This is a genomic window from Yersinia sp. SCPM-O-B-9106 (C-191), assembly GCF_026183365.1.
Taxonomy (GTDB): Bacteria; Pseudomonadota; Gammaproteobacteria; order Enterobacterales; family Enterobacteriaceae; genus Yersinia; species Yersinia rochesterensis.
In genome coordinates this window covers 3,860,123-3,917,793 of record NZ_CP110791.1, presented here as the reverse complement: position 1 = coordinate 3,917,793, position 57,671 = coordinate 3,860,123, and the positions used below count along the sequence as shown (strand labels likewise).

Here is a 57,671-nt window from a genome sequence, read left to right as displayed (position 1 = left end):
GAAAGTGGCGAATTTTTCTGCACATAGGTTATAAAAAAATATTTTTTAATAACCGAGCTTTTTAAATAAATGTAATAATTCATTTCTAAATCTACATCTTTGTTATAACTGATATTTAATTCTTTATAAGCATCTTTTTCTGAACTAAAACTTTCTGCTGTTAATGATATTCCTGCGCCTTTTTCAATGAGGTTATAACGAACGCGTTGATTATCTACATGTAATATTTCCCCTCTAAATCCTTGCTGTTTCATGTGTTCAAAAAAATCTTTAAATGCGCATGAAGAAGAGAAAAGGTTGCTTTGTAAAAACGGGAGTTTTTTAAGATGCTCTATTTTATTGGGTAAATCATTTAAATGTGATGCATATAGCAAAATTGCTTTGCAAGTGGCCACTAATTTAACGTCAAAGTCACATTTTTTTATCTCCTTGGCGCTTATAACAATATCTAATTGATTTATATCAGTTATATTTTCTTGTAATTCAATGTTACAATGACCTGAGGATAAGAAGTAATCGCATATAAAACCTGCATATGTTGATTTTAACTGATGAGTTCCTATATTAATGGTTCCGCTTTTACTTCTTTTGTATATTTTACTCATCTCCACTAATCGTGTGTAGGTGGGGAAGATATCCTTATAAAATTTACTGCCTTTATCTGTTAGTTTTAGCCCTGAAGTCGCGCGGGTAAATAACTTAAAACCCAATTCTTCTTCGAGTATTTTTATACTCCGGCTCATCGGCGGTGGTGTTGAAAATAGCTTTATTGCTGCGTTTGTTAAGGATCCTTCTTGAACTGTAGTAATAAATACCAGTAAGTTTTTTGATATAAACATATGCACCACTTTGTTTTTAAATGCGCCATATGTACAACTCAATATATAGTGATATAGAGTTTTTAGTCTATTCCAGATATTGGAAGTGCTTGGGCGAATTTAGTCAATTTGAATTGATGAGATTATTCTTAATTAAATTGAAGAAATTTCCTATGAAATAACGCTTTTTATTTATACAAATTGATCAAATATTTAGCGATAACTGTGATATATCTCAGCGACACGCTTAAAATACTCGGTTAAATAATCAATGCAGACTTGAACTTTGAGGGGCATTTTATCTTTCTCGGTATATAACGCATATACCGGCCGGGGATCTGAATGGTATTTTTTAAACAGAACTTCAACTTCACCACGCTTGATTTCTTCTATTACCCACATGAGGGGTGCATAGGCGATTCCGGCACCCGCCTTTAACCAGCGGATCATGGTCTGTGAGTCATTGGTGACAAAGCGCCCCTGTGGCGATATTTGCGTGGTAATACCTTCTGGTGCAATCAATTCAAAATTACTGTCTGGCCGCACACTGTATTCCAGCCAAGAGAAGTTGGTCATGTCACTGGGTTTTTCAGGGGTGCCATGCTGCAACAAATAGCTTTTGGCGGCACATACGACCATCGGCATCGAACCGAGGCGGCGGGAAAATAGCCCAGAATCCTGTAAGGCACCCACGCGGATCACTACATCCAAACCATCGGCAATCAAGTCCGGAGCCGGAATACCGGTGACCAGATTAACTGACAGGCCGGGGTACTCTTTCAGCATCTCAGCTGTCATGGTTGCCAGCACATTTTGTGCCATAGTTGATGAACAACCGATGCGCAGTGTGCCGGTCGGCGTGTTGTTAAAAGCATACAGTTGCTCATGAACTTCTTGTACTTCCTGCAACATGCGTCGGCAGCCCTGATAATAAATCCGCCCTGCTTCTGTCAGGCCAATACGACGGGTGCTGCGGTTAAGCAGCTTAACATTTAGCTCTGTTTCCAGTTTTGATACGGTCTGGCTGATTGAAGAAACACTCATTTCCAACTGCCGTGCAGCACCGGTAAAAGATCCGCATTCAACCACTTTGGCAAATACTGACATCCGTTTTAATCTTTCCATAGTCCCTCCAGATAGATTTTTTCACAGTGATTGTTAACTCTGGCTTAAAAGTGATTTAGATCACACATTGTAGATAAGCTGATAATAAGCAGGCTAATATACTGCTGTCGGGAGAACCGTCTCAAGGTTGAAAACCACGTAGCCCGAGTCTTATTCAAACAACAGTTATACTCGTTATTTAAGTTTAATTCATAGAGTGGGCTTATGGCTCTTGCTTTTAGCTGTGGTTGTAATGATTGGATGAGTTTCGTTACCGGCCTGATTATTCACTCAGGTGGAGGCACCGGTACCCAATAACAAAAAGGATTTAAAGAATGAGTTTGCTTCCGGTGATGGTGATTTTCGGTCTGTCTTTCCCGCCGATATTTCTTGAACTGCTTCTTTCCCTGGCACTTTTTTTTGTGGTGCGCAGATTACTACAACCCACTGGTATTTATGAGTTTGTCTGGCATCCGGCACTGTTTAATACCGCGTTGTATTGCTGCCTTTTTTACTTAATTTCTCGTCTTTCTTCCTGAGGTCGCCGTGAGTACTTTTGCATTAAAAATAATCCGCATCGGCATCACCTTATTGGTGGTTTTACTGGCTGTTATCGCTGTTTTTAAGGTATGGGCTTTTTATACCGAATCGCCGTGGACTCGTGATGCAAAATTTACCGCAGATGTGGTCGCGATTGCGCCAGATGTCAGTGGCTTAATTACTGATGTGCCGGTAAAAGACAACCAATTGGTGCAGAAAGGCCAAATCCTGTTTGTCATTGATCAGCCGCGCTATCAGCAAGCGCTGGCTGAAGCCGAGGCCGATGTTGCTTATTACCAAACACTGGCTGCTGAGAAACAACGGGAATCCGGCAGACGCCAACGTTTAGGGGTTCAGGCGCTGTCACAAGAAGAAATTGATCAATCCAGCAATGTGCTACAAACCGTCCGTCATCAATTGGCGAAAGCTATTGCGGTGCGTGATTTAGCGCAGCTTGATCTGGAGCGAACTACAGTGCGTGCGCCCGCTGAAGGCTGGGTAACCAACCTAAATGTCCATGCCGGAGAATTTATTAATCGCGGAGCCACCGCCGTTGCATTAGTGAAGAAAGACACTTTCTATATCTTGGCTTATTTGGAAGAGACCAAATTGGAAGGGGTTAAACCGGGGTATCGGGCAGAAATCACGCCGCTCGGCAGCAACCGCATTCTGCACGGCACCGTCGACAGTATCTCTGCGGGGGTGACCAACAGTAGCAGCAGTGCGGATAGCAAAGGGCTGGCGACCATTGATAATAATCTCGAATGGGTACGGCTGGCGCAGCGCGTGCCAGTGAAGATCCGCCTGGATAGTGAGGTTCAGCAGCATCCTTACCCGGCGGGGACCACCGCGACTGTGGTCATCACGGGAACGAATGATCGCGACCCTAATCAATCATCGCCGATAGTGAAATTGATGCATCGCCTGCGCGAGTTTGGCTAAGATGAGCAGCCCGGCTTTTATCCGCCTGCGCTTTGCTTTCAAGCTCAGTTTTGCCATTTTGGCGGCGCTGTTCCTCGGTTTTCATCTGCAATTGGAAACACCGCGCTGGTCAGTATTGACTGCGGCGATTGTCGCCGCTGGCCCAGCTTTTGCGGCCGGTGGTGAACCTTTTTCCGGTGCAATTCGCCATCGTGGCTGGCTGCGTATTATCGGGACATTCATTGGCTGCATTGGTGGCTTGATTATTATTGTTCTGACCATCAGAGCGCCAGTATTGACTTTAATGCTTTGCTGTCTGTGGGCTGGGGTATGCACCTGGATTTCATCATTGGTTCGCGTCGAAAACTCCTATGCCTTTGGTTTAGCAGGTTATACTGCGCTTATCATCATTGTGACGACCGGCGAGAGTCCTTTATTAACACCGCAATTTGCGGTTGAACGCTGTAGCGAGATTGTGTTGGGGATCGTCTGCGCCGTGATGGCGGATCTACTGTTTTCCCCGCGATCAATTAAGCAAGATATTGATCGGCTGGTCGATAAAGTTTTAGTCGATCAATATCGGCTGTTGCAACTGTGTATTCGCCCGGCAGAAAAAACGGATATCGACCGCGCCTGGAGTGATTTAGTCAAAAATACTACGGCACTCAATGGGATGCGCAGCTATCTGATGATGGAATCTTCCCGTTGGCAGCGCTGTGATCGCCGTTTACAGGTATTGCATACTGAATCATTAACGTTAATCACTCAGGCGTGTGAAACCTATCTAGTGCTCGCCAATCACCCCGATATCTTGACCGCTGAACTGAAAACTATGTTGAGCGAACCGGCGCAAACGTCGGCTGAAATTCATCAAAAAATGAAAAAACTGCGCCAATTTATGGGTGCCAGCCACAGTGACGCAATCCCACATACCATTAGTAGTTGGGTCGGTGCGGCAACCCGCTATTTATTATTGTCAAAAGGGATTCATACCAACAGCAGCATTAGCCGGGTAGAGGAGGATATTTTGGCCGGTGTTGTGCCGGTGAAACATGTCTCCGCCGAGGGGCACCATGCAATGATTAACGGTTTGCGTACCGGTGTCGCGACGGCGATTGGTGGGTTATTCTGGCTATGGACGGGCTGGACATCGGGGGCGGGCTGTATGGTGATGATTGCAGTGGTCACTTCGCTGGCGATGCGAACGCCTAATCCGCGCATGGTGGCGCTCGATTTTCTGCTGGGGGTGATTATGGCGCTGCCCATCGGGGCGCTTTACTTTATGTTTATCATTCCCGCGACTCAGCAAAGTATGTTGCTGTTATGCATCAGCCTAGGGTTGCTGGCATTTATTATTGGGATCGAAGTGCAAAAGCGGCGCTTGGGTTCATTGGGGACGCTAGCCAGCACCATCAACATTATCGTGCTGAGTAATCCGATGCAATTTAATGTCAGTTTGTTTCTCGACAGCGCATTAGGCCAAATTGTCGGCTGTTTCGTTTCTCTGATTGTGTTGTTGCTGATCCGCGATAATGCCAAAGACAGAACCGGCAGAACCTTATTAAACCGCTTTGTTTACAGCGCAGTATCTGCCCTGACCACCAATAAAGCGCGCCGCAATGAAAACCATTTACCGGCGCTGTATCAGCAATTGAATCAGCTTTTGATGATGTTCCCCGGTGATCTCGACAAATATCGGCTGGCTTTGACCCTGATAATTGCTCATCAGCGGCTCAATAAAACGGAAGTCCCGGTTAATGCCGAATTGAGTGCTTTTCATAAGCAAATCCGCTATACCGCGGATCGCGTTATTAATGCCAAAAATTCGCAAAAACGGCGCTATTATTTTGCTCGGCTATTACAAGAATTAGACCAATATCAGCAGAAATTAGTGGATTATCAATCGCCTGATTCTGTTACCCGCCCAGTAAAACGGCTGGCTGATATGCTGCACAAGTATCAGAGTGCACTTATCTAACCATACCCTTCGTCCTTGAAACCTCCGGGTTGTTAGCGGCGTTCACTTACCCGAATCACTGACATGGGTCAGCTCATCGGGGTGCGCTCGCTGGCTGCCTACCGGTAATTCCAATGACTTTGGGTATATACTTAATGGAACCATCCTTCCTCGCCCTCCACTGATGGAGGGCATTATTTCCCTCAGGAGGTCGACAAGATGTCAGCACAAAATCCATCGAGCAACTCATTAAGCAATCCATTACAAGCGCAACGACATAGCGACGGTGTTTATCATATTGGCTATTTTGTCGGCGGTTCTTGGCATCAGGCGCAGGATACTTTTGCGGTTCATAATCCTGCGACCGGCGAGCTGGTCGCAAAAGTCGCTAAATCCGGTAAACAGGAAACGGAAGCTGCCATTAAAGCCGCTAGCGAAGCTTTCCCTGCCTGGCGCAAAACTCCCGCAAAACAGCGCGCAGAAATTTTACAGCGTTGGTATCTTCTGATTATGGAACACCAGCAATCATTGGCTGAAATAATGGTTTCTGAGCAAGGTAAACCATTGAAAGAAGCACTGGGCGAGGTTGCTTATGCCGCCAGCTTTATTCAATGGTTTAGTGAGCAGGCTAAACGTGCCAATGGCGAAATCATCCCGCCCGCTAAAGAAGGTGCCCGCATACTGGCGACCCGCGAACCGGTCGGTGTGGTGGCGGCTATCACGCCGTGGAATTTCCCATTGGCGATGCTCACCCGCAAACTGGGGCCTGCACTGGCAGCCGGTTGTACCGGGCTGATTAAACCGGCTAACAATACGCCGCTTTCCGCCTTTGCTTTGCTGGCATTGGCCGAGCAGGCGGGGGTGCCCGCCGGGGTGCTTAATGGTGTTGCCGGTGATACCCATGCTATCAGTGATGCCATCATGGCCAGCCCTGAAGTGCGCAAAATCTCCTTTACCGGCTCGACTGAAGTCGGCAAAACCTTGATGCGCAATGCCGCCGCCACCATGAAGAAAATCTCCATGGAACTGGGGGGGAATGCGCCGTATATCGTGTTTGATGATGCCGATTTGGATGCTGCCATCGCGGGCGCTATGGCCTGTAAATTCCGCAATGCCGGGCAAGTCTGTGTTTGTGTCAACCGCTTCTATATTCAGGATGGCGTCTATGACGAGTTTGTTAATCGGCTGGCCGCTGAAGTCAAGAAACTGAAAGTGGGCAACGGCATGGATAAAGACGTCAATATGGGGCCGCTGATTAACCTCGCAGGGTTGGAAAAAGTGGAAGATCACGTCAAAGATGCGCTAGAGAAAGGCGGGCGATTATTGGCCGGTGGTAGCCGCCATAAACTGGGCGGTAATTTCTTCCAGCCGACGGTGATTGCAGATGCTACCGAGCAGATGAAAGTGGCCTCTGAAGAGACCTTTGGCCCACTGGCGGCGTGTTTCCGTTTTAAAACGGAAGAGGAAGTCATTCAGCGGGCGAATAACACGCCATTCGGGTTAGCGGCTTATTTTTATACTCAGAACTTACAGCGAGTATTCCGGGTTTCAGATGCGCTGGAAAGCGGTATGATTGGTGTGAACGAAAGCTCGGTTTCAACCGAGTTAGCGCCTTTCGGTGGCGTTAAAGAATCTGGTCTGGGTCGTGAAGGTTCGGTGCTGGGGCTGGATGAGTTTATGGAAGTCAAAACCCTTCATCTGGGCAATCTATGATGCAGATTCATATCGTATTTTGATTAATAGAGTGGGGCATGGGCAATCACCATGAGCAGCACAACGAGAGGAACACAAAAGGTTAAGGAGAACCATGAATAAACGACTTATAGCTATTCTGGCGGCGTTATTGGTGTTGGCCGTGGCAGCATGGCAGAGTATCGACGGTGTCACTGTGCGCGCTATCGGCCAAGCGCCGGACTTAGAGCGGCCACAGTTATCGGCCCCAGCACCTATCGAGCAATTAACTCAGCACCAGCAGGTGGTCAAATACTTGCAAGCCCATCACCGCCTGCCGGATTTTTATATTACTAAGCAACAGGCGCGCGAAAAGGGCTGGAATCCCAAAGACGGCAATTTGTGTAAGGTATTGCCGGGTAAGGCCATTGGTGGCGATCGTTTTTCTAACCGTGAACGCCAACTGCCCGATGCCAAAGGCCGCAACTGGCGTGAGGCCGATGTGAATTATCGTTGCGGGCATCGTGGTACTGATCGGTTGCTTTACTCCAATGACGGCCTGATTTATCTGACTCAGGATCACTACAAGCATTTCATTCGGATGGAGTAAAAAGATGGTAAAAGTGGTATTCGATTTTGACCATATACCGGATCTTCCCGCTTTTTACGACGCATTCTCCCAAAAGTTTGCGCTGGGCGAAGGTTTTGGTGCCAATCTGGATGCGCTGTGGGATGTGGTAACGGGCGAGATAGCTTTACCGGTAGAGATTGAATTTATTCATTTCAATCACCGCCGGAAACGCCGTTTTGGGGCAATAGTTTTATTGTTCGAAGAGGCGGAAGAGGAGCTGGCCGGGAGCCTGCGTTTCAATATAACTTGAACTGGCCCCTTTGACCCGGCCCCGCCCGATGATTACTTTTTCTCAGCCAATTCACGCAGATACTGGAAAATCTGGCGGAATGATTTCGGCGGTTTGTTGGCAGCTTTCTCTTTCTGGGCATTACGCACCAAGCTACGCAGCTGTTGGCGGTCAGCCTCTGGATACAATTCCAACACGGTCGGGATGGCATCATCGCCTTCTTCAACCAAACGGTCGCGCAGTAATTCCAGTTTGTGGAACAGCGAGACTTGCTGATTATGGCGGTTTTTCAGTTTATCCAATGCAGTTTGAATCGGCTCTACATCACGGGCGCGCAGCATTTTACCAATTAACTGGATCTGGCGGCGGCGGCCTTCTTTCTTGATTTTCTGTGCTAATTCAACGGCTGCCAGCAGATCTTCATCCAATGGGATCTTCTCTAGCGCATTTTTACCCAGCTCAACCAGTTCAGTACCGAGGTCTTTCAGCGCTTCAGCATCACGTTTAATTTCACTTTTACTGACCCAGATAATTTCTTCATCATCGTCATTTTTATCTTCTGGGACTTCATCTAGCCAGTCTTCGGGCTGCTTGTTCATGGTCAAATTCCTTAAAAAGAGGCTAATTGTAGCAGGCTGTTGGCTTTCTGCGAAATTGTACGGAGATCTCTGATAAACTCAGAATCAGGACATTCTCTATTTTATCCGTGTAAGTCGTCGTATTACGACACTTTCCTGAACGATTATCTCATTAATTATGGCAGACTGATGAAAGTAGTCACTCAAGTTGCAGAACAGCGTAAAACGCTGGAACAAGCAGTTGCACAGGCTTTAGAGTTAGCCCGTGCGGGTTCTGATGCGGCCGAAGTTGCCGTAAGCAAAACCACCGGAATCAGTGTCAGCACCCGCTTTGGTGAAGTGGAAAACGTGGAATTCAACAGCGATGGTGCGCTGGGAATCACTGTTTATCATCAACAGCGTAAGGGTAGCGCCTCCACCACTGACTTAAATCCGGATGCGGTCGCCCGTACAGTGCAGGCTGCACTGGATATCGCCCGCTATACCTCACCGGATCCTTATGCTGGCCCGGCGGAAAAATCGCTGCTGGCCTTTGAAGCGCCAGATCTGGATTTGTTCCATCCGAGCGATTTAGATGCTGAGCAAGGTATCTTACTGGCCGCCCGCGCAGAACAAGCGGCATTGCAGGCTGACAAGCGGATTACCAATACCGAAGGTGGTAGTTTTAATAGCCATTATGGCATCAGGGTGTTCGGTAATAGCCACGGGATGTTGCAGAGTTACTGCTCAAGCCGCCATTCACTCTCCAGCAGTGTGATTGCAGAGCACAATGGTGATATGGAGCGGGATTACGCCTATACCATTGGCCGTCGAATGGAAGATTTAGCCAACCCGGAATGGGTCGGTGAAGAGTGCGCCCGCCGTACTTTATCCCGCTTATCACCCCGCAAACTGCCGACTATGCAGTCGCCGGTGCTGTTTGCCGCAGAAGTCGCTACCGGCCTGTTTGGTCACTTGGTTTCGGCCATTAGCGGCGGCAATATTTATCGTAAATCCACTTTCTTACTCGACCACCTTGGCAAGCAGATTTTGCCGGAGTGGCTAACTATTGAAGAACATCCACATTTACTGCGTGGCTTGGCTTCGACCCCCTTTGACAGTGAGGGCGTGCGCACGCTGCAACGCGAAATCGTCAAGGACGGGGTGCTGCAAACCTATCTGTTGACCAGCTATTCGGCCCGTAAGTTGGGGCTGCAAAGTACCGGCCATGCGGGTGGTATCCATAACTGGCGCATTGCCGGTCAGGGGCAGGACTTCGCCGGGATGCTCAAACAACTGGACAAAGGGTTGGTGGTGACTGAGTTAATGGGGCAGGGGGTTAGCACCGTGACCGGTGATTATTCCCGTGGCGCGGCCGGTTTTTGGGTTGAAAACGGTGAGATTCAGTATCCGGTCAGCGAGATAACCATCGCCGGTAATCTGAAAGATATGTTGCGTAATATCGTGAGTGTGGGCAGCGACATCGAAACCCGCAGTAACATTCAGTGCGGCTCTATTTTATTACCTGCGATGAAGATTGCGGGCGAATAATATATTGTTGCTGTGAATCTAAAGCTGGCATCTGTTGCCAGTTTTTTTTTGCTCTTTTTCGAGCTTTCCTTATTTGATTACAAAAAGTCATTGTCAGATTGTCCTTGCATTGCCTATGTTATGTATGAGCAATGTAATAATGATGTGTCGTGATTTAACAATAATTATAAGGAATGTGAGCATGAGCAAGAAAATAATGGCCTTGATGGCCGCGGCATTGCTGTGTGCCAGCAGCTTGGCGATGGCTGCCAGTGTGGCAGATAACATGGATACGATTGCCGAGAATTACGGCAAAGTGCTGAAAGCCGACTCTACCGATGCGATTAATCAAGGTTTACAGGCAATGCGGGTGGCAGCACTTGATGCACAGAAAGGGATTCCGACTAAGTTAAAAGACAAAGCTGAAGATAGTCCTGAAGTGAAAGATTTCCGCCACGGTTTAGACTTATTGATCGGGCAGATTGATGGTGCTCTGGCATTAGCTGGTCAAGGCAAGTTAGATGAAGCTAAAAAAGCGGCACAAGACTTTAAACCGACGCGCGATACTTACCACAAAAAGTACCGCTGATCAGGGAAAGAGGGTAATGGCCTTAGGTCGTTACCCCATTACATAAATTAGCGGTGATATTCACCGGCAGCTTCCGGCTGATAAAGCAATTCCAGCACGATAATGCGGGCTTCATCCCCACCCGGCAATTTCCAACTAATTTCGTTATTCACATGCAACCCCAGCAATGCCGCACCTAATGGTGCCATGACAGAGAGCTGCTCGTTGCTGTCTTTCAGCGACGCCGGATAAACCAATGTGCGGATATGTTCTTCCTGGCTGTTCAGATCGCGAAAACGCACGCGACTGTTCATGGTCACGACATCTGCCGGGATAGCATTCGGGGGCAGGATTTCTGCCCGATCCAGTTCTTCATTGAGCGCTGTTGCGACCACTGAACCGGCAAAGGCCGGTTGCGCCAGTAACGCATCCAAACGTTCAGCATCCAGCTCGTTAATCGTGATGGTTGGCTTGGTCATACCACTCTCCAATTCAATTTCAACAAAACATAAAAACAACACCCCCACGCCATAGGAGAGGGGGTGTTCGAAAATAGCTTAATATTACTCTGATATTAGGCGCTTCCGGCGAGAAAAGAAAGAGATCCGGATCACGAACTTTTTTCCAGTATCTGCTTCCACCCTCTATTTATATAGCAAGTTATTTTGTTGTTAATGATTAAGTTAGGGATGTGACGGCGTATTTTGCGAAAGTGATCCCTTCAGTCCATTACATTTCCACTTTGAACTGGAAAAAATGCCGCTACACACCCATTCCGCTTGCAGGTAGGGTGATGTTATAGCGCAGAGGCAAGGGATGACGAATAAATAACTGAACTTATCTTTGCAGTCAGAAAGTTGTAGCCGTAAGGAATAGAGGATTGCCAGCGTGAATGATGTAGCCGCATTGAATGCAGCCGAAGACCCTGGAATGAAAGAGGCCATTACCATCACTGAGCGGATATTAGGTGAAATTACCGCGATGTTAAATGCCGAAAATATTTTTACCAATGCTGTTCAGCAGCAAATGTTGACATCACATATTCGGGCTATGGTCTTGCGCTCAATAACGGGCGAGCCACTACCTGAAGTGGATAAATCATTATTTGATGAGATTTCAGCACATTCGATGCAAATGGCTCAGCAGGTGGTCGATAAATTTCCTAATTTACCCATTGAAGAAGCTTATTTGTTGTCGGTGCATTTTGAAGTAGCGAAAGATAATAACCCATAAAAACCTGTTCTGGAGAAAATACTATGAGTCAAATTACTGTTGTGATTGGCGACCGTTTAGGAAAAGGCCAGAAAGTTGGGCAAGGTGTTGAGTTAGCTGGTGGCCGTGTGGTGGTTATTCCCGGAGTGGCCGCAGATATGAAATTGGGCGATGTGATGAATAGCGAACAAGCAGATTTCGGTATTTCATTCTGTGGTAGTGGCGGTGCAGGCGCTATTACTGCACAAAATAAATATGGCTACAAAGCTAAATACGGCATGCGTTCAGTGGAAGAAGGCGTGACGGCAATAAACGAAGGCTGCAAGGTTTTAGGCTTCGGATTTATGGATAAAGAAGAATTAGGGCAAAAGCTAGTGGAAGCCTATATCAAGAAATATGGTCAGCCGTAATGAAAGAGCAATATACCACTCAGGTGCAAGTCAAAGGTAAAGGCGATACTAAAGGTAAAGCTTTCGCTAATGCACTCGGTAATGTCCAGAATACGGTATTGAAGTCGACACAAAATATTTTGCTGCGAATTGAGCCACAAGACGTAAAAGTATTAAAAGCAGAATTATCAGTAAAAAATGAAAAGTTTTTATTCTTTTTCCTGTCGCGGGAAAGAAAAACCTACAGTGTCGAATTAGATATTACCGTGAGTGTGACAATCATTAATACAGATAAGGTTATCTTCGTTTCTAAATAAGATGAAAAGGATAAACTGATGTTTCTAATCATTCTTTTTAAGTCGATTATTATCGGCGGATTGGTCGGTGTGGGGGTTGGTGTGGGGGCCGCCCGCATGTTCCATGCACCGACCATACAGGGAATGGGGGCGTTTCGTACCTTGGGCGAGTTGAACTCGTGTGAGGGTGATCCGGCTTCGCATTTCTCCTTTGGGTTAGGGTTCTTCTTCAACGCCTGGGCTTCTTCAGTGGCAGCAGGGGCTTTTACTCAAGACGTCGACCACCGCATTATTCCTAACTGGGGTGCCGCAGCATTGATGATTAAAAATCGCAATGTGGCGGAAACCATGCATAACCCGAAAAAAATGGCGATTGCCTGCGGGATTATCGGGGTTATTGTGGTCAGCTTTTTAAATACCACGGCATCGGCAGTTCCTGCGGCATTACAGGTCACGGCAATTAAAGTGCTGGTACCTGCGGCAAATATTCTGGTTAACACCGTGATGCCAGTTATTTTCTGGTTAGCGGCAATTGATGCTGGGCGTCGCTCTGGTTTCTGGGCCACTATTTTCGGCGGTTTGGCGCAGTTAATTATGGGCAACGCAGTACCGGGCCTGGTTCTGGGTATTTTAATTGGTAAAGGTGTTGAGGAAAGCGGCTGGAATAAAGTTACCAAAATCATGATGACAGTTATTGTGCTGTTATTCGTGCTCAGTGGTTTCTTCCGCGGATTCGATCTGAAATTCCTGGAATCATTCAGTCTGAGTGCTCCAGTATGGCTCGACACTATTCATAACGCATTAAGCGGAAAATAACACAGCGAGAGGAGCTTGATGATGGATGAACAAACCAAGAATAATTTCTGGTATGCCGACTGGTCATTTCCGATCTTTGTAGGATTATTATCCTCCGGTGTATTCGCGGGTACCCATATGTATTATTTATATGGGATCGGCGCATTTAACGAAGTGGCCTTTGTTTCAATGCTACGTGCGGGCATGGACACCGGTGTTTATGGTGCGGTTGCTGCATTTGGTGCCAGTTTCTTATTCGCCCGAATTATTGAAGGTTCGCTGGTCGGTATTTTGGATATCGGTGGAGCCATTCAAACTGGCGTTGGTCTGGGCGTGCCAGCATTATTACTGGGCGCTGGATTTGTCTTCCCAGTCGCTAATTTCGCTGCTTCTTTAGTGACGGGTTTGGTTATTGGTTTAGCTATCGGCTATCTGATTATTTTGGCACGTAAATTTACCATTAACCAAAGTAATTCGACTTACGGTGCTGATGTCATGATGGGCGCAGGTAATTCATCTGGCCGTTTCTTAGGGCCATTGATTATTTTGTCCGCCATTACCGCCTCAATTCCAATTGGTATCGGTTCTTTAGGCGGCGCATTACTATTTTATCTGTGGAACAAACCTATTACCGGTGGCGCAATTTTGGGTGCCATGATTTTAGGGTCTATTTTCCCAGTCGCAATCTCTTAATCCACAGGGTAAATATTCCAATGACGGGATATTTACCCCGCCGCGACATCAAGTTAAGAAGGCTATAATGGAGAATAAAGATAATGTATGACTTTATTATCACTGGAGCAGTATTAGTTGATGGCCGTCAGGTTGATATCGCGATTAATAACGGCAAAATAATGGCCGTGGATACGGCTATTTCTGCAGTGCCAAATAATCAAACGGGGCTTTTAGCGAAACCGGCTAAAAAAGTATTGGATTTGGCCGGGAAATATTACCTCAGTGCTGGCTGGATTGATTCCCATGTCCACTGTTACCCCGCGTCACCTATTTATCATGATGAAGCCGATTTAGTCGGCGTTGCCAGTGGCGTCACCACGGTGGTGGATGCAGGCAGCACCGGCGCCAATGATATAGATGATTTTTACCGCTTAACCCGCGCGGCCAAAACCCATGTTTATGCTTTTCTGAATATTGCGAAAACCGGCATTGTCACGCAAAACGAATTAGCCGATATGGCGCAGATTGATAAGCAAAGTGTGGCTGAGGCAATTGCCCGCAATCCCGGTTTTATTATTGGCATCAAAGCGCGCATGAGTAGCAGCGTAGTCGGTAAAAATGGCATCAAACCCTTGGTGCGCGCTAAAGAAATTCAGCAAGAAAACAACCAGTTGCCGCTGATGGTGCATATTGGCAATAACCCGCCGGATCTGGATGAAATTGCCGATTTACTGACTCAGGGCGACATTATTACCCATTGCTACAATGGCAAACCGAACCGAATTTTGACCCCTGCCGGTGCCTTACGTGAATCCATCCAGCGGGCGCTGAAGCGCGGCGTATTATTAGATGTGGGCCACGGTAGCGCCAGTTTCAGTTTTGATGTGGCCGAGCTTGCCATCAAGCAAGGAATTTACCCGCACACCATCAGTTCCGACATTTATTGCCGCAACCGCCTGAGCGGGCCAGTCCATAGTCTGGCGACCGTGATGTCCAAATTTTTCACTATTGGCTTGAGCCTTGAGCAAGTGATTCGCTGTGTGACAGAAAATGCCGCACAGGCCCTGCGCCTAACCCATAAAGGGGTGCTGGATACTGGCTATGACGCTGATTTCACTATTTTTGAGCTGAAACAACAGCCTCAGGTGTTCAGTGATTCAGAGGGTAAATCGGTAACCGGTGAGAAGTATCTGGTGCCACTGGCTGCGGTCGTCGCCGGTGACTTAGTATTAACTGATGAAGGGAAGTTAAAAGATGTCTTCAGTCTATGAAAAATACCAGTTAAAGCATGTGATTAATGCTTCTGGCCGCATGACGATGCTGGGTGTCTCAACGCCACGGCAGGATGTGGTTGAGGCCGTGGAGCTGGGTCTGAATCATTACTTTGTCATGAAAGATTTGGTGAATCAGACGGGCGCTTATATTGCGAGCTTACTGAGTGTAGAAAGTGCGGTGGTGGTGTCTTGCGCTTCTGCCGGGATAGCCCAGTCGGTCGCCGCCGTGATTGTCAAAGACAATGCCAATTTACTGGTTAACTTACACGCCGCACCGCGCACTGTGCCCCATGAGATTGTTTTGCCCAAGGGCCACAATGTTAATTTTGGCGCGCCGGTTGATACCATGGTGACATTGGGCGGCGGCAAAGTGGTGGAAGCGGGTTATGCCAATGAGTGCTTGCCAGAACAACTGGAAGCGGCGATCACGCCGAATACGGCGGCGATCTTGTATATAAAATCCCATCATTGTGTGCAAAAAAGCATTTTGTCAGTTGAGCAGGCGGTGGTGATCGCGCGCAAGCATCAATTGCCATTAATTGTTGATGCCGCCGCAGAAGAAGATTTGCAGTGTTACTACCAAATGGGCGCTGATTTGGTGATTTATAGCGGTGCAAAAGCCATTGAAGGGCCGACCAGCGGCTTAGTGTTGGGCAAAAAAACCTATGTAGATTGGGTGAAATTGCAATCAAACGGCATTGGCCGGGCGATGAAAGTGGGTAAAGAGGGCATCCTTGGCTTGACCCGCGCGATTGAAAGCTACATGACGCTGGAGAAAGAAACTGGCCAGCAGATGATTGACAAAATGACGCCATTTATCAGCCAGTTAAATACTATTGATGGTGTCTCAGCCAAAGTGGTTTGGGATGCCGCGGGGCGTGATATTGCCCGCACTGAAATTAGCTTTGATGAAGCCAAAATTGGCCGTTCAACACCAGATTTGGTCGAGGCACTCAAAAATGGCGATATTGCCATTTACTTCCGCGCTTACAAAGCCAACGAAGGCAAGATTGAGGTGGATGTGCGCAGTGTGACGCCATCGCAGCTCGAGACGATTTACACCTGCATTAACCGCTTGGTTAAGGGAGCCTAACTGATGAAACTGACCCCAAACTATTACCGTGACCGCGTGTGTTTGAATGTGCTGGCCGGTTCTAAAGACAATGCGCGCGATATTTATCAGGCCGCTGAAGGCCATGTGCTGGTGGGCGTGTTATCGAAGAATTATCCGGATGTCGACAGCGCCGTCAAAGATATGCGCGAGTACGCGGCACTTATCGACAATGCGTTGTCGGTTGGGTTGGGTGCGGGTGACCCCAAACAGTCGGCGATGGTCAGCCAGATTTCACACCAAGTGCAGCCGCAGCATGTGAATCAAGTCTTTACTGGTGTCGGCCCGAGCCGCGCTTTGCTGGGCCAGCAGGATACTGTAGTTAACGGCCTGATTTCACCGACCGGCAAAGTAGGCTATGTGAAGATTTCCACCGGCCCGCTGAGTTCTCAGCAAAAGGACGCGATTGTTCCGGTCACCACCGCTATTGCCATGCTGAAAGATATGGGCGGCAGTTCGGTAAAATTCTTCCCAATGAATGGGCTGGATTCCATCGAAGAATACCGTTTTGTTGCCGAGGCTTGTGCAGCAACTGGGTTCTGGCTGGAGCCAACCGGTGGTATTGACCTGGAGAATTTCGAACAAATTCTGCAAATCGCACTGGATGCTGGCGTAACAAAAGTCATTCCGCATATCTATAGCTCGATTATCGACAGCAAAACCGGCAATACCCGCCCGGAAGATGTGAAAACCTTATTAGATATCGTCAAAAAAATCGTGCAGTAACCTTCTGATTTATTGGCATCAAGTTTGATAGAACATCAGTATCTACGGGGCAGCCAGCCGGGTGCCCTGACTGTGAAGTTGAATAGCTCCATACCATTCGATAGCCATTCCCTATGAGTAAGGACCCATATGCATAACAGCTCAACAGATTCTGGTTTAACTGGCCTGACGGGGTTAAAAAGCCTGTCGGCGGGCATTGCTTTGGCGACGGTCGCGCTGTTTAATCCTCTGGCCAACGCCGAACAAAATTCCAATAAATCATTTGCTTACGTCGGAACCTATAACCCTAATGGGGAAGGGGTTTACCGGCTACAAGTTAATCCTAAAACCGGTGAATTGACGGAGAAAACGCTGGTCAGTTCACTGGCTAATCCGGCACAACTGGTGGTGGATGCACAGGGAAAAACCTTATATGTCGCCAGTGAAGTGGCGGATTTCAATGGGGGTAAGCACGGCGCGATTGCGGCATACAGTATCAACCCGGTTGATGGCAGTTTGACATTGATTAATCAGGTTGATTCTCAGGGCGCGGGGCCGGTGTATCTCTCATTAACCCCATCGGGCAGCCATTTATTGGTTGCCAACTATATCAGCGGCTCGGTGGCGGTTTTCCCGGTGCAAAGTGGCGGTAAACTCGCGGAGGCCAGCTCAGTAGAGCAAGATGAAGGCCCGGCGGGCGCGGCGAAACCGGCGGCGGCGGTAGAAGGCAGCTTCGCCATCAGTGACCACAATGGCCCACATGCGCACATGATTGCCAGCTCGCCGAGTGGCAAATTTGTATTCTCGACTGATCTGGGGCTGGACAGGATTTATCAATACCAATTTGATGCGGATAATGGCAAGTTGATACCGAACTCTCCGCCGTTTATCAGCGCTTCATCCGCCGGTGCCGGCCCACGTCATTTTGTGTTCCATCCTAACGGGACGACGCTATTCTTAATTAATGAAGAAGCTTCGACCCTGACCAGCTATCAGTTGGATGCAAAAAAAGGTACTTTGAAACAATTACATACGCATTCATCGTTACCAGCAGATTACCGTGGCACCAGTTTTGCGGCCGGTCTGACACTCTCGAAAGACGGTAAATTCCTGTATGTCGCCAACCGGCTGCATAACAGTATCGGCCAGTTTGCTGTGACGGCGGCCGGTGAATTTAAGCCGGTGGAAGAGGTTTGGACGCGAGGTGATTATCCGCGCACGCTGGTGCTCGACTCCACCGGCCACTACCTGTACGCCATGAATCAACGCAGCGATAACATAACCCGCTTTAAAGTTGACCCACAAAGTGGCAAATTGACCTTTGTACCTGGCTATACCGCCGTCGGCAGCCCATCGCAAATGGTGTTTGTGCCGGCCGCACAGAAAAAATGATATGAGGTATGCGCCCCCTGCGGCCATGCTGTCAGGGGGACAGCTAATATTCTGAATAACGGAGTGGAGCAGTGAGATTTCCCTATCAACGTCTGGCCTATATGTTCGATGCATTGCAATCGGAAACGCTGCCTCAAGAGGAGTTGGCGAAACGCTTTGCGGTCTCGACACGCACTGTGCGGGCGGATATTACGGCGTTGAATGAGGTTCTTGAGCATTATGGTGCGCACTTTATTCATAACCGTGGCTTTGGTTATCGGCTGATGATTGATGATGCTGAGCGCTTCCGTGCTTTACAGCAGCAAAATCGTAAGATGCATTTGACGCCGCGCACTGCCAGTGAGCGAGTGCATTATCTGTTAATCCGTTTTTTGACCTCTGCTTTTTCATTGAAGCTAGAGGATTTAGCCGATGAATGGTTTGTCAGCCGTGGCACCTTGCAAAATGATATGGCTGAGGTGAGAGAAAGGCTAAACCGCTACCACCTGACGATTGAAACTAAACCTCGCTATGGCATGAAACTGTTCGGAACGGAGCTGGCTATTCGCACCTGTTTGACAGATTTATTGTTTCAGTTACAACTGCAAGATGCTGATAACCCATTATTAAATACTGATTATCTCAGTATCCAAACGCTGCCTGAGCTGACGGGGTTGCTGCATGAGTTACTGGCACAATACGCGGTGCGGTTAACGGATGAGGGCGAGCAATACCTAATTTTCTACTGTGCGGTGGCGATAAAACGCATCACCGACGGCTACCCATTATCTGATTTTGATGCTGAAGATGTGGATGAGGCGGTCAAATTGGCTTCTGGCCGTTTGGCAAATCAGCTCAAGCTCTTATCCGGTAAAGATATTTCAGCGGCGGAAGAAGCTTATTTGCGGGTGAACATTGCCGCCCGCCGGGTACAGACCAGCCAGCCCAGCACTAGCCGCCCCAGTGAAATCAATGCCGATGACGAAGAAACGCTGGTGGATTATATCCTCTCGTATATTAATGCTCACTATAACTACAATTTGCAGGGCGATAAGCAGCTGCGCAGTGACCTGCTTACCCATATCAAAACTATGATTACGCGGGTGAAATATCAGATTACTATTCCTAACCCACTGTTATCCAATATTAAACAGCATTATCCCATGGCCTATGATGTCACTCTGGCGGCCGTTTCCAGTTGGGGGAAATATACGCCTTACAGCTTAAGTGAGAATGAAATCGGCTATTTGGTCTTGCACATCGGGGTGGGGCTGGAGCGCCATTACAACATTGGTTATCAGCGCCATCCGCAGGTCATGTTGGTGTGTGACACTGGGAATTCCACCACTCGGATGATTCAGGCGCAAATTTCCCGTAAGTACCCGCAGATTGTGATGACTCAGACTATTTCCCTGCGTGATTACGACAATCTCGACCATATCGACGAAGATTTTATTATTTCCAATTCGCGATTAGCAGAGAAAAACAAGCCGGTGGTGGTGATGTCGCCGTTCCCAACAGAATATCAATTAGAGCAACTCGGTAAACTGGTCTTAGTCGACCGCACCCGGCCTTATATGCTGGAAAAATTCTTTGATAACAATCACTTTATGATTATTGACCAACCGATGACCCAGGAGCAGTTGTTCAAAAAAGTCTGTGGTCAGTTGGAAGAAGAAGGATTTGTTGATGCGGATTTTTACCCCTCAGTAGTCGAGCGGGAGGCGATAGTCTCCACTATGCTGGGCGAGGGGATTGCACTGCCACATTCACTGGGCTTATTAGCCAAGAAAACCGTGGTGGTCACTTTGTTGGCCCCTGAGGGGATTGCTTGGGGGGATGGCGAAGTTGCTCATGTGATTTTCTTGCTGGCTATCAGTAAAACTGATTATGAAGAAGCGATGGCCATTTATGACCTGTTTGTCACTTTTGTGCGCGAGCGCTCCATGAGCCGTTTATTGAGTAGCCAGCATTTTGATAGTTTTAAGGCCATCGCGATTGATTGTTTGAGTCGAATTTAGGTTTATAATTGTTCAGTGATCTGATTCGGTTGACATAAGATTGGCGGCGGCTTCACCTCAGCTACCTCAACCGCCAAAGGGGTCACAAGCGCGTGACCCCTTATGGAATCCCCGCGCTTGCGCACGTATCGCTAGCCCACTTTGTGGGTGGCCCTCGACTCATCGTTTCGCTGACGGACCGGGCCGATTCACTCCTGTTCAAGCGGCCCTCGCTCGGCGTCCATGCCTCGCGTCCTACCTCCACTTTTCACTCGGCTGCTCAAATGTGCTTTTAACATCAAAACCTAAAAACAGGGTTTTGAATTGGTTTTTGATGTTAAGCGCAATCAGAGATATTGCCGACAAGGATGGAGGGTAGAGTGAGCGGGCATGGATGCCCGCGAAAAGCGCGCTTGAGCATGGATGCGAATCGCGCTGGCTCGTTAGCCCGGAAGACGCTGGAGGTTTACCCGCAGGGCAATATTTCGCGCAAGCCGCAGGTGAAGGAGGGGCGGCCTGCCCTCCTTCTCGGTTGAGGCGGCGAAGATAAGTAGATCACTAAACCATTATCAACCGAAACAATGCTCCGATACCTAACAGCCGAATCGGATCTTCCTCCAAATTTGAAATAAAAATCAAATCACTGCCAGCCATATCTCCGCACAAACCAGCCTTTCACTAGCTGTGTCGTCACCATATAACCGGTCAAAATCAAAATTAGCCATGGGAAGTATGACAGTGGCAGCGCCTGTAATTGCAGGAATCCGGCCAGTGGTGAGAAAGTCAGTCCGATACCGACCACCACCACTGCCAATGTCATCAAACACAGTGGCCATGAGGCGCGGCTCTGAATAAACGGGATTTTACGGGTGCGAATCATATGCACAATTAAGGTCTGGGACAGCAGCCCCTCGACGAACCAGCCGGACTGGAACAATGTCTGCATTTCAGGGGTATTTGCTTTAAATACCCACCACATCAGGCTGAAGGTCAAAACGTCAAAGATTGAACTTATCGGCCCAAAGAACACCATAAATCGCCCTAAATCGCCGGCGTTCCAGCGCTGCGGTTTGGTCAGTTGCTCTTCGTCGACATTATCGAATGGAATGGCAATCTGGGAAATATCATACATCAAGTTTTGGATCAGCAAATGCAGCGGCAACATCGGCAAGAAAGGTAAGAATGCACTGGCAATCAGTACGCTGAAAACATTACCGAAGTTGGAACTGGCCGTCATTTTGATGTATTTCAGCATGTTGGCAAAAGTACGGCGGCCCTCGATCACCCCCTGTTCCAGCACCATCAAGCTCTTTTCCAGCAAAATAATATCAGCCGCTTCTTTGGCAATATCCACCGCAGAATCTACTGAAATCCCGATATCTGCTGCCCGCAGTGCCGGGGCATCATTGATACCATCCCCCATAAACCCCACCACATGGCCCGCATTTCGTAGGTTTTGCACGATGCGCTCTTTATGCATTGGTGTCAGTTTGGCGAACAGGGCGGTGGTGCGGGTGGCTTCGGTCAGCTCTGCTTCGCTCATCTGCTCGATATCACTGCCGCGCAAGACTTGATCGACAGACAGCCCGACGTCTTTACACACTTTACGCGCCACTAACTCGTTGTCGCCAGTCAGAATTTTGACGTTGACGCCGCTGTTTTTCAACGCCAGTAAAGCGGGCGCAGTGCTCTCTTTGGGCGGATCGAGGAAGGCGATATATCCTTCAAGAATCAGGTCATATTCGTCGATAACTGCATAATCTCGTTGATATGCTGGTAAAATCCGTGTCGCGACGGCCACCACTCGCAGCCCTTGCTGGTTCTGTTCATCAGTGATGCGGCGAATGCGCGCCAGCAGTGCGTCAGTCAATGGGATAACGTCATCCCCTTGGCGGACATGGCGGCAAATAGACAGCATTTCTTCCAATGCGCCTTTGCAGATTAGCTCGTGATAATCCGATTTGTCCTTGACCACCACGGACATGCGGCGGCGCTCAAAATCAAATGGAATTTCATCGATTTTGCGGTAACCCGCCAGTGTGTCGGCAGATTGAGACTCTGCGGTGGCGGAATCCCTCATGGATGAAAGTACCGCTACATCCAGTAGGTTTTTTAGCCCGGTTTGATAGTAACTATTGAGCCAGGCATAGCGCAGTACCCGCTCACAATTGGCGCCAAACACGTCGGTGTGGCTCTCCAGCACAATCTTATCTTGGGTCAAAGTACCGGTCTTATCAGTGCACAAAACATCCATTGCACCAAAGTTTTGGATAGCATCCAGCCGTTTGACGATAACTTTCTGTTTTGACAGCTTCACCGCCCCTTTTGCCAATGTCGATGTGACGATCATTGGCAGCATTTCTGGGGTCAAACCCACGGCGACCGAGAGGGCAAACAGCGCGGCCTCCCACCAGTCACCTTTAGTAAACCCATTGATCAGCAACACAATTGGCGTCATAACCAACATAAAGCGGATCAACAACCAACTGACTTTACTGATGCCGCTTTGGAAAGCATTGGGTTGCTCATCCTGATGAGTTACGCGCTCAGCCAGTAAGCCAAAATAAGTTTGGTTACCGGTGCCGATGACGATGGCGAGCGCAGAGCCACTCACCACATTGGTGCCCATAAAGCACAGGGTATCCCGCTCCAATGGGTTCTGCTCATCACATTCACGGCATTGCGCGACTTTCTCAACCGGTAGGGATTCTCCCGTCAGGGCGGCCTGGCTGATAAACAGGTCTTTTGCCACCAGAATCCGGAGATCCGCCGGGATCATGTCGCCGGCAGACAGTTTGATAATATCGCCCGGCACTAACTGAGAAATAGGTAGCTCGCGATGTTCACTTTTTCCAGTATGAGCATCACTGCGTAGCACCGTGGCGGTATTGCTGACCATGGCTTTCAGAGTATCTGCTGCGCGGTTAGAGCGGGCTTCCTGAATAAAATGCATCAGGGTAGAAATCAATACCATGGCACCAATCACCAGTGCGGCGGTGAGATCTTCCGTGGCGTAAGAAATCAGAGCCAGAATGGTCAATAGTAAGTTAAAAGGATTGCGATAACAGTGCCATAGATGAACCCACCAAGGGGTAGCTTGCTGATTTTCAATCAGATTACTGCCACTGTTTAGGCGAATGGCCTCGGCTTCCTGCTCAGTCAACCCCTCGGGGTGACTCTGAAAACGTTGATAAAGTTGCTGGGGCGTTTCATTGGCACACTGCAAACGCTGTAGAGTCAGGTCTGCCGGAATATGGGCCGCACTTCCCGCAGAAAGCCCGTCGAGCATGGTTTCCCGGCGGATCAGGCGGCGGGGCAGGTTACGGCTCAATATATTGAGCAATTGCCGAGTGAAATTTTTAACTTGCATGGTTCAAACCTTACTGTCACGCCCTGAAGTTTTTATTGAATGAACTTCAGGCTGTACCCACGGCAAATCTGCCGTAGAAAGGGCAAAATATCATCAGCAGAAACCAACGCAGGGGGGAGATGCGCAGTGACTGCCTATCGGATTGTTATTATCCAATAAGGCAACCACGTCAGACGGAGGATGACCTTATCGGTACACCCAAAGGGTGCAGATCGAGGGAGCAGGGTCCACTGGGTAATTAACCTCCGGTGAGTGAAGAATCGTTTTGCTTAAGTTTTAGCACTCAAGCAGCTATACAAGCAGTAAACAGAATGACTCTTGTTGGTATGGAAAAATGTTGGTATGGCAAAATGTTGCCACGACAAAAATTACCCTGACGGAAATTTGATCCGTTAAGGTAATAATATGTTGCCAGTCATGGAGATATCATGCGCTGAGTCTGATTCTGTGCATGGTATGCTTCCCACTGTTCTGCTAAATATAAATAATACGGCAGCTATCAGTAATAAGTTTATTATATGTATTCAAACCTAAACATTAGGTAAACCATGCAAAACCGTTTGACCATTAAGGACATTGCCCGCATGAGTGGAGTTGGAAAATCCACGGTTTCGCGGGTCTTGAATAATGAAAGCAGTGTCAGCCCACAGACTCGCGAGCGGGTCGAGGCGGTTATTCGTCAGCAGGGATTTACCCCATCGAAATCGGCCCGCGCGATGCGGGGTCAGAGTGATAAAGTGGTGGGGATTATTGTCTCGCGTCTGGATTCCCCGTCTGAGAATCAGGCGGTGCGCACCATGCTGCCGCTGTTCTACCAGCAAGGTTACGACCCTATCTTGATGGAAAGCCAGTTTGACCCCAAGTTGGTCAGCGAGCATTTGCATGTTTTACAACAGCGCTATGTCGATGGTGTCATTCTTTTTGGTTTCACCGGCTTAACCGCAGAAATGCTCGCGCCATGGCAGGAAAAAATGGTGGTATTGGCGCGAGAATATGCCGGTTTTTCTTCGGTTTGTTATGACGACGAAGGTGCGGTGCGTCTCTTGATGGATAAACTACGTCAGGCCGGACATCGCCATATCAGTTATATCGGGGTGCAGCCCTCGGATGCCACTACCGGTATGCGCCGTCACCAATCCTATCTCGATTACTGCCAGCAATATGGCCTGACCCCGATTGTCGCGTTGGGTGAATTGAGCTATCAGAGTGGTTTTCTTCTCGCGCCTCAAGTCATAAAACCGGATACCTCCGCGCTAGTTTGTGCCTCTGATACCATAGCCATGGGGGTTAGTAAGTATTTGCAGCAGCAAGGGCAGCAAAATATCCAGGTTTGTGGCATCGGGAATACCCCGCTGTTGAGCTTTTTGTTTCCTAATAGCCTGTCAGTTGAGCTGGGTTACGGTAGCGCCGGTGTGAAAGCGGCATCGCAACTGCTTGATCAACTTAATAATAATCAACCCATTCAACAAATTATCATTCCCGGTCAATTAGCTTGATACTTCTTTTCCCATCGTGATGCTCTCTGCCATTTAATCTTGAGGGGCATTTCTGGCGCGGGTAGATTCTTGACGAAAAATCACACAAAAAATTATCAAATTGTGATCTTGAACCCAAGTTGGGAACGTTCCCATTTCATAAAAATAAATACCTAGCTAATCTTTAATTAGCTGAATATATAATCAGCCTATTATTTTTGTGACCGACGTTTATTTTTAATTTGTTTTTTTGTTCAAGACAGAATGGACAGATTTTTTTAAAAAAAACTTACAATTCAATACGCTATCTCACCTTTACGAAAGGTATGTTGAAATGAGCAAAGTAAAACAACAAGACATCGATCAATTGATCGTACTGGTGGGAGGCAGAGAAAATATTGCCACCGTCAGCCATTGCATTACCCGGTTACGTTTTGTGCTAAATGATCCTGCGAAAGCCTTTCCGAAAGAAATAGAAAAACTGTCTATGGTCAAAGGCTGCTTTACCAATGCCGGGCAATTTCAAGTGGTTATCGGGCCGGAAGTCGATGATTACTACCAAGCGCTGATTGCTAAAATTGGCCAGAATGAAGTAGATAAAGAACAAACCAAGCTGGCTGCGCGGCAGAATATGACCTGGTTTGAGCGCGGTATTTCTCACTTTGCCGAGATTTTCTTCCCCCTGTTACCGGCATTGATCAGCGGCGGCTTGATCCTCGGTTTCCGTAATGTGATCGGCGACATCCCGATGTCCGAGGGCAAAACGCTGGCGCAGATGTACCCAGCGTGGCAAACCATTTACGACTTCCTTTGGTTGCTGGGCGAAGCCATCTTCTTCTATCTGCCAGTGGCTATTTGTTGGTCAACGGTGAAGAAAATGGGCGGTACACCAGTCTTGGGGATTGTACTGGGGATTACGTTGGTTTCTCCGCAGTTAATGAATTCCTATCAACTAGGGCAACAAATTCCTGAAGTTTGGAATTTCGGCTGGTTCACTATCCAAAAAGTGGGCTATCAAGCGCAGGTTATCCCCTCTATTCTGGCTGGTTTAGCTCTGGGCTGGATTGAAACCAATCTGAAAAAAATTATTCCCGCTTATCTCTACTTAGTTATCGTGCCGGTAGTGTCCTTGTTGCTGGCCGTGTTCCTTGCTCATACTTTGATTGGGCCATTTGGCCGCATGATTGGTGATGGTGTGGCATGGATTGTGAAAATGGTGATGACCGGCAGTTTTGCTCCTATTGGTGCCGCACTGTTTGGTTTCCTGTATGCGCCACTGGTGATTACCGGTATACATCAGACCACGTTAGCCATTGATATGCAGATGATTCAGAGCATGGGTGGCACACCCGTTTGGCCATTGATTGCCTTGTCTAATATTGCGCAGGCTTCTGCGGTATTGGGCATTATCATCATCAGCCGTAAGATCAATGAGCGCGAAATTTCTGTCCCAGCGGCGATTTCCGCCTATCTCGGTGTGACTGAACCCGCCATGTACGGTATTAATTTGAAATACCGTTTCCCGATGCTGTGCGCCATGATTGGTTCTGGACTGGCGGGCCTGATTTGTGGGCTAACCGGGGTGACGGCCAATGGTATTGGTGTCGGTGGGTTGCCGGGTATTTTGTCCATCAAACCACAGTTCTGGGCGATTTATAGTTTGGCAATGTTGGTGGCGGTTGTGGTGCCGTTGATTTTGACCATTTTGGTTTATAAACGCAAAGACAGTCGCGGCGAATTGCCGGTCTGAATCCTGAACCTCCGCCAGGGATTATTCTCTGGCGGAATTATATTCAGGTGAAGCTATTTTCTAGTGAACTTAATTTCTCAATTTTTTCGGTTTTTTCTACAAATAAGAGTCTGTTATGAATAATCCTATCCCTTGGTGGCAAAACGGCGTCATTTATCAGATTTACCCGAAGAGTTTTCAGGACAGTACCGGTAATGGCTACGGCGACTTGGCAGGGGTGACGCAACGGCTGGATTATCTGCAAAAGCTGGGGATTGATGCCATCTGGCTGACGCCAGTTTATGTCTCGCCACAAGTGGATAATGGCTATGACGTTGCGGATTATTGCGCCATTGATCCGGCTTACGGCACCTTGGATGACTTCAAAACGCTGGTGGAACAAGCCCATCAACGGGGCATTCGTATCGTGATGGATATGGTATTCAACCATACGTCCACTGAACATGCTTGGTTTAAAGCATCGCAAGACCGCAACAGCCCTTACCGCCAGTTTTATATTTGGCGCGATGGAGAGGGCGACAATTTGCCCAATAACTGGCGCTCTAAATTTGGCGGTAATGCCTGGCAATGGCACGCGGCCAGTGGTCAGTATTATCTGCATTTATTTGCCACCGAACAGGCTGATCTCAACTGGGAACACCAACCAGTCCGCGACGAACTGAAAAAAGTGTGTGAGTTTTGGGCTGATATTGGCGTAGATGGTTTGCGTCTGGATGTGATTAATTTGGTATCCAAACAGCAAGACTTCCCGAATGATTTCGATGGAGATGGCCGCCGTTTCTATACTGATGGCCCGCGTATCCACGAATTTTTACAAGAAATGAGCCGCGATGTGTTTCAGCCACGTGGCCTGATGACAGTAGGGGAGATGTCTTCCACCCGCCTTGAGCATTGCCAGCGCTATGCCGCATTGGGCGGTGACGAATTGTCGATGACCTTTAATTTCCATCATTTGAAAGTGGATTATCTCAAGGGTGAGAAATGGTCGCTGATGTCGCCGGATCGTGTCGAACTTAAACAGATTTTTAACCAGTGGCAGCAAGGGATGCATAACCGCGCGTGGAATGCGCTGTTCTGGTGTAATCACGACCAGCCGCGCATTGTGTCGCGTTTTGGTGATGAGGGTGCGCTGCGTTTGCCTGCCGCCAAGATGCTGGCGATGGTGCTGCACGGTATGCAGGGCACGCCCTATATTTATCAAGGCGAAGAGATTGGGATGACCAATCCAAACTTCAGCTCGATTGATCAATATCGTGATGTTGAAAGCCTGAATATGTTTGCTGAATTAAGTGCCAAAGGCCGTGAGCCTGACGAATTATTGGCAATCTTGGCGACCAAATCCCGCGATAATGGCCGCACTCCCATGCAATGGGATAGTCGCCCTAATGCCGGATTCAGCCAAGGGACGCCGTGGATCGAGCCTTGCAGTAATTACACCAATATTAACGTCGAAACTGCGTTGGCAGATGCCGATTCGGTATTTTATGCCTATCAATATCTAATAGCTCTGCGCAAGCAGCACGATGTGTTCACTTTTGGTGATTATCAGGATCTTTCCCCACAACACCCTGATTTATGGTGTTATTTACGGAATTGGCGAGGTAAGAAATTGCTGGTGGTCGCGAATCTGAGTAGTGAATCACGGCAATGGCAGCCGGAGGGCATCGAGCTGGATGGTAACTGGCAATTGTTGATGAGCAGCTATGGCGAAAGCGCTTTTCAGCCGCAGGAGATGGAATTGCGGGCCTATGAAGGGATTTATTGGGTTAGAGAAGATTGATGGCTTACGGCTGGTATTCACCAGCCGTGACGCAATGACATCAGAATTAACGACGTACCGCGATAGCTTCGATTTCGATTTTCACATCTTTCGGCAGGCGGGCCACTTCGACACATGAGCGCGCAGGGAATGGCGCATTGTGCTCGGCGAAGAAAGCTTCGTAAGTGGCGTTAACTGTGCTGAAATCATTCAAATCTTTAACGAATACCGTGGTTTTCACGATATCGGCGACTTTTAGACCAGCAGCTTCAACAATGGCTTTCACATTTTCCAGTGATTGACGCGCTTGAGCTGAAACGTCATCGGCTACCAGACCGGTTTTCGGATCAACTGGGATCTGGCCGGAAGTGATGATCATGCTGCCCAGATCGACACCTTGAACATAAGGGCCAATGGCGGCAGGGGCGAGTTCAGTGCTGATAATGCGTGACATGGTGACTCCTGGTTATCAAATATCATAATTAATTATCCCCATCATTATAAAGATGGGGCGAATTACAGCAACCCGCTTGCGGCTAATCTGCTTGTAATACCACTTGGTGATCAAACTCTTTCTCGCAATATTTGCATTTAAGGTGAATTTCACCCTGCTTGGCTTTCACTTTAAAGCTGGAGTCGACTGGCTCATTGTGGCTGATACAGTTGCTATTAGGGCAGGTGAGTACGCCGTCGATATGCTCCGGTAGACTGAGCGTCAGCTTTTTGACCACTTCATAATTATCAATGCGGTTGACGGTAGCATCCGGCGCATACATCGCTAATTGGTTGGCTTGTTGCTCTGTCAGGAAGGTATTTTCTATTTTAATCAGATCCTTACGACCTGAACGCTTAGAGGGTAAGTTCAACCCGATGGTAATGCGCTGGTCAGTCGCAGTCAGTTTGAACAGCGACAGCAATTTAAACCCGATTTGCGCCGGAATATGGTCAATCACGGTGCCGCATTTAATTGCCTCAACCTGTAGTTTGTAATCCTGAGTCATGTTCAATCCCCCTTAAAGAGCCAAATCTGCGTTGAGTACCAGCGCCAACAGCGCCTGACGTGCAAAAATCCCGTTACCTGCTTGTTGGAAATAGTAGGCGTAAGGGGTTTTATCAACATCGGTGGTAATTTCATCAATACGTGGCAGCGGGTGTAGCACTTTGAGATTATCTCGCGCACCATTCAAATCAGCCGCACGTAGGACAAACTGTGCTTTGACGTTGGCGTATTCTGACGGGTCAAGGCGCTCTTTTTGTACGCGGGTCATATAGAGAATATCCAGCTCAGGCACCACTTCTTCAATACTTTCGTGCAGGCTATATTCAATACCTTTTTCTTCCAACATTTCAAGAAGATAAGCTGGCATTGCCAGTGCGTCCGGGGCGATAAAGAAGAAGCGATTGCCATCGAATTTAGCCAGCGCTTGCGTCAGCGAGTGCACGGTACGGCCATATTTTAGGTCGCCGACCATGGCAATATTGATGTTATCCAGCCGACCTTGGGTTTCCTGAATTGTGAATAAATCGAGCAGTGTTTGGGTTGGGTGCTGGTTGGCTCCATCACCGGCATTGACCACCGGCACATGGCCGGAGAATTGGGCGGCAAGGCGCGCAGCCCCTTCTTGCGGATGGCGCATGACAATGGCATCGACATAGGTGCTGATGACTGACATGGTGTCAGCCAGCGTCTCGCCTTTCTTACCCAGCGAAGTGTTGCTGCTATCCGAAAAACCGACGACGGATGCGCCAAGACGGTGAATAGAGGTTTCAAATGACAAACGGGTGCGGGTTGAGGCTTCGAAAAAGCAACTGGCGATCACTTTGTGTTTTAACAACTCAGGTTGCGGATGGCTTTTTAGACTGGCGGCAGTGCGTAATACCAGTTCCAGCTCCTCGCGACATAAGTCGTTAATTGAGATTATATGCTTGTGATACAATGGGTTGACCATTTCGCTCTCCTCTGTGACCCGTCATGCTTCAAGCTGCATGTGCGTTGGCTGCTTTCGCTCATCCCAGTTACTTACTGGTCGTTGACCTTAAAGTCAGTAGACTCTTGGGGATTTGCTCAGTTGCCGCCTTCCTGCAACTCGAATTATTTAGGGTATATATTTTAATTGGTGATAATGCTTAATTTGGTGCCGATCGGCAGACAAAAAAAAGCCCCTCAATGAGGGGCCTTTCAGGATCGGTTTAGCAACGGGAGAAAGAACGGCAGTTGGCTGCCTGCTGGCAGTCTATTTTGTCGGCCATCAATAGGGCCATTTTCAACAAAACGACGATGTTTAGCAAAATCCAAGCAGCTTTTCATCATATCTCCCGGCAAATTGTGGCGAATTATACTCGCGTGGGATTTCTCTGCAAGGGGGAAAAGCCGCATTTTTTATGATTAGCAAACGATTACTTATTGGGAGCGAGTGTGGATCGTCTCATCCAATATCAACCGAGTCACAAAAATTAAAACTTAATCTTCATCAAATCCAGAATTAAATAACTCAATCACTGCCGCCAAAGCCTGTATCTCATCAGGCCCGGTCGCCTCAACCTCAATTTGGCGGCCTTTGGCGGAATCGAGCATCAGCAGTGCAATAACACTGCTGGCTTCGGCTTCGGTCCCACTGTCATTGCGTAACATCACTTCTGCATCAAAACTTTGGACCAGTTCGAACAATTTCATTGCGGGTCTGGCATGCATCCCCAACTTGTTTTTGATCTCAACTGTCTGTTTGACGGTCATTATTTACGCTTTTCCAGAGTACGATGACGTGATTGGACATTCTTCCCGCGAGCGCGGAAGTAATCGGCCAGTTGTTCCGCAACGTAGACTGAACGGTGCTTACCGCCAGTACACCCAATGGCAACCGTCAGATAACTGCGGTTATTGGTTTCCAGCATCGGCAACCACAGTTCCAGATAGCTGCGGGTCTGATAAATAAAGTTGTGCACTTCTGTATGGCGATCGAGGAAAGAAGCTACCGGCTTATCCAAACCTGTCATGGGGCGTAATTTCGGGTCCCAGTGCGGGTTTGGCAGGAAGCGTACGTCGAAGACATAATCTGCATCAATGGGAAGGCCGTGTTTAAAGCCGAAAGACTCAAACACCATGGTCAGCTCACGCTCACGTTTACCCAGTAGACGGGTGCGCAGCATCTCAGCCAACTCATGCACTGACATTTCAGAAGTATCAATAATCAAGTCGGCCCGTGAGCGCAAAGGCTCTAACAGGTCGCTTTCTTCATCAATAGCACTTTCTAATGACAGATTTTTGGTCGACAGCGGATGTAGCCGACGGGTGTCACTATAGCGACGAATCAAGGTATTGCGATCAGCATCCAAAAACAGCAACTGCGGTGAAAAGCTGTCCGGCAGTTGGGTCATGGCATGTTCAAATACCTCAGGAGATTCAGGCATATTGCGCACGTCTATGCTCACTGCGGCAGAGATGTTCCTATCGGCGAGTGTACTCGCCAATTGCGGCAGCAGAACCACAGGCAAGTTATCGACGCAGTAGAAACCCATATCTTCCAATGCGCGCAAAGCAACAGACTTCCCTGAACCGGAACGGCCGCTGACAATCATCAGCACCATGTGAGTGACTCCCTCTATAGAACCCTATATTCCCGGCCACACAAGCCGGGCATAGCGAATAAAACGGATGTTTCCCAGTGAATTACGCTGTTTCTGGCGGTAATTCAGTCATGATTTGATAAAGCTCATCATCACTTTGCGCCGCCCGTAAACGACGACACACTGTTTTATCAGCTAATCGTTTGGCTACTAAAGACAAAGTGTGTAAGTGAGTTTTACATTGATCTGCTGGAACCAACAAGGCAAATAATAGATCAACCGGTTGATTATCAATAGCATCGAAAGCAATAGGTTGGTCCAAGCGGATAAATACACCTACAGCGCGCAGTGTATCTTCCTCCAGCTTGCCATGAGGTATCGCGATGCCACTACCAATGCCTGTACTGCCCATGCGTTCGCGGGTTAACACAGCATCGAAAACGATCTGTGACGGCAGGTTCAGCTGTTTGGCAGCTAACTCGCTGATAATTTCCAAAGCCCGTTTTTTACTTGAGCAATGTACGGAGCTTTTGGTGCACTCGATATTTAATACCGAGCTTAATTGCAATGCTGGATCGTTGATCATCTCATCTTTCACTTAAGCGCTGTTTTACGCCTGATGCCAGCGGAATATTCTTCTCTGCTGGCATCAGGTTGTGTAGCGAGTGTAGAACCTTTGCTGTGTACCGTCATACTTCAAGCTGCATGTGCTTTCCTGCAATTCGAATTATTTAAGGTAGATAACAGCAACAAGGGCCCCTAATGTTGTTTTAGCTTATCTTTATGTTTGTTCAACTGGCGAGCCAGTTTATCAACCAAAATATCAATTGCGGCGTACATATCCTCCTGCTCTGAGCTTGCGTGCAACTCACCCCCATTCACATGCACCGTTGCTTCTGCAATTTGTTTTACTTTTTCGACACTTAAAACCACATACACTTGGTTAATGCGATCAAAATATTGCTCTAGTTTGGCAAATTTAGTGGTAACAAACTCGCGTAATGCTTCGGTTATTTCGACATGATGTCCGGTAATATTGAGTTGCATAGTGTCTTCCTTCTCAGTTCAGGTCAAACCAACTGTTTACGCTGGTTTGACGGCGGGATGGATAACGACTCTCGGTACTTCGCGACAGTACGCCGCGCCACCATAATGCCTTGTTCGCATAATAGCGTGGTCAGCTTACTGTCACTCAGTGGTTTGGCAGGATTTTCTGCCGCAACCAATTTTTTCACCAGTGCACGGATTGCAGTGGAAGAAGCTTCCCCCCCGCTTTCGGTATTGACGTGACTGGAGAAGAAATACTTCAGCTCGAAAATACCCCGAGGACTGTGCAGGAATTTCTGCGTGGTCACACGGGAAATTGTCGACTCATGCATATCCACGGCTTGGGCAATGTCTGCCAGTACCATGGGTTTCATAAATTCAGGCCCATTCTCAAAAAAGGCCACTTGCTGCTCTACGATGCAGCGCGCCACTTTTAACAGCGTCTCATTGCGGCTTTCAAGGCTTTTTATCAACCATTTTGCTTCTTGCAGATTGCTACGGATAAACTGCCCATCACTGTCATTACGGGTGCTGCTGCCCATTGCCGCATACTGTTGGTTGATTTTCAGGCGTGGAATGCTATCGGCATTCAGCTCTACCGTCCAGTGTCCTTTGTCTTTACGCACCAGAACGTCCGGTATGACATACTCAGATTCCCCGGTATTGATGGACTGGCCAGGGCGCGGGTCCAGTGATTGAATCAGAGCAATGGCTTCTTTTAGTGTATCTTCTTTTAGCCGACTTAAACGGATCATCGTGCGGAAATCATGGTTGCCTAGCAAATCCAGATAATCACTAATAACCAAGCGCGCTTCGGCCAGATAAGGCGTGTCTTTAGCATATTGCGACAACTGCACCAATAGGCATTCCCGCAAGTTTCGCGCCGCGACACCAATGGGATCAAAGTGTTGTATCCGCTTAAGCACCGCCTCAACTTCATCCAACCCGACGTTTTCATCTCCCATACTTTCCAGAATGTCTTCCAGTGGCACAGTAAGATAACCGGTTTCATCAACCGCATCGACGATAGAAGTCGCAATCGCAGCATCAGTTTCAGAAAAGGGGGTCAAGTCCACTTGCCACATTAAATAGTCTTGTAGCGTTTGGGTGGTTTCCCCTTGATAGACCGGTAGCTCGTCGTCACTGTAATCATTACCCATACCGGATGGTGTGCCTGCGGTGTAAATTTCATCCCAGGTCGCATCCAGTGGTAACTCTTCCGGCATATCTTTTTGTTCCAGCGCTTCGCGGGTATCAAGCGCTTCACTGTCTACCGTTTCTTTTGCATCTATCTCTTCGTGAAGATCGGTTTGCTCAAGCAGGGGGTTACTCTCCAGCGCTAACTGAATCTCCTGCTGGAGCTCTAGCGTAGAAAGCTGCAACAGGCGAATAGCCTGCTGTAGCTGCGGAGTCATTGCCAGTTGTTGGCTGAACTTGAGTTGCAAACCTTGCTTCATAATGCAGTATCAATTTTCCTGGTGGCTAACAAAATCATCAACAGCGTTTCAGAATGAGAAAATTAAAGACGGAACTCTTCACCCAAATAAACACGTTTAACTTGTTCGTCAGCCAAAATTTCCTGTGGTGTTCCGTGAGCGATTAAACGCCCTTGGCTTACAATATAAGCCCGCTCACAAACGTCGAGTGTCTCGCGCACGTTATGGTCGGTAATCAGGACACCGAGGCCACTGTCGCGCAGGTGCTCAATTATTTTTTTGATATCAATAACAGAAATCGGGTCAACCCCAGCAAACGGCTCATCCAGCAGAATAAATTTAGGATTAGCTGCCAGCGCACGGGCGATTTCAACCCGGCGACGTTCACCGCCAGAAAGTGATTGGCCCAGACTGTCACGTAAATGAGTAATATGGAACTCTTCCATTAACTCATCAGCCCGCTCCTGGCGTTGTTCAGAGGAGAGGTCTTTACGGATTTCCAGCACCGCCATTAGATTATTAAAGACACTCAGGCGGCGGAAGATTGAAGCTTCTTGCGGTAAGTAGCCAATTCCGCGCAGGGCGCGTTCATGCAAAGGCAAAAGGCTGATATCTTCGTCATCAATCACAATACGCCCGGCGTCACGCTGAACAATGCCGACGACCATATAAAAAGTGGTGGTTTTACCGGCACCGTTCGGCCCAAGTAAACCGACAATCTCACCGGACTTTACTTTCAAGCTGACGTCTTCGACCACTTTACGGCCTTTGTATGCCTTAGCCAGTTTTTCTGCGATTAATGTTGCCATAAATGATTAGTTACTCTTCTTTTGGCCTGAAGCTGCTGGCCCTTTATCTTGTAATTGGGACGGTAATAGCACGGTGGTGACGCGCTTGCCTTTATCACTGAAGGCTTCCATCTGCTGTTTTTTCACCAAATAAGTGATGCGATCACCTTTGATATTGCTATCAAGCTGCTCCAGATAGGCATCACCGGTCAACACGACAAAATCGTTAGCGACTTCGTAACGCAGTTTCTGTCCATGGCCTTTCACGGGCTTACCACTGTCTTGCATCTGATAGAAAGTGACCGGATTACCAAAACCTTCAATGACCATTTTGCTCTGATCACCACCCGGGCGGGTAACCACCACTTTATCAGCCTTAATCTCAATGGTGCCTTGCTTGATAATCACATTATCAGTAAATGTGATGGTATTCGCCGCCATATCTAGTGCTTGTTTAGCTGAGTCAACCTTGACGGGCTGGTCAGTATCACCCGTTAAAGCCAATGCTGGCAGGCTGGCGGCCAAAAGTGAGCTGGCAAGCAAAAAATGACGAATTTTATTTTTGGATTTCATAAGAGGTTTTAACCTTTTCAATCAGCTCGGCGGTTTTATCCCGCAAGTTGCCACGCATTTTCATGCCGTTAGAGGTAAATCCAACACCAAAGAGGGTCACTTCATCATCAGAGGAGACATCCTGAGTGATCAAATTAACTTGGGCGTTATCAGTTTTAATTTTTTGTAACTGTGCGTCTGGGGTTAGGCTATCAACCTCAACATGACCATACAAATAAAGCATCTTATCATTGGTCAGCTTGGCACGGTCCGCACGTACTGACCACGTGGCGACGGCATTCTCATCAAACATTGTCATCACTGGCCGGGTAAACCAGGTCAGCTCTTGTTCGCTGAAATTCTGGACTTCTTCCGCCACCAGTTTATAACTCAACTGCCCAACTGGATTAAAAACCACGGTAACAGTATGTTGGCTTTGCGATGAGGGTTCCTGATCATTCGCCACATTTTGTCTACCTTGTTGATTAAAACCGGAGAAATTCCAGCCAATCAAAGCTAAGGCAATCAGTGCTAAGGATATTGTTATCCATAGTCTTGTTTTACTCATATCGACAATCCTTTAGCACCTTCGAGTTTACCTTGGGCTAATAATATCAAATCACATAACTCGCGTACTGCACCGCGCCCGCCCTTGATTTGCGTGACATAATCCGCTTTGGGAATGAGTAATGGATGGGCATCCGCCACGGCGACAGATAAGCCCACTTGCGCCATTACGGGCCAATCAATCAAATCATCACCAATATAAGCAACGTGCTCAGGCAGACATTTTAATGCGGCCAATAACTCATTATAGGCAACCAGCTTATCAGATTGCCCTTGATAAAGGTGGGTAATGCCTAAGGTGTTGGCACGGTCTTCCAGTAATTTAGCATTGCGGCCAGTGATAATTGCCACCTCAATACCCGAGGTTATCAGGCAGCGGATACCATAGCCATCCCGCACATTGAAAGCTTTCAGCTCTTCGCCCTGATTACCCATGTAAATCAGGCCATCGGACATGACACCATCAACATCACAGATCAATAAGCGAATGTTGGCTGCACGTTCCATAACGTTGCTAGCGACTGGGCCATAGCATGTGTCCAGATATACTGTGCTATCCATAATTTACCTTTTATTAAACAACACCGGCTCTCAGCATGTCATGCATATGCACCACACCCAGTAATTGGTCACCATCGGCCACTAATACCGCAGTAATATGACGTGATTCCATCAGGTTGAGCACATCTACTGCCAACAGGTTTGGACGCACCCGAATACCGCCTTTGGTCATCACATCCGCGATTTTCGCGTTATTTAAGTCAATGCCCATATCGAATACCCGGCGCAAATCCCCATCGGTAAAGATACCTTTAATCATCATCAAATCGTCACAGATTACGGTTAAACCCAGATTTTTCCGAGTAATCTCCAGTAATGCATCGCGTAATGAAGCATCAGGGCTGACGTGAGGAATCTCCGCACCGGTGTGCATAATATCGCTGATCCGCAATAATAATTTGCGCCCTAGTGCGCCGCCCGGATGGGAGAGAGCAAAATCTTCCTGAGTGAAGCCCCGCGCCTGCAGCAAAGCCACCGCGAGGGCATCACCCATCACTAATGTGGCGGTGGTGCTGGTGGTCGGAGCCAGCCCCAGTGGGCAAGCTTCTTGCGGCACCTTGATACACAAGTGAATGTCAGCCGCTTTGCCCATGGTGCTTTCTGGGTTGCTGCTCATGCAAATAAGCTGGATTTTCTGGCGTTTGAGGACGGGGATCAACGCCAGAATTTCGTTGGACTCCCCTGAGTTGGAGATGGCGAGCACGATATCTTGCGGCGTGATCATCCCCAAATCGCCATGACTGGCCTCGCCGGGATGGACAAAAAATGATGGGGTGCCGGTGCTGGCGAAAGTCGCAGCAATTTTGCACCCAATATGGCCAGATTTACCCATCCCCATAACGACCACTTTACCGTGGCAGTTAAATATGGCCTCGCAAGCTCGGGAAAAATCGTCATTAATGTATTGATCGAGTTGCGCCAATCCTTCGCGCTCAATCTGTAATACTTGTTTACCCGCCTGTTGAAAATCAACTTTTGGCTGCAAATCAGAAAAAGACATTCTTGGTTCCCGCTCAATGTTGGTAGGCAATATGGGTTAGGCCGCAGTCAAGGGCAGCCAAAATAGCACCGCCAGGTACGCGATAAACCCGCATAATAACAGAGCGCCCGCCATATGGCCGATTCGATGTTTACGCCCCAGACAAAGCACAGTAAATATCACACTAACAGCGAGCATGACCCAATAATCTCGCTGAAAAGCCTCGGGGTTGATATCACCCGGAGACAGCAATGCGGGAACGCCTAACACAATGACAATATTAAAGATATTTGAACCGATGATGTTGCCAACCGCCATATCATTTTCACCTTTTAACGCGCCGGCGATAAAGGTGGCCAGTTCAGGTAAGCTGGTGCCAATGGCAATGACGGTTAGCCCGATAACTAACTCACTAACACCGGCGACTCTGGCGATGACCGTGGCATTGTCGATAATCATTTTGGCTGACAGTGGCAAAATAATGAATGCCAGCACCAGCCATAATAATGCGACAGTATTACTGCTGTCTTGTGGTAGCTCAGCCAATTGCTCGCGGGTGAGAATATCATTTCCTTGCGAATGGGCCAGGCGTGCGATTTTTAGTATCAGAATAATAAAAGCCACGGCTGCCAATAGCAAAATAACACCATCTCCCCGGCTAAGGTGATTATCAGCCAGTAGGAAACCACATAATACCGTTACGACTAACATCAAGGGCAATTCGCGGCGTACAATCTCTGAGCGCACGGTCAGCGGGCGTATTAGGGCGGCACCGCCCACTATCAGCAATAAATTGGTAATATTGGAGCCCAATACGTTCCCGACGGCCATATCTGTTTGGTTATTTAGAGCCGCGGTTACTGATACAATCAGTTCCGGCAGCGAAGTGCCAATGCCGACAATGGTCATCCCAATAATGAGTGGCGGGATACCGAAAGAGCGGGATAACACGGCAGCGCCATAAACTAATCTATCGGCACCGTACACCAATAGAACCAAGCCAATGATTAATAGTGTTATCGCAAGAAACATGCAGAGTCCTTTTTTCGATATAATCCTGAACCATTGGCAGAAGTTGGCTGTCGGTAAATGTGAGTCGATAGGCAACAATGACTAAAAATACATTTTTTACGTTTTTTTTACTTACCCCCTAATTTTGACTGTGAGTGCCAGAAAAGTAAAACGTATGGCAACTTTGGCTACGAAAAAACGTCAATAAGTTGCCAGAATACTTCTCAATTGCGCTCGCTAGCGCCATTTGCTGTAACATTGGCGGTATACTCGTCAGACTTCAAGCTGCGTGTGCGTTGGCTGCTTTCGTTCACCCCAGTCACTTACTTGTGTAAGCTCCTGGGGATTTACTCAGGTTGCCGCCTGCCTGCAACTCGAATTATTTAGAGTATAAATGAGTCATAAAAGGCCTAAGGGACGAATGATAATGAACCAATTGGCGTCGAATTTGATAGAGATCCGTGGGATGAGTTTTACCCGTGGTGAGCGCCCGATATTCGCCGATATCAACATGACAGTCCCGCGCGGCAAGGTTACGGCGATTATGGGGCCTTCGGGGATTGGTAAAACCACTCTGTTGCGCTTGATTGGCGGGCAACTGGCACCCGATACCGGTGAAATCTGGTTTGATGGTGATAATATTCCGGCTCTTTCTCGTCAGCGTTTGTATGATGTGCGCAAGAAAATGAGCATGTTGTTTCAATCGGGTGCGTTATTCACCGATTTAACAGTATTTGAGAATGTGGCTTTCCCATTACGTGAACATAGCCGTTTACCTGAAGAACTGCTGCATAGCACGGTGATGATGAAGTTAGAGGCCGTAGGGTTGCGTGGTGCGGCTAACTTAATGCCCGCTGAACTTTCTGGCGGTATGGCGCGCCGCGCGGCACTGGCGCGGGCAATCGCCCTTGATCCCGAATTGATTATGTTCGATGAGCCTTTTGTTGGTCAGGACCCTATCACCATGGGCGTACTGGTAAAACTGATTGATGAGCTGAATCATGCACTGGGGGTCACCTGCGTGGTGGTTTCCCACGATGTACCGGAAGTGCTGAGTATTGCTGATTATGCTTATATTGTTGCCGATCAGCATGTGATTGCTGAAGGAACACCTGAGCAGCTACAAGCCAATGACGATAAGCGGGTGCGTCAGTTCCTCGATGGTATTGCCGACGGGCCGGTGCCTTTCCGTTTCCCGGCGGGCGATTATAAAACTGAGCTGTTAGGTTAATGGATGGAGTATTCATGTTAGTACAGGCATTGGCGTCTTTAGGCCGCCGGGGCATTAATGTCTGCGCATCCTTTGGTCGCGCGGGTTTAATGCTGTTTAATGCGCTGGTTGGGCGGCCTGAACCGCGAAAACAGTGGCCATTATTGGTCAAGCAACTGTATAGCGTTGGGGTGCAATCCTTACTGATTATCGTGGTTTCCGGCCTATTTATCGGTATGGTTTTGGGCTTACAGGGCTTTTTGATCCTCACCACATACAGCGCAGAAGCCAGCCTCGGGATGATGGTTTCTTTATCATTACTGCGAGAATTGGGGCCTGTAGTGACGGCGCTGCTGTTTGCTGGCCGTGCCGGTTCTGCCCTGACGGCAGAGATTGGCCTAATGAAAGCGACTGAACAGATTTCTAGTTTGGAAATGATGGCGATTGACCCTCTAAGACGAGTGGTTGCTCCTCGGTTCTGGGCTGGGCTTATCAGTATGCCATTATTGACGGCTATTTTTGTCGCGGTGGGCATCTGGGGTGGTTCCGTTGTTGGTGTTGACTGGAAGGGGATTGATAGCGGTTTCTTCTGGTCTGCAATGCAAAGTGCCGTCGAATGGCGCACAGATTTACTGAATTGCCTGATTAAGAGCCTGGTATTTGCCATTACCGTGACTTGGATTGCGCTGTTCAATGGGTATGATGCGATCCCAACATCTGAGGGGATTAGCCGGGCAACGACCCGTACTGTGGTGCATTCATCACTGGCGGTATTGGGATTAGATTTTGTGCTGACAGCACTGATGTTTGGGAACTGAGTCGATGCAAACGAAGAAAAGTGAAATCTGGGTAGGGGCGTTTATACTGATTGCTATTCTGGCGGTCGTATTCCTCTGCTTGAAAGTGGCAGATATCAAATCAGTGGGTAATCAGCCGACATATCGGATTTATGCTAATTTTGACAATATTGGTGGCCTGAAAAACAATTCGCCAGTCAAAATTGGTGGGGTTGTGGTTGGCCGAGTGGCTGATATTACGCTGGACACCAAAAATTACAGCCCCCTTGTGGCGATAGATATCCAGCAGCGCTATAACCATATCCCGGACACCAGTTCCCTGGCGGTGCGCACTTCCGGTTTATTGGGCGAACAGTTCCTGGCGCTTAACGTCGGTTTTGAAGACCCGGATATGGGCACCAGTATTTTGAAAGATGGCGGCGTCATCCAAGACACTAAATCTGCTTTGGTTCTGGAAGACCTTATCGGTCAGTTCTTGTACAAAAGTGGCGGTGATGGTAATTCTGATGCACCAGCCAGTGAACCGGCTGCGGCACCTGCGGCAGCAAATGGCAGCTTGCCAGCAACTCAACATCCTTAAGAGGGTATCGAATGTTTAAACGTTTACTTATGGTCGCGTTGTTGGTGGTAGCCCCATTGGCTAATGCCGTCGATCAAACTAACCCATACCGTCTGATGGATGAAGCTGCGCAAAGAACCTTTACGCGCCTGAAAAATGAACAAGCTAACATTAAGCAAAATCCCGAATATTTACGCACTATTGTCCGCGAAGAATTATTGCCATTTGTTCAGATTAAATATGCAGGTGCATTGGTGCTGGGCAGCTATTACAAAGCCGCCACTCCGGCACAGCGTGAAGCTTACTTCAATGCATTCAGTCAATATCTGGAACAGGCATATGGCCAAGCATTGGCGCTATATCACGGCCAAACTTACGATGTCGCACCAGATCAGCCATTGGGTGATGCCAATATCGTCGCCATTCGCGTGACCATCCTTGACCCTAATGGCCGCCCACCGGTACGTTTAGATTTCCAGTGGCGGAAAAACAGCCAAACCGGCAATTGGCAGGCGTATGACATGATAGCCGAAGGGGTTAGCATGATCAGCACCAAGCAAAATGAGTGGGCCTCTATTTTGCGTCAAAAAGGTGTTGATGGCCTGACCCAGCAGTTGCTCATTGCAGCGAAACAGCCAATAACCTTAGATAAGTAGTGATTATGGCGGATGAACTGAAATGGCAGTCACAACAGGAAACACTGATACTGCAAGGTGAATTGGATCGCGCAACGCTGTTACCCCTATGGCAACAGCGAGAAGCATTGTTGGCCGATAAGACGCGCATTGATGTCAGCCAATTACAGCGTGTTGATTCCTCCGGTCTGGCGCTGTTGGTTCACTTTCGTGAACTGCGCGGCAAGCAGGGTGTCTCATTAGCGATTACCGGTGTCAGCGATCGCTTGTCTACCTTGATTGAACTGTATAATTTGCGGGAAGTCATCCCGGTAGAAACAGTTATCTCGGTAAAAACGGCCAGTATCTAGCGATTAGAATTATGTTAGTGGCCTTTTGTGTCGCCTATTGCTAAAGCAAAAAGCTAAAGTTTTTAAGCCCCTGAGCGTAATAACGAAACAGGGGCTTTTCTTTAGTTTCAGAGAAAGCCGTATTCCACTAATATGTTCAACTGATTACGATCCTCTTAAAATAGAATGAATCTTATGGATACTAACGAAATTAAAGACGTGCTGATGCAAGCATTGGCATTACAAGAAGCGCATGTTACCGGTGATGGTAGCCACTTTCAGGTGATTGCTGTGGGTGAGTTATTTGCCGATATGAGTCGAGTGAAAAAGCAGCAGGCAGTGTATGCGCCGCTGATGGAATATATTGCTGATAACCGCATTCATGCTTTATCCATTAAGGCCTATACGCCGCAAGAGTGGCAGCGGGATCGCAAACTAAACGGTTTTTGATGCTGTTGGCTTCTGAATTGCCTACAGGTTTGTCAGGCAGTTTCTTAAGCGGGCAGTGAATTCGAATTTGCCGATCAGTATTTTGACAACGATCAGTATTTTGACAACCAGTATTTTGACAACAAAGAGTGGTCACAATGGATAAGTTTCGTGTGCAGGGGCGGACTCGCCTAAGCGGTGAAGTCACCATTTCCGGAGCGAAAAACGCAGCATTGCCGATAATGTTCGCGGCGTTATTGGCAGAAGACCCGGTCGAGTTGCAAAATGTCCCAAAGCTAAAAGACATTGATACCACCATTAAATTGTTGAGCCAATTAGGCACCAAAATCGAACGTGATGCTTCCGGCTCCGTTTTTGTTGATGCCAGTGGTGTGGATGAGTTTTGTGCGCCTTATGATTTGGTTAAAACCATGCGCGCCTCCATCTGGGCTTTGGGGCCACTGGTTGCTCGCTTTGGTAAAGGGCAGGTTTCTTTACCGGGTGGTTGTGCTATCGGTGCGCGTCCGGTCGATTTGCATATCACCGGTTTGGAACAGTTGGGTGCTGAAATCAAGCTGGAAGAAGGTTACGTTAAAGCTTCCGTCAATGGCCGCCTGAAAGGCGCGCATATCGTGATGGATAAAGTCAGCGTTGGCGCAACAGTGACCATTATGAGTGCAGCAACCTTGGCTGAGGGGACTACAGTCATTGAAAACGCCGCTCGCGAACCAGAAATTGTCGATACAGCGAATTTCCTGAATACGCTGGGCGCTAAAATCACTGGCGCAGGTACTGACCGCATAACCATTGAGGGTGTAGCTCGCTTGGGTGGCGGTGTTTACCGAGTGCTGCCTGACCGTATTGAAACCGGGACTTTCCTGGTTGCAGCGGCTATCTCTGGCGGTAAAGTGGTTTGTCGTCAGACTCGTCCAGATACACTGGATGCAGTATTGGCTAAGCTGCGTGAAGCGGGCGCTGATATTGAAATCGGCGAGGACTGGATAAGCCTGGATATGCATGGCAAACGGCCTAAAGCCATTACCTTGCGGACTGCGCCACACCCTGGTTTCCCAACAGATATGCAGGCTCAGTTCAGTTTATTGAACTTGGTTGCAGAAGGAACCGGTGTTATCACCGAAACAATTTTTGAAAATCGTTTTATGCATGTGCCAGAGCTTATCCGTATGGGCGCACATGCAGAAATCGAGAGCAATACTGTGATTTGCTATGGCGTTGAGCAGTTGTCTGGTGCTCAGGTCATGGCAACCGATTTGCGTGCTTCTGCTAGCTTGGTATTAGCGGGCTGTGTCGCTGATGGGGTGACCATTGTTGACCGTATTTATCATATCGATCGTGGTTACGAAGGTATCGAAGATAAATTACGTGCGTTAGGTGCCAATATTGAGCGTATAAAAGGCGAATAGACTTTTTCAAAAAAACGCTTTTTCTAACCGCCTTATAAAAAATGCCAGCCGGTGAGTGACATCAGGCTGGCATTTTTTTGCGATTTTTTTTGCAATTGATACATCCGGTTAGGATATATAGCCCCTATGACAACGGCGCTGGCTGTTGTTCAAGCAGCTCATTTTGATCCAATTCGGTAATAGTAATTTGTGCCGTGATTTGCTGACCATTGCGTAATAATAAGACCGGAATTGTGGTTCCAGGACGAATTTCTGCCACCTGATCCATGGTTTCTATCACGGACGTCGCAGGCTTACTATTAACGCTTAGAATAATATCACCCACTTGCAAGTTAGCATTCGCTGCCGGGCCATTTGGCGATATCTTATTCACCTTAATGCCATGTATTCGGTCGCCATTATTACCGCTGGCATTGAATGGCGGATACTCCTCGCCGGTAATGCCAATATAGCCACGGATCACCCGCCCATCGCGAATCAATTTTTCCATCACTTTGGTGGCAAGTGCGGTTGGAATAGCAAAACCGATGCCTTCCGGGGTTTCCCCATTGCTACTTTTATCAAATGAAAGTGTGTTGATCCCCACCAACTCGCCAAGCGTATTGACCAGCGCTCCCCCGGAGTTACCCTGATTAATGGAGGCATCTGTTTGGAGGAAATTTTGTCGGCCAGAAGAACTCAAACCTATACGCCCGGTGGCACTGATAATCCCCTGCGTGACGGTTTGACCAAGATTATAGGGATTGCCAATAGCCAGCACGACATCACCAATATGTGGTGTCCGGTTAATATTAATCGGAATAACCTGTAGGTTGACGGCATCAATTTTCAACACGGCTAAATCAGTCAGATTATCTGAACCGACCAACAAGGCTTCAGAGATACGGCCATTTTGTAATGCGACAATGATTTGTTCTGCATTATTGATGACGTGTTTATTCGTCAGGATATAACCCTTATCATTCATGATCACGCCAGAACCTAAGGTTCGAATGGCTAATCCTTCCTGATTAGGGCTTAGGCTACGGTTATAAACATTAACAACGGCAGGGGCAGCTCTGCGTACAGCTTGGTTATAACTGACAGGGGTCTCTTCATCTACGCTATCACCATTGCCCGAAAAAAAGTGGCCGGGGCTGCGGAGCATAGGTATTGCGACCAGCAAGATACCGGCAACAATTAGCCCCAAAATAATAGAACGCAATAGCTTAAGAAACATGAAGTTTAAGGCATGAATGAATAGGTAACGGGAGAATAGCATGAGTTTGGCGGACACAGCATTGTGCTGTGTCCGATTTTTCAGCAAATTAGCGGATTAACAGATAAATATTCTCTTCACCGCGAACAATATTCAGTGCAATTACAGCAGGTTTCGCTTCAATAGCTTTGCGTAACTCGGCGATATCTTTCACTCGCACACGGTTTACGGCAATAATCACATCGTCTTTCTGCAAGCCCGATTGCGCTGCCGGTGAGCCTTTGGTTACGTTCTCAACTTTGACACCCTTGCTGCCACCTTTGATTTCGCCATTGCTCAGTGATGCGCCTTGCAATGAAGGTGATAAGGTATCTGCACTGGTCGATGTTGGGCTGCTGTTCTCCAACGTTACAGCCACTTCAAGCGGTTTGCCATCACGCAATAAACCGACTTTAACGGTTTTGCCCGGCCCGGTGGTGCCTACTTTGGCGCGTAACTCAGCAAAGCTGCTAATGGGTTTGCCATCCACGGAAACTAACACGTCGCCTGCTTTGATACCGGCTTTAGAGGCCGCTGATTTTGGCAGCACTTCACTGACAAAAGCACCGCGCTGCGCATCAATATTAAAGGCTTTCGCCATATCAGCGGTCATTTCGCTGCCACGAATACCCAACAGGCCGCGTTTCACTTCGCCAAATTCAATTAACTGTTGGCTGAGGTTTTGCGCCATATTACTTGGAATGGCAAAGCCAATACCGATATTACCGCCCCCCGGTGCCAGAATTGCGGTGTTAATCCCAATCAATTCGCCATTCAGGTTGACCAGCGCACCACCCGAATTGCCTCGGTTGATAGAGGCGTCGGTCTGGATAAAGTTTTCTAACCCTTCCAGATTCAAACCACTGCGGCCAAGTGCGGAAATGATACCGGAGGTCGCGGTCTGGCCGAGGCCAAATGGGTTGCCCACAGCGACGGCAAAATCACCGACTCGCAGGTTATCGGAATCTGCAATTTTAATCGCCGTCAGATTTTTGGCGTCAGTTAGCTGCAATAAAGCGATATCAGTTTGTTCATCACGGCCCAGCAATTTGGCATCATATTCACGGCCATCATTGAGCTGAACACGAATTTTATCCGCGTTATTGATTACGTGGTTATTGGTCAGCACATAACCTTTTTCCGCGTTAATGATGACGCCAGATCCCAGCCCTTCAAATGGGCGGTTACTCTCTTTGCCGGTTGGCGCATTTGGGCCAAAGAAGAATTTGAATTCTTCCGGCAAACGTTGCTGCTGTACCTGTGTGCCAGAGACATGGACGCTGACGACCGCGGGCAACACTTTCTCCAGCATAGGTGCCAAACTTGGGACTGATTGCCCGGCAACGGCCGCCGGAAGAGCTGCTGCGTTTACCATAGGAACAGATGCGAGACCTAAGCCGACACTCATTGCCAGCGCACTAAGAAATAATGACTTTTTCTTCATTGATTTAAACTCTCTCAATACCTAACGGTGAATGAATAGGGTAGATGGCTACTACAGGCCCGGTGTAAATTCAGACTCTGAATGAGCTAAAAAATTCACTTATTTCAAAAGGCTATTGCTGTTCTAAAAATAAGCACCCTAAGATGTCACTTGATATAGGGGTTAGCGTAAAGCAATTCAAGGAGAGGTAGGTATAGAAGTGTAAATGTGCTGACCACGGCGGTGTGCGCCGCAGTCAGCTTGATATGCCCGTCATACTTCAAGCTGCATGTGCGTTGGTTAAACTCAATAACCCGAATCACTTACCACAGTAAGCTTATCGGAGTTAATGAGCCTCATCCCTGAGACTCACCCAGCGGGCAGCATAAATACTGTTCAAATCGCTTCCCGACCGATTTGTATCTCGTTTGCCGCCTTCCTGCAACTCGAATTATTTAGGGCATAGATAGAAGTTTAGCTTAGTCCCGGGTCTGATGTTCCGGACGCAGTAAACCGGATGCCCCTTCGGAGTAGTCACGAGGTGGCATTTTGACCGGTGCCTGATCATTATCTGCTTCAGATTCCGTCAGACGGTAGCGGAACGGATTATCTTGCATTGGCAAGTCTGGCAACAAGTTATTGGAGCTTTTCGCCATATGCTGATAAAGCTGGCGATAGTCGCGAGCCATGTTATCGAGCAACTCGGCACTGCGGGCAAAATGCCCAACCAGTTCCTGACGATATTCTTCCAGATCTGATTTACTTTTCTCCAGCTCATTTTGCAGCACTTGCTGCTGACGCAATTTACGATTGCCAAAGCGCATAGCCACCGCGCCAATCACAATACCAACAACCAACCCAATAAGCGCATACTCCCAGGTCATAATGACTCCTTTTTTGACTTCATTGTTCAGCAGGGCTTTTTCACTTAATAATACCCACTATAACCGTTAACCTTGTCTGAGTGGAATCCTGATGCAACATTGCCTATGGTTATCAGGCTTTTTCCGCAGTAGCAGAGTCGGTAAATGCTGCGATTACCCGATAAATCAGCAAGAAAGTACCGCGAAAAGTAGATAACTATTTTATCAGAGATTATTTTTATCAGGGATTATTGATAAACATGCAACCGAGTTCACCTATAGCACTTTACCAGCAAGCAATTGATGCTGGCGACTATCAATCTGATGACGTCCAGCGGCGTACTGTCGCACGGCTGGACACTCTTTATCAGGAATTGAATCAACGCCAAAGCACGCCTGCGGTCAATGTAGGTATCCGAGGGCGTTTGGGCCGCTTACTGGGCCGGGGCGCGTCAAAAATGCCAATACGCCCAGCTCAGGGCTTATATATGTGGGGCGGTGTCGGGCGGGGTAAAACTTGGCTGATGGATATGTTTTTCCACAGCTTGCCGGGTGAACGTAAGCTCCGCCTGCATTTCCACCGTTTTATGTTGCGGGTGCATCAAGAGCTAACAACATTGCAAGGTCATGAAAATCCATTAGAAATTATTGCTGATGGTTTCAAGGCTCAAACTGATGTGCTGTGTTTTGATGAATTTTTTGTTTCGGATATTACTGATGCCATGCTGCTGGCGACATTGCTGGAAGCATTGTTTGCCCGTGGGATCACACTGGTTGCGACGTCCAATATTCCACCGGATGATTTGTATCGTAACGGTTTGCAGCGCGCTCGCTTCTTGCCGGCGATTGAGCTTATTAAGCAATATTGCGATGTAATGAATGTCGATGCTGGTATTGATTACCGCCTGCGCACATTAACTCAGGCTAATCTCTACCTGACACCGCTTAACCCGCAGACTGAACAGGCGATGGAGGATATTTTCGTCAAACTTGCGGGGAAAGAGGGCGAAAAATCCCCGATACTGGAAGTTAATCACCGGCCTTTACCGGCGATTTGCTCTGCGCAAGGGGTGCTGGCGGTTGATTTCCACACATTGTGTGAAGAGGCGCGCAGCCAGTTGGATTACATCGCGCTTTCTAAGCTTTATCACACCGTATTGCTGCACAATGTCCATAAGATGGCGACGCAGGATGAAAACACCGCCCGGCGTTTTTTGGCATTAGTTGATGAATTTTATGAGCGGCGGGTAAAACTTATCATTGCAGCGGAAGCATCAATGTTCGAAATTTATTGCGGCGAACGGCTTAAATTTGAGTATCAGCGCTGTTTATCACGGCTACAAGAGATGCAAAGTGAAGAGTATCTCTCTTTACCGCATTTGCCATAACTGTACTTGCTGTGAAAGTAATCTGCGCCTCAGTTATTCACTTTATGGGCGCTAAAATGCTATTCTGTGGTGGGCGATTATTCTTCGCCCTAACTTAACATGTTTAATTTATACCTTTCTCGCCAAAAACAGTTCGATCTTTGACGTCGACTTCTCTATAATCTTGCGACCCCACGTTACAACAAAGTTTTTTTCCCAGAACTTTGTATAGTGCCAGCATTGGCTATTCGAAGGGGTAGGTTTGCTGGACTGATGGTCGTGTGAGCCTCAACTGTTTTTGAACGTTTGGGTGTTCACCAACGTGTAACTTATTAATTGGGTAAGCTTTTATAATGAAAACTTTCACAGCTAAACCAGAAACTGTAAAACGCGACTGGTATGTTGTTGACGCGAATGGTAAGACCTTAGGTCGCCTCGCTACTGAACTGGCTAGTCGCCTACGCGGCAAGCATAAAGCGGAATACACCCCGCACGTTGATACTGGTGATTACATCATCGTTCTGAACGCAGAAAAAGTTGCTGTAACCGGCAACAAGCGTACAGACAAGATTTATTACCGTCACACCGGTCACATCGGTGGTATCAAACAAGCGACCTTTGAAGAGATGATTGCCCGCAGTCCTGAGCGTGTGATTGAAATCGCGGTTAAAGGCATGCTGCCGAAGGGTCCGCTGGGCCGTGCAATGTATCGTAAACTTAAAGTTTATGCAGGTACTGAGCACAATCATGCGGCACAGCAACCGCAAGTTCTGGACATTTAATCGGGATTATGGCAATGGCTGAAAATCAATACTACGGCACTGGTCGCCGCAAAAGTTCTGCTGCACGCGTTTTTCTTAAGCCGGGTAGCGGTAAAATCGTTATTAACCAACGTAGCCTTGAAGTTTACTTCGGTCGTGAAACTGCCCGTATGGTAGTGAATCAACCGTTGGAACTGGTAGACATGGTTACCAAGTTTGACATGTACATCACTGTTAAAGGTGGTGGTATTTCAGGTCAGGCTGGCGCTATCCGTCACGGTATCACCCGTGCACTGATGGAATATGACGAATCTCTGCGTGGTGAACTGCGTAAAGCTGGCTTCGTAACGCGTGATGCGCGTGAAGTTGAGCGTAAGAAAGTGGGTCTGCGTAAAGCACGTCGTCGTCCACAGTTCTCCAAACGTTAATTTTTTGCCTTCACGGCATCAGATTAATGGTAAAAACCCGGTGTCTCACCGGGTTTTTTTATTTGTTTTAAGCCAGATCAATCGCTAAAAGTACCCTTCCGCTATTTTATTCATTATATTTTTGCCGCTAACCCGTTGTCAGATAGACAATTGTTCATGAAATCGCAGCACCATCCCCACAAAACATGCAAAATCTGGTAAACTATCACTCACTTTTGTGCCTGTTCGGCGAACTGTTGGCGTCCGTGTATCTCCCTGGCTGAATTATTTTCTCGACCAAGGCTTATTTACGGCAGCAACGACCATGATTGCGAACCGGCTGTAAAACGACTCAGGATAGCAACGTCACCGTGGGCTATTCGCATTGTTTTTTCTAGATAATCTTGGAGGTTTTCATGGCTGTCGCTGCCAACAAACGTTCGGTAATGACGCTGTTTTCCGGCCCGACCGACATTTTTAGCCATCAAGTACGCATCGTACTGGCGGAGAAAGGTGTCAGTGTTGAGATTGAGCAGGTTGAAGCTGATAATCTGCCGCAGGATCTGATTGACCTCAATCCCTACCAGACCGTCCCTACTTTGGTTGATCGCGAGCTGACGCTGTATGAATCCCGCATCATCATGGAGTATCTGGATGAGCGTTTTCCTCACCCGCCATTGATGCCGGTCTACCCTGTAGCACGCGGTAGCAGCCGTTTGATGATGAACCGTATTGAGCAGGATTGGTATTCACTACTGGCGAAAATTCAGAAAGGCAATGCGCAAGAAGCGGATGCTGCTCGTAAACAATTACGTGAAGAACTGCTGACTATTGCACCAGTGTTTAATGAAATGCCTTTCTTTATGAGCGAAGAGTTCAGTCTGGTCGATTGTTATCTGGCTCCTCTGCTGTGGCGTTTACCAGAATTAGGTATTGAATTCACTGGCGCAGGTTCTAAAGAGCTGAAAGGCTATATGACACGTGTGTTTGAGCGTGATGCATTCCTGGCTTCTTTGACTGAAGCTGAACGTGAAATGCGCCTGCAAACCCGGGGTTAATTTTATGGCGACGTCTGGTATGACTCCGCGCCGTCCTTACTTGTTGCGCGCATTCTATGAGTGGTTGATTGATAATCAACTGACTCCACATCTGGTTGTGGATGTTACCCGGCCGGGTGTTTCGGTGCCAATGGAGTTTGCCCGTGATGGGCAAATTGTATTGAATGTGGCACCGCGTGCAGTAGGGAATCTGGAATTGGGCAATGAGGAAGTGAGTTTCAATGCCCGTTTTGGTGGTATTCCCCGCGAAGTGACTGTCCCTATGGGGGCGGTGATGGCAATCTATGCGCGTGAAAATGGTTCCGGCACTATGTTTGAACCTGAAGAAGCTTACGATTCTGATGCTGATGGCAATTTTGTCGGCATGGAAGAAGAAGATAACGAGGCTGCGCCGACGGAAAACTTGATGTTGGTAACGGATGAGACTCAAGTGCCTCACGGCGAGGGTAACTCACCGGATGATGAGCCGCCGCAACCGCCACGCAGTGGTGGCCGCCCAGCATTGCGGGTTGTTAAGTAGTCTTTTTTATTTCTCGAGCAAATGTATTATCAGGGCGGCTTTGGCCGCCCTTATTATTTCTGCCAATTATATTGGTCATAGCCAAAATTAAGATAACTTTTTCAGCTCGGCCAGGCAGCTATCACGTTGGCTCATCATGTCACTATTTCTGATGGTTGACAGGGTGTGAGTAGCGCGTTGCTGGAAATTGGCTTTCGCCGCGCTATCTTTAACCTCGGCTGGCGCAGTACAAATCTCTGACAAAGTGAGAGTCTTACTGTTGCTTACTGCTTTGAGTACCGCGGCTGGGTTATAAATTAGCGCGGAGGATAGGGCAGATTTCACCCCCGCAGTGAAACTCGCGTTGCCGGCATCTGCTAATTTAGGAGCCATGGCAATCCAGTTATCATCACCCAGCTTGATATTATTCTCTACAGCAGGTAATTGCCCCGCTTTTGCTAATTCAGCCACCACTGCACGAGCGCCTCGCGCCTCAATATTGTAGCCAACTTCTTGATAATTAAGTGACATCGCTAATGCGCTGCTGCTAATAGCCAGCAAGCCGCCAGCAATGAAAAGTAAGTGAGATTTCATAACAGATGATCCTTTCTTTAAAACAAGGCGTAACAACATAATATGCAGACCAGTGAAATTGGCTCATAAAGTATTAATCAATATGAACTCGGCCTTTACTATAGCGCTTTAGGTATAAAATGTTGCAAATAAGGTTGCTGAGATTGTTACAAAATCTTGAGTAAGTGGGGATATGCAGTAGAAAATAGCAATAAAAAGGGGCTGGATAACCAGCCCCTGATTTCTTTGAGTCTATATTGGGATCAAACTTCCAGATAATTCATAATACCTTCAGCCGCTTTGCGGCCTTCAGCAATGGCAGTTACCACCAAATCAGAGCCACGGACAATATCGCCACCGGCAAAGATTTTTGGGTTACTGGTCTGGAAGGCATTATCCGTGCGCTCTGGTGCTACCACACGGCCCTGTTTATCCAATGCCACGTCGTGAGCCGCCAACCATTCCATGCTGTGTGGACGGAAGCCAAACGCCATCACCACGGCATCTGCGGGCAGAATATGTTCTGAACCTGGGATCTGCTCAGCCACACTACGGCCTTGTGCATCTGGAGCGCCCAGTTGAGTGCGAACCATCTTCACACCACAAACTTTGCCGTTACTGTTCACTTCGATGCTCAAAGGTTGCAGGTTGAATTTAAATTCGACCCCTTCCTCGCGGGCATTTTTCACTTCCCGCTTGGAACCCGGCATGTTGGCTTCATCACGGCGATAGGCGCAAACCACGTCGGTAGCCCCTTGGCGAATGGAGGAGCGCACGCAGTCCATCGCGGTATCACCGCCACCCAGCACCACCACGCGTTTACCTTGCATGTTGATATAGGGTTCGTGAGGTGCAGCCTCATAGCCCATTAACTGTTTTGTATTGGCGATCAGGAATGGCAGCGCATCATACACACCGGATGCATCTTCGTTTTCCAAGCCACCGCGCATGGATTGGTAAGTGCCCACACCGAGGAACACCGCGTCATATTCTTGCAGCAGCGCATCCATGGTGATGTCTTTGCCAACTTCAGTATTCAGTTGGAATTCAATGCCCATCTCGGAGAAGATTTTGCGGCGCTTTATCATCACTTCTTTTTCCAGCTTAAAAGCCGGAATACCAAAGGTGAGCAAGCCGCCAATCTCTGGGTGGCGGTCAAATACCACCGCCTGTACGCCATTACGCGCGAGCACATCAGCACAGGCTAGCCCGGCAGGGCCAGCGCCAATCACCGCCACACGTTTACCGGTGGGGTGAACATGGGACATATCCGGCTTCCAGCCCATTTCAATGGCTTTATCACTGATATAGCGCTCGATGTTGCCGATAGTGACCGCGCCAAACTCGTCATTCAGGGTACAAGACCCTTCACACAAGCGGTCTTGCGGGCACACACGGCCACAGACTTCCGGCAAGCTGTTGGTCTGGTGAGCTAAGTCTGCCGCTTCCATAATTCGCCCTTCGTTGGCCAGTTTCAGCCAGTTAGGGATGTAGTTATGAACCGGGCATTTCCATTCACAGTAGGGATTGCCACACGACAAACAGCGGTCTGCCTGTGCTTTTGCCTGGGTTTCCGAGAATGGCTCGTAAATCTCAACAAATTCAATTTTGCGGATCTTCAGCGGCTTTTTCGGCGGATCTACGCGCTGTAGGTCGATAAACTGATAAACATTCTGACTCATTTCAACCCCTTACTGCGCTTGAACCCGCAGCTCAGCTGCGGAACGGCTACGGTGACCCAACAGTGCTTTCACATCGCTGGATTTCGGTTTAACCAAAGCAAACTTGGTCACCCATTCCGGCCAGTTAGCCAGAATTTCTTCACCACGGCTAGAACCCGTCAACTGAACATGTTCAGTGATCAGGCCGCGCAGATGCTCTTCATGGATTGCCAGTTGGTCGACGTCGAGCACTTCGACCAGCTCAGGGTTAACGCGTTTACGGAATTCACCATCTTCATCAAGGACATAAGCGAAACCACCCGTCATCCCGGCCCCGAAGTTAATCCCGGTACGGCCCAGTACGCAGACAATCCCGCCCGTCATATATTCACAACCGTTATCACCGATACCTTCAACGACAGTAATCGCACCGGAGTTACGCACGGCAAAACGCTCACCGGCTCGACCCGCGGCGAACAATTTGCCGCCAGTGGCGCCATACAGACAGGTATTGCCGACAATGCTGGCTTCATGACTGCGGAAGTTGGAACCCACAGGCGGGCGCACTGCGATGCGGCCACCGGCCATGCCTTTACCGACATAATCGTTGGCATCGCCCGTCAGGGTTAGCTCGACGCCGCCCGCATTCCACACCCCGAAGCTCTGACCGGCAGTGCCGGAGAAGTAAGCTTTGATAGGGTCAGTTGCCAGGCCTTGGTCGCCATGTTTAGTGGCAATCGCGCCGGACAACGCCGCGCCCACTGAGCGGTCGGTGTTGCGAATATCAAAGTAAAACGTCTTGCTGTGTTTCGCTTCAATGTGCGGTTCAGCTTGTGCCAGCAACTCTTTGTTCAATAAGCCTTTATCAAACGGAGGGTTACTTTCGGTGCAATACAGTGCTTTACCCGGATGTGGCGTAGCTGTTTTCAGCATTGGCGACAAATCCAACTTGTTCTGTTTGGCGGAGATGCCATCAAGTTCCAGCAGCATGTCAGTACGGCCAATCAAATCAACCAGTTGGCTAACACCCAGCTCCGCCATGATTTCACGGGTTTCACGGGCGATAAACTGGAAGTAGTTCACTACACGTTCAGGCAGGCCGTGATAATGGTCACGACGCAATTTCTCATCTTGGGTGGCTACACCAGTGGCGCAGTTATTCAGGTGGCAAATGCGTAAGTATTTACAACCCAGTGCTACCATAGGGCCAGTACCGAAGCCGAAGCTTTCCGCACCCAAAATTGCCGCTTTAACAATGTCGACGCCGGTTTTCAGGCCGCCATCCACTTGCAGACGGATTTTATGGCGCAGGCCATTAGCAACCAGTGCTTGCTGAGTTTCCACCAGCCCCAGTTCCCACGGGCAACCGGCATATTTCACCGAAGAAAGTGGGCTTGCGCCAGTACCGCCGTCGTAACCGGCGATGGTGATCAAATCGGCATAAGCTTTCGCCACACCGGTGGCAATGGTGCCGACGCCCGGCTCAGAAACCAGTTTCACTGAAATCAGGGCTTTCGGATTGACCTGTTTCAAATCGAAAATCAGCTGTGCTAAGTCTTCGATTGAGTAAATATCATGGTGCGGCGGTGGGGAAATCAAAGTCACACCCGGCACCGAGTAGCGCAGTTTGGCGATATACGGCGTGACTTTATCACCCGGTAATTGGCCACCTTCGCCCGGTTTTGCTCCTTGCGCCACTTTGATCTGGATAACATCAGCATTCACCAGATACGCCGGTGTCACACCGAAACGGCCAGAAGCCACCTGCTTGATACGGGACACTTTATTGGTGCCGTAACGCGCGGGGTCTTCACCGCCTTCACCGGAGTTAGAGAACCCACCGAGGCTGTTCATGGCGATGGCGAGTGATTCATGGGCTTCCGGGCTGAGTGCGCCGATGGACATGGCGGCAGTATCAAAGCGCTGGAACAGAGATTCAGCCGGTTCAACTTGATCGACTGGGATCGGGGTGCCTTGCGGTTTGATGGCCAGCAGATCGCGCAATGTGGCAACCGGGCGCTCATTCACCAGCTTGGCATAAACCTGATAATCACTGTATTCGCCGCTGTGAACCGCGGTTTGTAAGGTGCTGACCACATCCGGGTTATACGCATGGTATTCGCCGTTGTGGACAAATTTCAGTAATCCGCCCTGATCCAGCGGCTTGCGTTTCAGCCAGGCGCGTTTGGACAGATTCTGTAAATCCTGTTGGAAATCACTGAAACTGGCCCCGCCAATACGGCTAACCACACCTTGGAAGCATAGGTCGGATAGGTCGCGGTGCAAGCCAACAGCTTCAAACAGTTTGGCGCAGCGGTAGGAGGCGACGGTTGAAATGCCCATTTTGGACATGATTTTGTACAGCCCTTTATTGATGCCGTTGCGATAGTTGAGCATCACATCGCGATACTTTTTATCAATCGCCTGGCTATCAACTAATTTAGCTAATGATTCATAAGCTAAATAAGGGTAAATCGCGGTCGCACCAAAACCGAGCAACACTGCAAAGTGGTGCGGGTCACGGGCGCTGGCGGTTTCAACAATAATGTTGGCGTCGCAGCGCAGATTTTTTTCGACTAAGCGAGTTTGGATCGCGCCGACAGCCATCGGGGCCGGTACCGGCAGGCGGTCAGGGGCGATAGCACGGTCTGACAGCACCAACATCACGGCACCATCACGCACTTTGCGCTCAGCCTCTTCGCACAAGGCCAGCACCGCTTGTTCCAAATCCGTCTCCGCCGGGTTAAAGGTCAGATCCAGCCGATCAGCGCGGTAATGTTCCCCTTCCAAGGTGGTTAATTGTTGGAAATCGGAGAACAGCAAAATAGGCGATTTAAAGCTCAGGCGGTGCGCCTGACCTTCGGCTTCGCAAAATACGTTCATTTCACGGCCAATACTGGTCGCCAGTGACATAACATGCGCTTCACGCAGCGGATCGATTGGCGGGTTGGTGACCTGCGCAAACTGCTGGCGGAAGTAATCGTAAATAATACGCGGGCCGCTGGAAAGCACGGCAAACGGGGTGTCATCACCCATTGAGCCAGTGGCTTCCTGACCAATTTCACCCAATACGCGGATGACTTGATCCAGCTCTTCACTACTGTAACCAAACTGCTTTTGATAGGTTTCCAGTGTCGAATCATCTAACTGGCGGCTACCCACCTGATCTTCCGGCAGATCTTCAAACGGCACCAAGCGCTTAACGTTCTTTTCCATCCACTCTTTA

At 48.3% G+C, this 57,671-nt stretch carries 58 protein-coding genes (2 of these 58 running past the window's edge); 33 read left to right on the top strand and 25 right to left on the bottom strand.

Going from position 1 to position 57,671, the window contains the following annotated elements; genetic code table 11:
* Together OP863_RS17745 and aaeR are read right to left on the bottom strand one after the other, a co-directional pair.
* Positions 1-839, bottom strand: partial view of a LysR family transcriptional regulator gene (locus OP863_RS17745; RefSeq protein WP_265525672.1) — the 5' portion only. 28 nt of this gene lie to the left of the window's left edge; only the first 839 of its 867 coding nucleotides appear in the window; its start codon is at positions 837-839; the stop codon falls past the left edge of the window.
* Positions 840-1,031: 192 nt separating this feature from the next.
* The gene (gene aaeR, locus OP863_RS17740) at positions 1,032-1,943 is read right to left on the bottom strand and encodes an HTH-type transcriptional activator AaeR (protein WP_038638653.1); all 912 of its coding nucleotides are present in this window, start codon (positions 1,941-1,943) and stop codon (positions 1,032-1,034) included.
* 314 nt (positions 1,944-2,257) lie between these two features.
* On the opposite strand from aaeR, the gene aaeX reads away from it, so the two are divergent.
* The 6 genes from aaeX (at position 2,258) to OP863_RS17710 (ending at position 7,892) form a co-directional block, all read left to right on the top strand.
* The gene (gene aaeX, locus OP863_RS17735; RefSeq protein WP_005163197.1) at positions 2,258-2,461 is read left to right on the top strand and encodes a p-hydroxybenzoic acid efflux pump operon protein AaeX; all 204 of its coding nucleotides are present in this window, start codon (positions 2,258-2,260) and stop codon (positions 2,459-2,461) included.
* 7 nt (positions 2,462-2,468) lie between these two features.
* Positions 2,469-3,404: a p-hydroxybenzoic acid efflux pump subunit AaeA gene (gene aaeA / locus OP863_RS17730; RefSeq protein ID WP_145591252.1), complete on the top strand. Its 936-nt coding sequence runs from the start codon at positions 2,469-2,471 to the stop codon at positions 3,402-3,404.
* A 1-nt stretch (position 3,405) separates the two neighbouring features.
* The gene (aaeB, locus tag OP863_RS17725; protein WP_265525671.1) at positions 3,406-5,361 is read left to right on the top strand and encodes a p-hydroxybenzoic acid efflux pump subunit AaeB; all 1,956 of its coding nucleotides are present in this window, start codon (positions 3,406-3,408) and stop codon (positions 5,359-5,361) included.
* A 198-nt stretch (positions 5,362-5,559) separates the two neighbouring features.
* Positions 5,560-7,053: an NAD-dependent succinate-semialdehyde dehydrogenase gene (locus OP863_RS17720; RefSeq protein WP_145589322.1), complete on the top strand. Its 1,494-nt coding sequence runs from the start codon at positions 5,560-5,562 to the stop codon at positions 7,051-7,053.
* Positions 7,054-7,147: 94 nt separating this feature from the next.
* Positions 7,148-7,621: a ribonuclease gene (locus OP863_RS17715; RefSeq protein WP_186368258.1), complete on the top strand. Its 474-nt coding sequence runs from the start codon at positions 7,148-7,150 to the stop codon at positions 7,619-7,621.
* Positions 7,622-7,625: 4 nt separating this feature from the next.
* Positions 7,626-7,892 (top strand): barstar family protein, encoded by a 267-nt coding sequence (locus OP863_RS17710; protein WP_038638670.1) that lies wholly within the window; start codon positions 7,626-7,628, stop codon positions 7,890-7,892.
* 32 nt (positions 7,893-7,924) lie between these two features.
* Here the strand turns inward: OP863_RS17710 and yjgA are convergent, their stop codons facing one another.
* Positions 7,925-8,470: a ribosome biogenesis factor YjgA gene (gene yjgA, locus OP863_RS17705; RefSeq protein WP_050292186.1), complete on the bottom strand. Its 546-nt coding sequence runs from the start codon at positions 8,468-8,470 to the stop codon at positions 7,925-7,927.
* 168 nt (positions 8,471-8,638) lie between these two features.
* Between yjgA and pmbA the strand changes: the two genes are divergently transcribed.
* Both pmbA and cybC read left to right on the top strand, forming a co-directional pair.
* A complete protein-coding gene (gene pmbA, locus OP863_RS17700; RefSeq protein WP_038638676.1) occupies positions 8,639-9,979 on the top strand; it encodes a metalloprotease PmbA in 1,341 nt (446 codons plus the stop codon).
* 181 nt (positions 9,980-10,160) lie between these two features.
* Positions 10,161-10,547: a cytochrome b562 gene (cybC, locus tag OP863_RS17695; RefSeq protein ID WP_038638679.1), complete on the top strand. Its 387-nt coding sequence runs from the start codon at positions 10,161-10,163 to the stop codon at positions 10,545-10,547.
* A gap of 47 nt (positions 10,548-10,594) precedes the next feature.
* On the opposite strand, the gene rnk is transcribed toward cybC, so the two are convergent.
* Entirely contained in the window at positions 10,595-11,005 is a 411-nt protein-coding gene (gene rnk / locus OP863_RS17690) for a nucleoside diphosphate kinase regulator (RefSeq protein ID WP_032820775.1), read from the bottom strand.
* A gap of 409 nt (positions 11,006-11,414) precedes the next feature.
* Here rnk and OP863_RS17685 point away from each other — a divergent pair, with 409 nt between their 5' ends.
* The 10 genes from OP863_RS17685 (at position 11,415) to OP863_RS17640 (ending at position 20,375) form a co-directional block, all read left to right on the top strand.
* The gene (locus OP863_RS17685; protein ID WP_265525670.1) at positions 11,415-11,759 is read left to right on the top strand and encodes a glycine dehydrogenase; all 345 of its coding nucleotides are present in this window, start codon (positions 11,415-11,417) and stop codon (positions 11,757-11,759) included.
* Between the two features lie 23 nt (positions 11,760-11,782).
* Positions 11,783-12,148 (top strand): glycine-rich SFCGS family protein, encoded by a 366-nt coding sequence (locus OP863_RS17680; protein ID WP_005271418.1) that lies wholly within the window; start codon positions 11,783-11,785, stop codon positions 12,146-12,148.
* Complete coding sequence (locus tag OP863_RS17675; RefSeq protein ID WP_038638687.1) at positions 12,148-12,444, top strand: DUF4312 family protein; 297 nt, start codon at positions 12,148-12,150, stop codon at positions 12,442-12,444. The genes OP863_RS17680 and OP863_RS17675 overlap by 1 nt, the downstream gene beginning before the upstream one ends.
* An 18-nt stretch (positions 12,445-12,462) precedes the next feature.
* Positions 12,463-13,239, top strand: coding sequence for a DUF4311 domain-containing protein (locus OP863_RS17670; protein ID WP_004392358.1), 777 nt, complete (start codon positions 12,463-12,465; stop codon positions 13,237-13,239).
* A 21-nt stretch (positions 13,240-13,260) separates the two neighbouring features.
* Positions 13,261-13,911, top strand: a complete 651-nt coding sequence (locus OP863_RS17665) for a DUF4310 family protein (RefSeq protein ID WP_032815601.1) — start codon at positions 13,261-13,263, stop codon at positions 13,909-13,911.
* An 83-nt stretch (positions 13,912-13,994) separates the two neighbouring features.
* A complete protein-coding gene (locus tag OP863_RS17660; protein WP_265525669.1) occupies positions 13,995-15,164 on the top strand; it encodes an amidohydrolase/deacetylase family metallohydrolase in 1,170 nt (389 codons plus the stop codon).
* Complete coding sequence (locus OP863_RS17655) at positions 15,148-16,260, top strand: DgaE family pyridoxal phosphate-dependent ammonia lyase (protein ID WP_145591250.1); 1,113 nt, start codon at positions 15,148-15,150, stop codon at positions 16,258-16,260. The genes OP863_RS17660 and OP863_RS17655 overlap by 17 nt, the downstream gene beginning before the upstream one ends.
* A 3-nt stretch (positions 16,261-16,263) precedes the next feature.
* Positions 16,264-17,004 (top strand): 2-dehydro-3-deoxy-phosphogluconate aldolase, encoded by a 741-nt coding sequence (gene dagF, locus OP863_RS17650; RefSeq protein WP_038638699.1) that lies wholly within the window; start codon positions 16,264-16,266, stop codon positions 17,002-17,004.
* Positions 17,005-17,133: 129 nt separating this feature from the next.
* Positions 17,134-18,375 (top strand): lactonase family protein, encoded by a 1,242-nt coding sequence (locus OP863_RS17645; protein ID WP_265525668.1) that lies wholly within the window; start codon positions 17,134-17,136, stop codon positions 18,373-18,375.
* A gap of 71 nt (positions 18,376-18,446) precedes the next feature.
* A complete protein-coding gene (locus OP863_RS17640) occupies positions 18,447-20,375 on the top strand; it encodes a BglG family transcription antiterminator (protein ID WP_145509832.1) in 1,929 nt (642 codons plus the stop codon).
* 619 nt (positions 20,376-20,994) lie between these two features.
* On the opposite strand, the gene mgtA is transcribed toward OP863_RS17640, so the two are convergent.
* On the bottom strand, positions 20,995-23,724 hold the full coding sequence (gene mgtA, locus OP863_RS17635; protein WP_265525667.1) for a magnesium-translocating P-type ATPase: 2,730 nt from the start codon (positions 23,722-23,724) through the stop codon (positions 20,995-20,997).
* Positions 23,725-24,272: 548 nt separating this feature from the next.
* Between mgtA and treR the strand changes: the two genes are divergently transcribed.
* The 3 genes from treR (at position 24,273) to treC (ending at position 28,729) form a co-directional block, all read left to right on the top strand.
* A complete protein-coding gene (gene treR / locus OP863_RS17630; protein ID WP_145589317.1) occupies positions 24,273-25,220 on the top strand; it encodes a trehalose operon repressor TreR in 948 nt (315 codons plus the stop codon).
* 313 nt (positions 25,221-25,533) lie between these two features.
* Complete coding sequence (gene treB / locus OP863_RS17625; RefSeq protein WP_145589316.1) at positions 25,534-26,949, top strand: PTS trehalose transporter subunit IIBC; 1,416 nt, start codon at positions 25,534-25,536, stop codon at positions 26,947-26,949.
* Between the two features lie 115 nt (positions 26,950-27,064).
* Positions 27,065-28,729 (top strand): alpha,alpha-phosphotrehalase, encoded by a 1,665-nt coding sequence (gene treC / locus OP863_RS17620; protein ID WP_050292177.1) that lies wholly within the window; start codon positions 27,065-27,067, stop codon positions 28,727-28,729.
* A 46-nt stretch (positions 28,730-28,775) separates the two neighbouring features.
* On the opposite strand, the gene ridA is transcribed toward treC, so the two are convergent.
* The 14 genes from ridA to OP863_RS17550 form a co-directional block, all read right to left on the bottom strand.
* Entirely contained in the window at positions 28,776-29,162 is a 387-nt protein-coding gene (ridA, locus tag OP863_RS17615) for a 2-iminobutanoate/2-iminopropanoate deaminase (protein ID WP_004392344.1), read from the bottom strand.
* An 82-nt stretch (positions 29,163-29,244) separates the two neighbouring features.
* A complete protein-coding gene (gene pyrI / locus OP863_RS17610) occupies positions 29,245-29,709 on the bottom strand; it encodes an aspartate carbamoyltransferase regulatory subunit (RefSeq protein WP_004392342.1) in 465 nt (154 codons plus the stop codon).
* 12 nt (positions 29,710-29,721) lie between these two features.
* Positions 29,722-30,657 carry an aspartate carbamoyltransferase gene (gene pyrB, locus OP863_RS17605; protein WP_032820756.1) on the bottom strand — a complete coding sequence of 312 codons (936 nt, stop codon included), beginning with the start codon at positions 30,655-30,657 and terminating at the stop codon, positions 29,722-29,724.
* Between the two features lie 512 nt (positions 30,658-31,169).
* Positions 31,170-31,442 carry a PTS phosphocarrier protein NPr gene (npr, locus tag OP863_RS17600; protein ID WP_005162489.1) on the bottom strand — a complete coding sequence of 91 codons (273 nt, stop codon included), beginning with the start codon at positions 31,440-31,442 and terminating at the stop codon, positions 31,170-31,172.
* Entirely contained in the window at positions 31,442-32,293 is an 852-nt protein-coding gene (gene rapZ, locus OP863_RS17595; RefSeq protein WP_004392034.1) for an RNase adapter RapZ, read from the bottom strand. Before rapZ ends, npr begins: the two co-directional genes overlap by 1 nt.
* Before the next feature lie 82 nt (positions 32,294-32,375).
* Complete coding sequence (ptsN, locus tag OP863_RS17590; RefSeq protein ID WP_032820610.1) at positions 32,376-32,858, bottom strand: PTS IIA-like nitrogen regulatory protein PtsN; 483 nt, start codon at positions 32,856-32,858, stop codon at positions 32,376-32,378.
* Positions 32,859-33,031: 173 nt separating this feature from the next.
* Positions 33,032-33,319, bottom strand: coding sequence for a ribosome hibernation promoting factor (gene hpf / locus OP863_RS17585; RefSeq protein ID WP_004392031.1), 288 nt, complete (start codon positions 33,317-33,319; stop codon positions 33,032-33,034).
* Positions 33,320-33,342: 23 nt separating this feature from the next.
* A complete protein-coding gene (gene rpoN, locus OP863_RS17580) occupies positions 33,343-34,776 on the bottom strand; it encodes an RNA polymerase factor sigma-54 (protein ID WP_145509835.1) in 1,434 nt (477 codons plus the stop codon).
* A gap of 62 nt (positions 34,777-34,838) precedes the next feature.
* Positions 34,839-35,564, bottom strand: coding sequence for an LPS export ABC transporter ATP-binding protein (gene lptB, locus OP863_RS17575; RefSeq protein ID WP_038638724.1), 726 nt, complete (start codon positions 35,562-35,564; stop codon positions 34,839-34,841).
* Between the two features lie 6 nt (positions 35,565-35,570).
* On the bottom strand, positions 35,571-36,116 hold the full coding sequence (gene lptA / locus OP863_RS17570) for a lipopolysaccharide ABC transporter substrate-binding protein LptA (RefSeq protein ID WP_265525666.1): 546 nt from the start codon (positions 36,114-36,116) through the stop codon (positions 35,571-35,573).
* A complete protein-coding gene (gene lptC / locus OP863_RS17565) occupies positions 36,100-36,663 on the bottom strand; it encodes an LPS export ABC transporter periplasmic protein LptC (protein WP_038638730.1) in 564 nt (187 codons plus the stop codon). Before lptC ends, lptA begins: the two co-directional genes overlap by 17 nt.
* Positions 36,660-37,223: a 3-deoxy-manno-octulosonate-8-phosphatase KdsC gene (gene kdsC, locus OP863_RS17560; RefSeq protein WP_038638733.1), complete on the bottom strand. Its 564-nt coding sequence runs from the start codon at positions 37,221-37,223 to the stop codon at positions 36,660-36,662. Before kdsC ends, lptC begins: the two co-directional genes overlap by 4 nt.
* A 13-nt stretch (positions 37,224-37,236) precedes the next feature.
* Positions 37,237-38,223, bottom strand: coding sequence for an arabinose-5-phosphate isomerase KdsD (kdsD, locus tag OP863_RS17555; RefSeq protein ID WP_038638736.1), 987 nt, complete (start codon positions 38,221-38,223; stop codon positions 37,237-37,239).
* 36 nt (positions 38,224-38,259) lie between these two features.
* Complete coding sequence (locus tag OP863_RS17550) at positions 38,260-39,234, bottom strand: calcium/sodium antiporter (RefSeq protein WP_145589313.1); 975 nt, start codon at positions 39,232-39,234, stop codon at positions 38,260-38,262.
* Between the two features lie 406 nt (positions 39,235-39,640).
* On the opposite strand from OP863_RS17550, the gene mlaF reads away from it, so the two are divergent.
* The 7 genes from mlaF to murA all read left to right on the top strand — a co-directional run bounded on the left by mlaF (position 39,641) and on the right by murA (position 44,596).
* A complete protein-coding gene (mlaF, locus tag OP863_RS17545; RefSeq protein WP_050112200.1) occupies positions 39,641-40,444 on the top strand; it encodes a phospholipid ABC transporter ATP-binding protein MlaF in 804 nt (267 codons plus the stop codon).
* Positions 40,445-40,458: 14 nt separating this feature from the next.
* Positions 40,459-41,241: a lipid asymmetry maintenance ABC transporter permease subunit MlaE gene (gene mlaE / locus OP863_RS17540; RefSeq protein WP_038638744.1), complete on the top strand. Its 783-nt coding sequence runs from the start codon at positions 40,459-40,461 to the stop codon at positions 41,239-41,241.
* 4 nt (positions 41,242-41,245) lie between these two features.
* Positions 41,246-41,800 (top strand): outer membrane lipid asymmetry maintenance protein MlaD, encoded by a 555-nt coding sequence (gene mlaD, locus OP863_RS17535; protein WP_050292042.1) that lies wholly within the window; start codon positions 41,246-41,248, stop codon positions 41,798-41,800.
* Between the two features lie 11 nt (positions 41,801-41,811).
* Positions 41,812-42,435, top strand: a complete 624-nt coding sequence (gene mlaC / locus OP863_RS17530) for a phospholipid-binding protein MlaC (RefSeq protein WP_038638750.1) — start codon at positions 41,812-41,814, stop codon at positions 42,433-42,435.
* Positions 42,436-42,440: 5 nt separating this feature from the next.
* On the top strand, positions 42,441-42,764 hold the full coding sequence (gene mlaB / locus OP863_RS17525) for a lipid asymmetry maintenance protein MlaB (protein ID WP_038640008.1): 324 nt from the start codon (positions 42,441-42,443) through the stop codon (positions 42,762-42,764).
* Positions 42,765-42,938: 174 nt separating this feature from the next.
* Positions 42,939-43,193, top strand: a complete 255-nt coding sequence (gene ibaG, locus OP863_RS17520; RefSeq protein WP_004710915.1) for a BolA family iron metabolism protein IbaG — start codon at positions 42,939-42,941, stop codon at positions 43,191-43,193.
* A gap of 137 nt (positions 43,194-43,330) precedes the next feature.
* Positions 43,331-44,596, top strand: a complete 1,266-nt coding sequence (gene murA / locus OP863_RS17515) for a UDP-N-acetylglucosamine 1-carboxyvinyltransferase (protein WP_038638756.1) — start codon at positions 43,331-43,333, stop codon at positions 44,594-44,596.
* Between the two features lie 124 nt (positions 44,597-44,720).
* Here murA and degS read toward each other — a convergent pair whose 3' ends face one another.
* The 3 genes from degS to zapG all read right to left on the bottom strand — a co-directional run bounded on the left by degS (position 44,721) and on the right by zapG (position 48,140).
* Complete coding sequence (gene degS, locus OP863_RS17510; protein WP_265526290.1) at positions 44,721-45,815, bottom strand: outer membrane-stress sensor serine endopeptidase DegS; 1,095 nt, start codon at positions 45,813-45,815, stop codon at positions 44,721-44,723.
* Between the two features lie 88 nt (positions 45,816-45,903).
* The gene (gene degQ / locus OP863_RS17505) at positions 45,904-47,277 is read right to left on the bottom strand and encodes a serine endoprotease DegQ (protein ID WP_145589312.1); all 1,374 of its coding nucleotides are present in this window, start codon (positions 47,275-47,277) and stop codon (positions 45,904-45,906) included.
* A 458-nt stretch (positions 47,278-47,735) separates the two neighbouring features.
* Positions 47,736-48,140, bottom strand: coding sequence for a Z-ring associated protein ZapG (zapG, locus tag OP863_RS17500; RefSeq protein ID WP_004392014.1), 405 nt, complete (start codon positions 48,138-48,140; stop codon positions 47,736-47,738).
* Positions 48,141-48,379: 239 nt separating this feature from the next.
* On the opposite strand from zapG, the gene zapE reads away from it, so the two are divergent.
* From zapE to sspB, 5 genes are all read left to right on the top strand, one after another.
* A complete protein-coding gene (zapE, locus tag OP863_RS17495; RefSeq protein WP_145589311.1) occupies positions 48,380-49,507 on the top strand; it encodes a cell division protein ZapE in 1,128 nt (375 codons plus the stop codon).
* Between the two features lie 332 nt (positions 49,508-49,839).
* Positions 49,840-50,268, top strand: coding sequence for a 50S ribosomal protein L13 (gene rplM, locus OP863_RS17490; protein WP_004710905.1), 429 nt, complete (start codon positions 49,840-49,842; stop codon positions 50,266-50,268).
* A 14-nt stretch (positions 50,269-50,282) separates the two neighbouring features.
* On the top strand, positions 50,283-50,675 hold the full coding sequence (gene rpsI / locus OP863_RS17485) for a 30S ribosomal protein S9 (protein WP_005162424.1): 393 nt from the start codon (positions 50,283-50,285) through the stop codon (positions 50,673-50,675).
* A 395-nt stretch (positions 50,676-51,070) separates the two neighbouring features.
* A complete protein-coding gene (gene sspA / locus OP863_RS17480; RefSeq protein ID WP_004392010.1) occupies positions 51,071-51,712 on the top strand; it encodes a stringent starvation protein SspA in 642 nt (213 codons plus the stop codon).
* A 4-nt stretch (positions 51,713-51,716) separates the two neighbouring features.
* Entirely contained in the window at positions 51,717-52,232 is a 516-nt protein-coding gene (gene sspB / locus OP863_RS17475) for a ClpXP protease specificity-enhancing factor (RefSeq protein ID WP_145589310.1), read from the top strand.
* A gap of 87 nt (positions 52,233-52,319) precedes the next feature.
* Here sspB and OP863_RS17470 read toward each other — a convergent pair whose 3' ends face one another.
* The 3 genes from OP863_RS17470 to gltB form a co-directional block, all read right to left on the bottom strand.
* On the bottom strand, positions 52,320-52,805 hold the full coding sequence (locus OP863_RS17470) for a hypothetical protein (protein WP_038638769.1): 486 nt from the start codon (positions 52,803-52,805) through the stop codon (positions 52,320-52,322).
* Positions 52,806-53,047: 242 nt separating this feature from the next.
* Positions 53,048-54,466, bottom strand: coding sequence for a glutamate synthase small subunit (locus OP863_RS17465; RefSeq protein ID WP_004392007.1), 1,419 nt, complete (start codon positions 54,464-54,466; stop codon positions 53,048-53,050).
* A 9-nt stretch (positions 54,467-54,475) separates the two neighbouring features.
* Positions 54,476-57,671, bottom strand: partial view of a glutamate synthase large subunit gene (gene gltB, locus OP863_RS17460; protein ID WP_038638771.1) — the 3' portion only. Its footprint extends 1,265 nt past the window's final position; 3,196 of the gene's 4,461 nt are visible here — the last part of the coding sequence; the start codon falls outside the window, past its right edge — the gene reads right to left on this strand; the stop codon is at positions 54,476-54,478.

Excerpts from the sequence above, each read along its gene's own strand:
- rnk (WP_032820775.1), bottom strand. The coding sequence starts at position 11,005 with ATGACCAAGCCAACCATCACGATTAACGAGCTGGATGCTGAACGTTTG.
- ptsN (WP_032820610.1), bottom strand. The coding sequence starts at position 32,858 with ATGATCAACGATCCAGCATTGCAATTAAGCTCGGTATTAAATATCGAG.
- lptC (WP_038638730.1), bottom strand. The coding sequence starts at position 36,663 with ATGAGTAAAACAAGACTATGGATAACAATATCCTTAGCACTGATTGCC.
- pyrB (WP_032820756.1), bottom strand. The coding sequence starts at position 30,657 with ATGGTCAACCCATTGTATCACAAGCATATAATCTCAATTAACGACTTA.
- treR (WP_145589317.1), top strand. The coding sequence starts at position 24,273 with ATGCAAAACCGTTTGACCATTAAGGACATTGCCCGCATGAGTGGAGTT.
- murA (WP_038638756.1), top strand. The coding sequence starts at position 43,331 with ATGGATAAGTTTCGTGTGCAGGGGCGGACTCGCCTAAGCGGTGAAGTC.
- mlaD (WP_050292042.1), top strand. The coding sequence starts at position 41,246 with ATGCAAACGAAGAAAAGTGAAATCTGGGTAGGGGCGTTTATACTGATT.
- kdsD (WP_038638736.1), bottom strand. The coding sequence starts at position 38,223 with ATGTCTTTTTCTGATTTGCAGCCAAAAGTTGATTTTCAACAGGCGGGT.
- degQ (WP_145589312.1), bottom strand. The coding sequence starts at position 47,277 with ATGAAGAAAAAGTCATTATTTCTTAGTGCGCTGGCAATGAGTGTCGGC.
- aaeR (WP_038638653.1), bottom strand. The coding sequence starts at position 1,943 with ATGGAAAGATTAAAACGGATGTCAGTATTTGCCAAAGTGGTTGAATGC.
- rapZ (WP_004392034.1), bottom strand. The coding sequence starts at position 32,293 with ATGGTGCTGATGATTGTCAGCGGCCGTTCCGGTTCAGGGAAGTCTGTT.
- hpf (WP_004392031.1), bottom strand. The coding sequence starts at position 33,319 with ATGCAACTCAATATTACCGGACATCATGTCGAAATAACCGAAGCATTA.
- rpoN (WP_145509835.1), bottom strand. The coding sequence starts at position 34,776 with ATGAAGCAAGGTTTGCAACTCAAGTTCAGCCAACAACTGGCAATGACT.
- rplM (WP_004710905.1), top strand. The coding sequence starts at position 49,840 with ATGAAAACTTTCACAGCTAAACCAGAAACTGTAAAACGCGACTGGTAT.
- OP863_RS17665 (WP_032815601.1), top strand. The coding sequence starts at position 13,261 with ATGGATGAACAAACCAAGAATAATTTCTGGTATGCCGACTGGTCATTT.
- lptA (WP_265525666.1), bottom strand. The coding sequence starts at position 36,116 with ATGAAATCCAAAAATAAAATTCGTCATTTTTTGCTTGCCAGCTCACTT.
- aaeX (WP_005163197.1), top strand. The coding sequence starts at position 2,258 with ATGAGTTTGCTTCCGGTGATGGTGATTTTCGGTCTGTCTTTCCCGCCG.
- mgtA (WP_265525667.1), bottom strand. The coding sequence starts at position 23,724 with ATGCAAGTTAAAAATTTCACTCGGCAATTGCTCAATATATTGAGCCGT.
- ridA (WP_004392344.1), bottom strand. The coding sequence starts at position 29,162 with ATGTCACGCATTATCAGCACTGAACTCGCCCCTGCCGCCATTGGCCCT.
- npr (WP_005162489.1), bottom strand. The coding sequence starts at position 31,442 with ATGACCGTCAAACAGACAGTTGAGATCAAAAACAAGTTGGGGATGCAT.
- treB (WP_145589316.1), top strand. The coding sequence starts at position 25,534 with ATGAGCAAAGTAAAACAACAAGACATCGATCAATTGATCGTACTGGTG.
- OP863_RS17550 (WP_145589313.1), bottom strand. The coding sequence starts at position 39,234 with ATGTTTCTTGCGATAACACTATTAATCATTGGCTTGGTTCTATTGGTG.
- mlaF (WP_050112200.1), top strand. The coding sequence starts at position 39,641 with ATGAACCAATTGGCGTCGAATTTGATAGAGATCCGTGGGATGAGTTTT.
- aaeB (WP_265525671.1), top strand. The coding sequence starts at position 3,406 with ATGAGCAGCCCGGCTTTTATCCGCCTGCGCTTTGCTTTCAAGCTCAGT.
- cybC (WP_038638679.1), top strand. The coding sequence starts at position 10,161 with ATGAGCAAGAAAATAATGGCCTTGATGGCCGCGGCATTGCTGTGTGCC.
- sspA (WP_004392010.1), top strand. The coding sequence starts at position 51,071 with ATGGCTGTCGCTGCCAACAAACGTTCGGTAATGACGCTGTTTTCCGGC.
- kdsC (WP_038638733.1), bottom strand. The coding sequence starts at position 37,223 with ATGGATAGCACAGTATATCTGGACACATGCTATGGCCCAGTCGCTAGC.
- dagF (WP_038638699.1), top strand. The coding sequence starts at position 16,264 with ATGAAACTGACCCCAAACTATTACCGTGACCGCGTGTGTTTGAATGTG.
- sspB (WP_145589310.1), top strand. The coding sequence starts at position 51,717 with ATGGCGACGTCTGGTATGACTCCGCGCCGTCCTTACTTGTTGCGCGCA.
- lptB (WP_038638724.1), bottom strand. The coding sequence starts at position 35,564 with ATGGCAACATTAATCGCAGAAAAACTGGCTAAGGCATACAAAGGCCGT.
- OP863_RS17465 (WP_004392007.1), bottom strand. The coding sequence starts at position 54,466 with ATGAGTCAGAATGTTTATCAGTTTATCGACCTACAGCGCGTAGATCCG.
- OP863_RS17645 (WP_265525668.1), top strand. The coding sequence starts at position 17,134 with ATGCATAACAGCTCAACAGATTCTGGTTTAACTGGCCTGACGGGGTTA.
- OP863_RS17660 (WP_265525669.1), top strand. The coding sequence starts at position 13,995 with ATGTATGACTTTATTATCACTGGAGCAGTATTAGTTGATGGCCGTCAG.
- mlaB (WP_038640008.1), top strand. The coding sequence starts at position 42,441 with ATGGCGGATGAACTGAAATGGCAGTCACAACAGGAAACACTGATACTG.
- OP863_RS17715 (WP_186368258.1), top strand. The coding sequence starts at position 7,148 with ATGAATAAACGACTTATAGCTATTCTGGCGGCGTTATTGGTGTTGGCC.
- yjgA (WP_050292186.1), bottom strand. The coding sequence starts at position 8,470 with ATGAACAAGCAGCCCGAAGACTGGCTAGATGAAGTCCCAGAAGATAAA.
- OP863_RS17680 (WP_005271418.1), top strand. The coding sequence starts at position 11,783 with ATGAGTCAAATTACTGTTGTGATTGGCGACCGTTTAGGAAAAGGCCAG.
- rpsI (WP_005162424.1), top strand. The coding sequence starts at position 50,283 with ATGGCTGAAAATCAATACTACGGCACTGGTCGCCGCAAAAGTTCTGCT.
- OP863_RS17675 (WP_038638687.1), top strand. The coding sequence starts at position 12,148 with ATGAAAGAGCAATATACCACTCAGGTGCAAGTCAAAGGTAAAGGCGAT.
- OP863_RS17470 (WP_038638769.1), bottom strand. The coding sequence starts at position 52,805 with ATGAAATCTCACTTACTTTTCATTGCTGGCGGCTTGCTGGCTATTAGC.
- OP863_RS17710 (WP_038638670.1), top strand. The coding sequence starts at position 7,626 with ATGGTAAAAGTGGTATTCGATTTTGACCATATACCGGATCTTCCCGCT.
- ibaG (WP_004710915.1), top strand. The coding sequence starts at position 42,939 with ATGGATACTAACGAAATTAAAGACGTGCTGATGCAAGCATTGGCATTA.
- OP863_RS17670 (WP_004392358.1), top strand. The coding sequence starts at position 12,463 with ATGTTTCTAATCATTCTTTTTAAGTCGATTATTATCGGCGGATTGGTC.
- OP863_RS17655 (WP_145591250.1), top strand. The coding sequence starts at position 15,148 with ATGTCTTCAGTCTATGAAAAATACCAGTTAAAGCATGTGATTAATGCT.
- pmbA (WP_038638676.1), top strand. The coding sequence starts at position 8,639 with ATGAAAGTAGTCACTCAAGTTGCAGAACAGCGTAAAACGCTGGAACAA.
- treC (WP_050292177.1), top strand. The coding sequence starts at position 27,065 with ATGAATAATCCTATCCCTTGGTGGCAAAACGGCGTCATTTATCAGATT.
- pyrI (WP_004392342.1), bottom strand. The coding sequence starts at position 29,709 with ATGACTCAGGATTACAAACTACAGGTTGAGGCAATTAAATGCGGCACC.
- zapE (WP_145589311.1), top strand. The coding sequence starts at position 48,380 with ATGCAACCGAGTTCACCTATAGCACTTTACCAGCAAGCAATTGATGCT.
- mlaC (WP_038638750.1), top strand. The coding sequence starts at position 41,812 with ATGTTTAAACGTTTACTTATGGTCGCGTTGTTGGTGGTAGCCCCATTG.
- mlaE (WP_038638744.1), top strand. The coding sequence starts at position 40,459 with ATGTTAGTACAGGCATTGGCGTCTTTAGGCCGCCGGGGCATTAATGTC.
- zapG (WP_004392014.1), bottom strand. The coding sequence starts at position 48,140 with ATGACCTGGGAGTATGCGCTTATTGGGTTGGTTGTTGGTATTGTGATT.
- degS (WP_265526290.1), bottom strand. The coding sequence starts at position 45,815 with ATGTTTCTTAAGCTATTGCGTTCTATTATTTTGGGGCTAATTGTTGCC.
- OP863_RS17720 (WP_145589322.1), top strand. The coding sequence starts at position 5,560 with ATGTCAGCACAAAATCCATCGAGCAACTCATTAAGCAATCCATTACAA.